Annotated in this window: 55 protein-coding genes and 4 tRNA genes (2 of these 59 only partly in view); 39 read left to right on the plus strand and 20 right to left on the minus strand. The window is 37.8% G+C overall.

What is annotated here, in order from left to right; translation table 11 throughout:
• The 3 genes from MUB18_RS02095 to MUB18_RS02105 form a co-directional block, all read left to right on the plus strand.
• Positions 1–1,725, plus strand: the 3' portion of a protein-coding gene (locus MUB18_RS02095) for an NADP-dependent malic enzyme (RefSeq protein WP_248754845.1). It extends 555 nt beyond the left edge of the window; the window shows 1,725 of its 2,280 coding nt (coding positions 556–2,280); its start codon lies beyond the left edge, outside the window; its stop codon occupies positions 1,723–1,725.
• Positions 1,726–1,743: 18 nt separating this feature from the next.
• Entirely contained in the window at positions 1,744–2,325 is a 582-nt protein-coding gene (ruvA, locus tag MUB18_RS02100; RefSeq protein ID WP_094771740.1) for a Holliday junction branch migration protein RuvA, read from the plus strand.
• A gap of 78 nt (positions 2,326–2,403) precedes the next feature.
• Positions 2,404–2,874 carry a GAF domain-containing protein gene (locus MUB18_RS02105; protein ID WP_248754846.1) on the plus strand — a complete coding sequence of 157 codons (471 nt, stop codon included), beginning with the start codon at positions 2,404–2,406 and terminating at the stop codon, positions 2,872–2,874.
• 12 nt (positions 2,875–2,886) lie between these two features.
• On the opposite strand, the gene MUB18_RS02110 is transcribed toward MUB18_RS02105, so the two are convergent.
• From MUB18_RS02110 to MUB18_RS02160, 11 genes are all read right to left on the minus strand, one after another.
• Complete coding sequence (locus MUB18_RS02110; protein WP_248754847.1) at positions 2,887–3,801, minus strand: WD40 repeat domain-containing protein; 915 nt, start codon at positions 3,799–3,801, stop codon at positions 2,887–2,889.
• 203 nt (positions 3,802–4,004) lie between these two features.
• A complete protein-coding gene (gene hisIE, locus MUB18_RS02115) occupies positions 4,005–4,589 on the minus strand; it encodes a bifunctional phosphoribosyl-AMP cyclohydrolase/phosphoribosyl-ATP diphosphatase HisIE (protein ID WP_094771737.1) in 585 nt (194 codons plus the stop codon).
• Positions 4,590–4,710: 121 nt separating this feature from the next.
• Positions 4,711–5,463, minus strand: a complete 753-nt coding sequence (gene hisF / locus MUB18_RS02120) for an imidazole glycerol phosphate synthase subunit HisF (protein ID WP_248754848.1) — start codon at positions 5,461–5,463, stop codon at positions 4,711–4,713.
• 2 nt (positions 5,464–5,465) lie between these two features.
• A complete protein-coding gene (locus tag MUB18_RS02125) occupies positions 5,466–6,218 on the minus strand; it encodes a HisA/HisF-related TIM barrel protein (protein ID WP_045752638.1) in 753 nt (250 codons plus the stop codon).
• 19 nt (positions 6,219–6,237) lie between these two features.
• Positions 6,238–6,831: an imidazole glycerol phosphate synthase subunit HisH gene (gene hisH / locus MUB18_RS02130; protein ID WP_045752637.1), complete on the minus strand. Its 594-nt coding sequence runs from the start codon at positions 6,829–6,831 to the stop codon at positions 6,238–6,240.
• A 76-nt stretch (positions 6,832–6,907) separates the two neighbouring features.
• Entirely contained in the window at positions 6,908–8,047 is a 1,140-nt protein-coding gene (gene hisB, locus MUB18_RS02135; RefSeq protein ID WP_045752636.1) for a bifunctional histidinol-phosphatase/imidazoleglycerol-phosphate dehydratase HisB, read from the minus strand.
• Positions 8,048–8,051: 4 nt separating this feature from the next.
• Positions 8,052–9,110: a histidinol-phosphate transaminase gene (gene hisC / locus MUB18_RS02140; protein ID WP_248754849.1), complete on the minus strand. Its 1,059-nt coding sequence runs from the start codon at positions 9,108–9,110 to the stop codon at positions 8,052–8,054.
• Positions 9,111–9,294: 184 nt separating this feature from the next.
• Positions 9,295–10,206: a ribonuclease Z gene (locus MUB18_RS02145; protein ID WP_248754850.1), complete on the minus strand. Its 912-nt coding sequence runs from the start codon at positions 10,204–10,206 to the stop codon at positions 9,295–9,297.
• 1 nt (position 10,207) lies between these two features.
• Positions 10,208–10,588 (minus strand): STAS domain-containing protein, encoded by a 381-nt coding sequence (locus MUB18_RS02150; RefSeq protein ID WP_045755770.1) that lies wholly within the window; start codon positions 10,586–10,588, stop codon positions 10,208–10,210.
• Between the two features lie 17 nt (positions 10,589–10,605).
• Positions 10,606–11,556, minus strand: coding sequence for a phosphoribosylaminoimidazolesuccinocarboxamide synthase (locus MUB18_RS02155; RefSeq protein ID WP_045755771.1), 951 nt, complete (start codon positions 11,554–11,556; stop codon positions 10,606–10,608).
• Between the two features lie 46 nt (positions 11,557–11,602).
• On the minus strand, positions 11,603–12,568 hold the full coding sequence (locus tag MUB18_RS02160) for a PhoH family protein (RefSeq protein WP_045755884.1): 966 nt from the start codon (positions 12,566–12,568) through the stop codon (positions 11,603–11,605).
• Positions 12,569–12,923: 355 nt separating this feature from the next.
• Between MUB18_RS02160 and MUB18_RS02165 the strand changes: the two genes are divergently transcribed.
• The 18 genes from MUB18_RS02165 to MUB18_RS02250 all read left to right on the plus strand — a co-directional run bounded on the left by MUB18_RS02165 (position 12,924) and on the right by MUB18_RS02250 (position 30,669).
• Positions 12,924–13,712: an S-adenosyl-l-methionine hydroxide adenosyltransferase family protein gene (locus tag MUB18_RS02165; protein ID WP_045755772.1), complete on the plus strand. Its 789-nt coding sequence runs from the start codon at positions 12,924–12,926 to the stop codon at positions 13,710–13,712.
• A gap of 70 nt (positions 13,713–13,782) precedes the next feature.
• Positions 13,783–14,307, plus strand: coding sequence for a hypothetical protein (locus MUB18_RS02170; protein WP_045755773.1), 525 nt, complete (start codon positions 13,783–13,785; stop codon positions 14,305–14,307).
• Between the two features lie 57 nt (positions 14,308–14,364).
• Positions 14,365–16,197, plus strand: a complete 1,833-nt coding sequence (locus MUB18_RS02175) for an ABC transporter ATP-binding protein (protein WP_248754851.1) — start codon at positions 14,365–14,367, stop codon at positions 16,195–16,197.
• 105 nt (positions 16,198–16,302) lie between these two features.
• Positions 16,303–16,710 (plus strand): hypothetical protein, encoded by a 408-nt coding sequence (locus MUB18_RS02180; RefSeq protein ID WP_045755885.1) that lies wholly within the window; start codon positions 16,303–16,305, stop codon positions 16,708–16,710.
• A 72-nt stretch (positions 16,711–16,782) separates the two neighbouring features.
• Positions 16,783–17,442 carry a heme exporter protein CcmB gene (locus MUB18_RS02185; RefSeq protein ID WP_045755775.1) on the plus strand — a complete coding sequence of 220 codons (660 nt, stop codon included), beginning with the start codon at positions 16,783–16,785 and terminating at the stop codon, positions 17,440–17,442.
• Positions 17,443–17,475: 33 nt separating this feature from the next.
• Complete coding sequence (gene ccsA, locus MUB18_RS02190; protein WP_045755776.1) at positions 17,476–18,141, plus strand: cytochrome c biogenesis protein CcsA; 666 nt, start codon at positions 17,476–17,478, stop codon at positions 18,139–18,141.
• A 25-nt stretch (positions 18,142–18,166) separates the two neighbouring features.
• Positions 18,167–18,382 carry a CcmD family protein gene (locus MUB18_RS02195; protein WP_045755886.1) on the plus strand — a complete coding sequence of 72 codons (216 nt, stop codon included), beginning with the start codon at positions 18,167–18,169 and terminating at the stop codon, positions 18,380–18,382.
• 124 nt (positions 18,383–18,506) lie between these two features.
• Complete coding sequence (locus MUB18_RS02200; RefSeq protein ID WP_248754852.1) at positions 18,507–19,490, plus strand: DUF6427 family protein; 984 nt, start codon at positions 18,507–18,509, stop codon at positions 19,488–19,490.
• A gap of 221 nt (positions 19,491–19,711) precedes the next feature.
• The gene (locus MUB18_RS02205) at positions 19,712–21,037 is read left to right on the plus strand and encodes a hypothetical protein (protein WP_248754853.1); all 1,326 of its coding nucleotides are present in this window, start codon (positions 19,712–19,714) and stop codon (positions 21,035–21,037) included.
• Positions 21,038–21,050: 13 nt separating this feature from the next.
• Positions 21,051–21,659 (plus strand): LPS export ABC transporter periplasmic protein LptC, encoded by a 609-nt coding sequence (gene lptC, locus MUB18_RS02210; protein WP_045755887.1) that lies wholly within the window; start codon positions 21,051–21,053, stop codon positions 21,657–21,659.
• Positions 21,660–21,820: 161 nt separating this feature from the next.
• Positions 21,821–23,890, plus strand: coding sequence for a SurA N-terminal domain-containing protein (locus MUB18_RS02215; protein WP_248754854.1), 2,070 nt, complete (start codon positions 21,821–21,823; stop codon positions 23,888–23,890).
• Between the two features lie 98 nt (positions 23,891–23,988).
• Positions 23,989–24,501 carry a DUF2480 family protein gene (locus MUB18_RS02220; RefSeq protein WP_045755780.1) on the plus strand — a complete coding sequence of 171 codons (513 nt, stop codon included), beginning with the start codon at positions 23,989–23,991 and terminating at the stop codon, positions 24,499–24,501.
• 41 nt (positions 24,502–24,542) lie between these two features.
• Positions 24,543–25,328, plus strand: a complete 786-nt coding sequence (locus MUB18_RS02225) for a DUF3108 domain-containing protein (protein WP_045755781.1) — start codon at positions 24,543–24,545, stop codon at positions 25,326–25,328.
• 8 nt (positions 25,329–25,336) lie between these two features.
• A complete protein-coding gene (locus tag MUB18_RS02230; protein ID WP_045755782.1) occupies positions 25,337–25,900 on the plus strand; it encodes a DUF3109 family protein in 564 nt (187 codons plus the stop codon).
• Positions 25,901–25,958: 58 nt separating this feature from the next.
• The gene (locus MUB18_RS02235) at positions 25,959–26,930 is read left to right on the plus strand and encodes a polyprenyl synthetase family protein (protein WP_094771731.1); all 972 of its coding nucleotides are present in this window, start codon (positions 25,959–25,961) and stop codon (positions 26,928–26,930) included.
• A gap of 3 nt (positions 26,931–26,933) precedes the next feature.
• The gene (locus tag MUB18_RS02240) at positions 26,934–27,992 is read left to right on the plus strand and encodes a TerC/Alx family metal homeostasis membrane protein (protein ID WP_045755760.1); all 1,059 of its coding nucleotides are present in this window, start codon (positions 26,934–26,936) and stop codon (positions 27,990–27,992) included.
• A gap of 130 nt (positions 27,993–28,122) precedes the next feature.
• A complete protein-coding gene (locus MUB18_RS02245) occupies positions 28,123–29,310 on the plus strand; it encodes an aminopeptidase C (RefSeq protein WP_045755761.1) in 1,188 nt (395 codons plus the stop codon).
• A 129-nt stretch (positions 29,311–29,439) separates the two neighbouring features.
• Complete coding sequence (locus MUB18_RS02250) at positions 29,440–30,669, plus strand: thioredoxin family protein (RefSeq protein WP_045755762.1); 1,230 nt, start codon at positions 29,440–29,442, stop codon at positions 30,667–30,669.
• Between the two features lie 81 nt (positions 30,670–30,750).
• On the opposite strand, the gene MUB18_RS02255 is transcribed toward MUB18_RS02250, so the two are convergent.
• Positions 30,751–31,800, minus strand: a complete 1,050-nt coding sequence (locus MUB18_RS02255) for an NAD(P)-dependent alcohol dehydrogenase (RefSeq protein WP_248754855.1) — start codon at positions 31,798–31,800, stop codon at positions 30,751–30,753.
• A gap of 80 nt (positions 31,801–31,880) precedes the next feature.
• Positions 31,881–33,998: a prolyl oligopeptidase family serine peptidase gene (locus tag MUB18_RS02260; protein ID WP_248754856.1), complete on the minus strand. Its 2,118-nt coding sequence runs from the start codon at positions 33,996–33,998 to the stop codon at positions 31,881–31,883.
• A 151-nt stretch (positions 33,999–34,149) separates the two neighbouring features.
• On the opposite strand from MUB18_RS02260, the gene MUB18_RS02265 reads away from it, so the two are divergent.
• The 9 genes from MUB18_RS02265 to MUB18_RS02305 all read left to right on the plus strand — a co-directional run bounded on the left by MUB18_RS02265 (position 34,150) and on the right by MUB18_RS02305 (position 39,868).
• Complete coding sequence (locus MUB18_RS02265; protein ID WP_248754857.1) at positions 34,150–36,324, plus strand: M1 family metallopeptidase; 2,175 nt, start codon at positions 34,150–34,152, stop codon at positions 36,322–36,324.
• Between the two features lie 203 nt (positions 36,325–36,527).
• Positions 36,528–37,277: a UDP-2,3-diacylglucosamine diphosphatase gene (locus MUB18_RS02270; RefSeq protein WP_248754858.1), complete on the plus strand. Its 750-nt coding sequence runs from the start codon at positions 36,528–36,530 to the stop codon at positions 37,275–37,277.
• Positions 37,265–37,843: a Crp/Fnr family transcriptional regulator gene (locus MUB18_RS02275; RefSeq protein ID WP_045755766.1), complete on the plus strand. Its 579-nt coding sequence runs from the start codon at positions 37,265–37,267 to the stop codon at positions 37,841–37,843. The genes MUB18_RS02270 and MUB18_RS02275 overlap by 13 nt, the downstream gene beginning before the upstream one ends.
• A 63-nt stretch (positions 37,844–37,906) precedes the next feature.
• Positions 37,907–38,236: a DMT family transporter gene (locus MUB18_RS02280; RefSeq protein ID WP_045755767.1), complete on the plus strand. Its 330-nt coding sequence runs from the start codon at positions 37,907–37,909 to the stop codon at positions 38,234–38,236.
• 92 nt (positions 38,237–38,328) lie between these two features.
• Positions 38,329–39,402, plus strand: coding sequence for a peptide chain release factor 1 (prfA, locus tag MUB18_RS02285; RefSeq protein ID WP_045755768.1), 1,074 nt, complete (start codon positions 38,329–38,331; stop codon positions 39,400–39,402).
• A 73-nt stretch (positions 39,403–39,475) separates the two neighbouring features.
• Positions 39,476–39,549: transfer RNA gene (locus MUB18_RS02290), tRNA-Asp, on the plus strand.
• A 50-nt stretch (positions 39,550–39,599) separates the two neighbouring features.
• Positions 39,600–39,676: transfer RNA gene (locus tag MUB18_RS02295), tRNA-Asp, on the plus strand.
• 26 nt (positions 39,677–39,702) lie between these two features.
• A tRNA-Asp gene (locus MUB18_RS02300) sits at positions 39,703–39,779 on the plus strand.
• A 15-nt stretch (positions 39,780–39,794) separates the two neighbouring features.
• Positions 39,795–39,868 (plus strand) — tRNA-Asp (locus MUB18_RS02305).
• Between the two features lie 352 nt (positions 39,869–40,220).
• Here the strand turns inward: MUB18_RS02305 and MUB18_RS02310 are convergent.
• Positions 40,221–44,228 (minus strand): glycoside hydrolase family 2 TIM barrel-domain containing protein, encoded by a 4,008-nt coding sequence (locus tag MUB18_RS02310; protein ID WP_248754859.1) that lies wholly within the window; start codon positions 44,226–44,228, stop codon positions 40,221–40,223.
• Positions 44,229–44,600: 372 nt separating this feature from the next.
• Here MUB18_RS02310 and MUB18_RS02315 point away from each other — a divergent pair, with 372 nt between their 5' ends.
• Positions 44,601–45,170: an RNA polymerase sigma factor gene (locus MUB18_RS02315; RefSeq protein WP_045756072.1), complete on the plus strand. Its 570-nt coding sequence runs from the start codon at positions 44,601–44,603 to the stop codon at positions 45,168–45,170.
• Between the two features lie 25 nt (positions 45,171–45,195).
• On the plus strand, positions 45,196–46,308 hold the full coding sequence (locus MUB18_RS02320) for a trypsin-like peptidase domain-containing protein (RefSeq protein ID WP_248754860.1): 1,113 nt from the start codon (positions 45,196–45,198) through the stop codon (positions 46,306–46,308).
• 77 nt (positions 46,309–46,385) lie between these two features.
• On the opposite strand, the gene MUB18_RS02325 is transcribed toward MUB18_RS02320, so the two are convergent.
• Positions 46,386–47,021: a peroxiredoxin gene (locus MUB18_RS02325; protein WP_248754861.1), complete on the minus strand. Its 636-nt coding sequence runs from the start codon at positions 47,019–47,021 to the stop codon at positions 46,386–46,388.
• Positions 47,022–47,196: 175 nt separating this feature from the next.
• On the opposite strand from MUB18_RS02325, the gene MUB18_RS02330 reads away from it, so the two are divergent.
• Positions 47,197–48,336: an acyl-CoA dehydrogenase gene (locus tag MUB18_RS02330; protein WP_094771724.1), complete on the plus strand. Its 1,140-nt coding sequence runs from the start codon at positions 47,197–47,199 to the stop codon at positions 48,334–48,336.
• A gap of 78 nt (positions 48,337–48,414) precedes the next feature.
• Here the strand turns inward: MUB18_RS02330 and MUB18_RS02335 are convergent, their stop codons facing one another.
• The 3 genes from MUB18_RS02335 to proB are packed head-to-tail and all read right to left on the minus strand — an operon-like array spanning position 48,415 to position 51,101.
• A complete protein-coding gene (locus MUB18_RS02335) occupies positions 48,415–48,816 on the minus strand; it encodes a hypothetical protein (RefSeq protein WP_094771723.1) in 402 nt (133 codons plus the stop codon).
• A 1-nt stretch (position 48,817) separates the two neighbouring features.
• The gene (locus MUB18_RS02340) at positions 48,818–50,065 is read right to left on the minus strand and encodes a glutamate-5-semialdehyde dehydrogenase (RefSeq protein ID WP_248754862.1); all 1,248 of its coding nucleotides are present in this window, start codon (positions 50,063–50,065) and stop codon (positions 48,818–48,820) included.
• A gap of 1 nt (position 50,066) precedes the next feature.
• On the minus strand, positions 50,067–51,101 hold the full coding sequence (gene proB / locus MUB18_RS02345; protein WP_248754863.1) for a glutamate 5-kinase: 1,035 nt from the start codon (positions 51,099–51,101) through the stop codon (positions 50,067–50,069).
• A gap of 156 nt (positions 51,102–51,257) precedes the next feature.
• Between proB and MUB18_RS02350 the strand changes: the two genes are divergently transcribed.
• On the plus strand, positions 51,258–51,680 hold the full coding sequence (locus MUB18_RS02350; RefSeq protein WP_248754864.1) for a hypothetical protein: 423 nt from the start codon (positions 51,258–51,260) through the stop codon (positions 51,678–51,680).
• A 66-nt stretch (positions 51,681–51,746) separates the two neighbouring features.
• Here MUB18_RS02350 and uvrB read toward each other — a convergent pair whose 3' ends face one another.
• Positions 51,747–53,777 (minus strand): excinuclease ABC subunit UvrB, encoded by a 2,031-nt coding sequence (uvrB, locus tag MUB18_RS02355; RefSeq protein WP_248754865.1) that lies wholly within the window; start codon positions 53,775–53,777, stop codon positions 51,747–51,749.
• Between the two features lie 154 nt (positions 53,778–53,931).
• Here uvrB and upp point away from each other — a divergent pair, with 154 nt between their 5' ends.
• The 5 genes from upp to MUB18_RS02380 all read left to right on the plus strand — a co-directional run bounded on the left by upp (position 53,932) and on the right by MUB18_RS02380 (position 56,977).
• Entirely contained in the window at positions 53,932–54,576 is a 645-nt protein-coding gene (upp, locus tag MUB18_RS02360) for a uracil phosphoribosyltransferase (RefSeq protein WP_045754075.1), read from the plus strand.
• Between the two features lie 116 nt (positions 54,577–54,692).
• The gene (locus MUB18_RS02365) at positions 54,693–55,166 is read left to right on the plus strand and encodes a ribonuclease H-like YkuK family protein (RefSeq protein ID WP_045754074.1); all 474 of its coding nucleotides are present in this window, start codon (positions 54,693–54,695) and stop codon (positions 55,164–55,166) included.
• 94 nt (positions 55,167–55,260) lie between these two features.
• On the plus strand, positions 55,261–55,917 hold the full coding sequence (gene pnuC, locus MUB18_RS02370) for a nicotinamide riboside transporter PnuC (protein ID WP_248754866.1): 657 nt from the start codon (positions 55,261–55,263) through the stop codon (positions 55,915–55,917).
• 34 nt (positions 55,918–55,951) lie between these two features.
• Complete coding sequence (locus MUB18_RS02375; protein WP_248754867.1) at positions 55,952–56,482, plus strand: AAA family ATPase; 531 nt, start codon at positions 55,952–55,954, stop codon at positions 56,480–56,482.
• Positions 56,483–56,728: 246 nt separating this feature from the next.
• Positions 56,729–56,977, plus strand: a complete 249-nt coding sequence (locus tag MUB18_RS02380; RefSeq protein WP_146171112.1) for a hypothetical protein — start codon at positions 56,729–56,731, stop codon at positions 56,975–56,977.
• A gap of 84 nt (positions 56,978–57,061) precedes the next feature.
• Here the strand turns inward: MUB18_RS02380 and ahcY are convergent, their stop codons facing one another.
• Positions 57,062–57,671, minus strand: partial view of an adenosylhomocysteinase gene (gene ahcY / locus MUB18_RS02385; protein ID WP_045754071.1) — the 3' end only. It continues 707 nt past the right edge of the window; only the last 610 of its 1,317 coding nucleotides appear in the window; its start codon lies off the right edge, out of view; its stop codon occupies positions 57,062–57,064.

The following is a 57,671-nucleotide window of genomic DNA, read 5'->3' on the forward strand; positions in this document are numbered from 1 at the left end:
ATTGAGGATGTAAAAATCGTTGTAAATGGTGCTGGTGCTGCTGCTATTTCCTGTACTGGAATGTACGTATCTGCTGGTGCTAGAAAAGAAAATATTGTCATGTTAGACAGTAAAGGTGTGATCCGTCGTGATCGTGAAACATTGGATGCGATGAAAGCAACTTATGCCACTGATCGTGATATCCATACCCTTGCTGATGCTGTAAATGGTGCTGATGTATTTATCGGACTTTCAGCTGCAGACGTATTGACAGCAGAAATGTTATTGACCATGGCTGATCAGCCGATTGTATTAGCTATGGCTAATCCTAACCCAGAGATCGCTTACGATTTAGCAGTTGCCACGCGTAACGATGTGATTATGGGTACAGGACGTTCAGATTACCCAAACCAGGTAAACAACGTATTAGGCTTCCCTTATATCTTCCGTGGTGCTTTAGACGTACGTGCTACTGCTATCAATGAAGAAATGAAAGTGGCTGCGACAAAAGCGATCGCTGATCTAGCTAAACAACCCGTTCCTGAAGAAGTTAATCTAGCTTATAACACCAACAACCTAAAATTCTCTGCGGATTATATTATTCCAAAACCTAATGATCCACGTTTGATCACTGAGGTTTCTGTGGCTGTAGCGAAAGCGGCAATTGCATCGGGTGTTGCAAAACATATCATCGAAGACTGGGATAAATACAGAGAAACACTTCGCAAGAGATTAGGTCAGGATGATGCGATCATGCGCAATCTGACCATGGCAGCAAAACGGAATCCGAAACGTGTTGTATTTGCTGAAGCAGATAATTACAAAACGCTTCGTGCGGCACAAATCGTAAAAGAAGAAGGTATTGCAGTTCCTATTTTATTGGGTAAAAAAGGAAAAATCAATGCGTTAATTAACGAATTCGGTTTTGAATTGGCTGATGTACAAATCATTGATCCATTGGAAGAAATGGAGTCAGAACGTGTCAATGAATATGTTGAACATTTATTTGTAAAAAGACAACGTCGTGGTCTTTCTAAATTAGATGCTAAAAAACTTCTAATTGATCGCAATTACTTTGGAGCAAGTATGGTTCAATTTGGAGATGCTGATACATTGATCTCTGGATTAACAAAGAACTATGCCAATACCATCAAACCTGCGATCCATGTTATCGGTGCTAAAGAAGGTAGCCGTATCGCTGGTATGTATATGATGTTGACCAAAAAAGGTCCGATCTTCTTAGGTGATACTACGGTCAATAAAGAGCCTTCTGCAAAAGAGTTGGCAGATATTACCGTATTATTGGACAAAGCTGTTAGAAAAATGAATGTAAGCCCTCGTATTGCTTTACTTTCTTATTCTAACTTTGGTTCTAACGAAGGAAATACACCAACTAAAGTACGTGAAGCCATTAAAATCGTTCACAAAGATCATCCAGAAATTGTTGCTGACGGCGATTTACAAGCAAACTTTGCTCTGAATAGTGATTTGTTAGAAGCAAATTTCCCGTTCAGTACATTGAAAGGACAGCCAGCAAATACATTGGTATTCCCGAATTTAGAATCAGGTAATATTGCCTACAAATTGTTACAAGAAGTGGGCAATGCAGAAGCTGTGGGACCAATCTTACTGGGTATGAACAAACCTGTTCACGTATTACAATTAGATAGTTCAGTTCGCGAAATCGTGAATATGGTTACTATTGCTGTAGTCGATGTACAGTCACATGAAAAACAAGGTAATTAATTCTTTTTCCGTATCGCTATGTATGCATATTTTAACGGGAAATTAGCACATAAAGCCCCCACTCACGTCGTTCTCGATGTGGGTGGAATTGGCTATTATATCCACATTTCCTTAAATACATTTTCCTTAATAAAAGACCAGGAGCAGTGTAAGCTATTCATCTCTTTTCAGGTAAGGGAAGATGCACATACGCTCTACGGATTTGCAACTGAAGGAGAAAAGAAGTTATTTGAAAATCTGATTTCGGTATCTGGCATCGGTCCAAATACAGGACGTATGATTCTTTCATCCAATACTCCAGAAGAAATTCAATCTGCCATTGTCAATGGTCAGGTTACGCTCATTCAGAAAATAAAAGGTATTGGTCCTAAAACAGCACAACGCTTGATTTTAGAATTGCAAGATAAATTGAAAAAACAAGGTGTAGAATCCCTTTCAACGATTCCGATGGCACAGTCTCTACCAGACGAAGCACTATCTGCTTTGGTCATGTTAGGTTTCACCAAAGCTACTTCTGAGAAAGTATTGAATGCTGTGATTCAAACAGATCCAAATCTGACAGTAGAGGGTATGATCAAATTGGCCTTAAAGAAATTGTAATCTGCTAAGGAAAGAATTTTTATATTTTACAAGCGCTATTATTCTGTTAACTTTGAGCAGCATAATAGCGCTTTTTTTATGGCAGAAGATTTAACAATAAACAAAGGAACGAAGAAAGATCAATATATAGGCTTAGTTCCTCAAATCAGAGGTTTGGTTACAGGTGAGACCAATCAAATAGCTAATCTTGCAAATATTGCTGCGGCACTGAAAGAACAGTTCAATTTCTTTTGGGTGGGTTTTTACTTAATCGAGGGTGAACAGCTGGTGCTCGGTCCATTTCAAGGACCTGTAGCCTGTACACGTATTCAATATGGTCGTGGAGTGTGCGGCACTTCCTGGAAAGAAAACAAAACCATAATCGTACCTAATGTGGAGGAATTCCTTGGACATATTGCTTGTAGTTCCCTATCAAAATCAGAAATCGTCATTCCGATATATCAAGATAATAGCATCATTGGCATATTGGATGTCGATAGCGATGAGTTAAACGCTTTCGATGAAATTGATGCTCAATATTTAACTGAAATCGTTTCTTTACTGTCATAGACAGGTTTGACATCATTTGAATGCCCAAACCTTGATCAATTTATCATCTCCTGCTGTCAAGAAATATTGACCTCCATCAATCCAAAGTCCCGTATTGATGGATAGCGTATGGGAGTCATAAAATTTATCACGGTTGATCACTTTAAGCAAAGAAAATGTTTCCTCATCCCAAATTTTGAATGATTTGTCACGGCTTACTGTTGCAAAAACAGGATAATTGGGGTGCGGATAGATGCCATATACGGTAAACATATGGGGCACAAAACTGTATTGCTCTTTTAAACTCGCAACATCAGATATTTTAACAGCAGCATCTCTTGCCCCACTAATGAGCTTAAGGTTATTACGCGAAAAGATAAGACTTGTAATGGGCATGCTGTGCTTTTGATTGGCAAGCAAGAAATGATAGTCTTCTGCAGAAAATAAAAAGATATCACCGTTCTTATCTCCAAATGCAATTTTCTTTTGATCATGCGATAAGGCAATGGTCCGAATGGTATTTGATGAAATGGCAAATTCATATATTTTTTTATAATCCTTCAGGCACCATACACTCGCGACACCATCCTCTCCTACGGCTACCAATTCATTTTTAGCAGGAATACTCTGAAGCGCAAAAATAGCTTTATTGGAGACCATCAGATTGGTTATTAATGTCTGATTTTCCACATCAACAATCATCACCTTCCCCTCACGAAGTGCGATGGCAAGATAAGATGTATTGGGTATTAAATGCAATGCATAAATCGAAGAACTAACTGCACATAAAATGCGTTTGAATGTTCTGTTTTGAGAATCCCATTCAACCACACCTTTATCATTGCCCCCAGAAAAAAATGTATGCGCAAAATATCCTTTTTCTAAAGCGAAGATGGGATTTTGATGTCCTGTTAATGTTGCTGCTAGCTCTATTTCGAATTTATCCATAATAAAAAATTGCCGTATACAAACTTAGATAAATTTACTTTTATATCATGATTATGCTATAAAAGTAAATTTATCTGCTATTTTCTGAAAGCACACCTCAGTGCATCTTTATTATCTTCAGCTTCCACCAATTCTTGGAGTAAAATCGCGTAGAATATAATTCATGTGACCCTAATTTTATGCTGTATTTTAAAATTAGCGTATTATTGATGTCTGCTTTCTAAATTTTTAGCAATGGTCTCCAAAGAAATACCTTTCTCACGTAATAGAACCAACAGATGGAATAATAAATCTGAGGTTTCATTGATAAAATCATGCTCAGTCTCTGTCAATGCTGCGATAACAGTTTCAACAGCCTCTTCACCTACTTTTTGCGCGATCTTGTTAATTCCTTTTGAACGTAAACGATTGACATAAGACTCGTCAGAAGGAAATTCATAACGATGCTTAATAATACGTTCGAGCTCCAATACGAAATTTTGATTAAATTCTGTATTAAAACAGCTGCGACTACCGGTATGACAAGTCGGGCCTGCTGGTCTTGCTTTAATTAATACCGTATCTTGATCACAATCAATATGCAATCCTACCACTTCTAGAAAGTTTCCACTTTCTTCACCCTTAGTCCACAATCGATTTTTACTTCTCGAAAAAAAAGTAACGCGCTTTTCGGCTTGTGTTTTTTGCCATGCTTCTTCATTCATATAGCCGAGCATCAACACTTCCAATGTTTGGGCGTCTTGTACAATCACTGGGACAAGTCCGTCACTTTTTGAAAAATCTAACATTTCTATTTTTATATTGTATGGAAGTCTTGAGTAGGTTAACTTCATAGCACTCACGCTCTAAACCTACTAACGATCTAACTTCCCTAACTATCTAACCTTCTCCCCCTCTAACCTGCTCACCTTATCTTACCACAATCCCATTGCTCCTTAGCGTATCTTTTAATGCTGGGATCAGTATTTCCCCATAATGAAATACCGAAGCTGCTAAAGCGGCATCAACATTGGCTTGTTGAAATACATCCACAAAATGCTGTTGATTTCCCGCTCCACCAGATGCAATTAAAGGAATCGTAATCGAATCATTGATTTTTTTCAATAATCCATTATCGAATCCGTTTTTTGTACCATCATGGTCCATAGATGTCAGTAAAATTTCACCTGCACCCCGCTCTTGCGCTTCGCGAACCCAATCTTCAGTCTTTAGTTCTGTTTGGATACGCCCCCCACTTAAATGAACAAAATTTTGTCCTTCTAGGTACCGCGTATCAATTGCGACAACAACAAATTGTGCTCCAAAAGCTGCAGCGAGATCATTAATTAACTGGGGATTACGCACTGCTGCCGAATTGATCGAAATCTTATCCGCACCCGAATTTAACAGTATCTCAGCATCCTTCATTTCGTTAATTCCACCCCCGATTGTAAATGGAATATTAACTTGACGAGCCACTGCTTTCACCAAATCGATCGTTGTTTTACGGCCTTCATGTGTGGCCGCAATATCTAGAAAGACCAATTCGTCTGCTCCTTGTTGGGAATATTGCCAAGCCAATTCAACAGGGTCACCTGCATCACGTAAGTCAACAAAATTGACTCCCTTTACTGTTCGACCATCTTTAACATCAAGACACGGAATTATACGCTTTGCTAACATCCTTAGAAGTTAATTAACGATTTCAGATTCCAATCTTTGATTTCTTCAATGGTAATCCTATTCTCATAGATTGCTTTACCAACCACAACAGATTCCATCGTTCCCAATGCGTTTAAATTGCTAATATCTTCCATAGAACTAATACCTCCAGATCCTATTAATTTGATAATTGGGGAGTGATCTAATAATTTCTTATACAACTCAACTCCTGCACCACCTAATTTACCATCTTTACTGATATCAGTACATAAGAATCTATAAAAGCCTAATGCAAGACATTTATCGATATACTCAATTAATTTGATCGGAGATGACTCTAACCAACCGGAATACTTAATCACCTCGTCCAATACATCAATAGCGATCACGATATGATCAGCATATTTTACTTTGCCTTCGTTCAAGGTACTCAACTCTTCCAAAAATGATGGATTAGTAATTGCTTGCGTACCTACAATAACACGGTAGATACCAGCATCCACTAATTCCTTAACTTTATCAATACTGCGAACACCGCCACCGTACTGAATTTTCATTTCTGTTTTTTGAATGATGTCAAATAAATATTCTTGGTTACTAAAATCACCTTTTGCACCGTTAAGATCAATGATATGTACCAATTCTGTACCATTTGCATGATATTTCTCAATCTGCTCTTCTAAACTGATCTCATAAGTAGTGACGTCATTATAGTTTCCTTCTCTCAAACGAACAACTTTCTTATCTAATACGTCAATAGCGGGTATAATATACATTGTAAACTTTTTTTATTTGCTAACTTAATTTTGAAAAATTCAATAATAACTGCTCCCCTACTTTTCCGGATTTTTCGGGGTGAAATTGTACACCGTAGAAATTGTCCTTCGCTATAGCGGCCGAAAATGGTAGTCCATATGCACACATCGCAGCAGTGTATGCTGTATCATATTCAATGAAATAGGAATGTACAAAGTAAAAATAAGCATTATCTTCTATATTGCTGAATAATGGATTGTCATTTCTAATGGATACGCTATTCCATCCCATATGGGGAACTTTCTCTTTGATTTTTTGATCAAAGTGCAAAGTCTTTAAAGGAATGATGGAGAGTAGGTCTGCATTTCCTTCTTCAGAAAAATCGGTCAGCAACTGCATTCCCACACAAATACCCAATACTGGTTTTTTAATCGTATGAATACATTCTGCCAATCCAGAAGCACGAAGTTTTTGCATTGCTGCCCCCGCATGTCCTACTCCAGGAATGATGATGCGGTCGTACTGATCTAACTCCTCTTCCTGATTGACCATACCATAGGTAAGGCCCACGCGCTCTAAAGCTGCTGTCAATGAAAAAATATTACCAGCTCCGTAATTTATAATTCCTATCATTTTTATTGTTTTTAGATCTGAGATACCAGACCGCCAATAAGAGACAATAGCTATACTATTCCCCTCTCCTCTATTTCTACAAAACTCCTTTAGTACTCGGCAGCTCCATATAATCAGCATCACGTCGTACTGCTTTCTTTATTGATTTGGCAAATGCCTTAAAGATCGCTTCTATTTTATGATGCTCATTGTCGCCTTCAGCTTTAATATTCAAATTGGACTTTGAAGCATCGGAGAATGATTTGAAAAAATGGAAAAACATTTCTGTTGGCATATCTCCAATTTTCTCACGCTTAAATTCAGCTTCCCATACAATCCAGTTACGTCCACCAAAATCCAGTGCGACTTGTGCAAGACAATCATCCATTGGTAAAGTGTAAGAATAGCGCTCGATACCGCGTTTATCACCCAATACCTTCAAAAATATTTCTCCTAACGCTATACCTGTATCTTCTATGGTATGATGCTCATCAATATGTAGATCTCCTTTTGCTTTGACAGTCAAATCGATCGCACCGTGACGTGCTATTTGATCTAACATGTGATCAAAAAAAGGTAATCCTGTTTCTATATCTGCTTTACCCGAACCATCTAAATTCAATTTGATATAAATATCGGTTTCATTCGTCTTACGATGATGTTCACCGGTACGTGTACCCAACTTCAAATATTCATAGATAGACTTCCAATCGGTTGTTTCCAAACCTATTGTTTCACTGTCGATCAGTACATTCTCCAAAACACCAAGATCATCATTATTGCGTAACCAAATGGCTTTGGCACCTAAATTTTGAGCCAATTTCACATCATTTACACGATCACCAATAACAAAAGACTGCGCTAAATTGTACTTTGAAGGATCAAAATAATCCAAGAGCATGCCAATACCAGGTTTACGCGTTGCCGCATTTTCATGAGGAAACGTGCGATCGATATGTTCTTTCGAAAAAACAACTCCTTCTGCTGCAAATGTGTCTATAATAAATTGATGGACAGGCCAAAAATTTTCCTCTGTATGCACTTCAGTACCTAGACCATCTTGATTGGATACTAATACTAATTCGAAATCTAATTCTTTCGCGATGCGTGGAAGGTATTGCAATGCACCAGGGTAAAACTTAAGTTTAGCAAAAGAATCAATTTGTTGATCCTCTGGTTCCAAAATTAAAGTACCATCACGGTCGATAAACAATACACGTTTGAGCTGATTAGGCATTATTTTAAATATTGAATGTGGTTAATTTTTCTAATAATATTTGGTTTTCTTCTGGTGTGCCAATGGTAATGCGCAGACACCCTGCACACAGTTCTACCTTCGAACGGTCACGAACAATAATACCGTGCTCCACCAAATGCGTGTAAACACCTCTTGGATCGTTCATTTTTACTAAAATAAAATTTGCATCTGAAGGGGTGATATGTTGCACCATTTCAAGTTGCTGCAAAGCTTGCACCAATTTCTCGCGCTCTTCAACGGTTTGCTTGATCCAGCCATTGACTTGATCGACATGTTCCAACGCTTCTAGTACGATGTCTTGTGTCGCTTGATTAATGTTATAAGGAGGCTTTATTTTATTGAATACCGCTATAATTTCGGAACTGGCAAAAGCCATTCCCAAACGTAAAGCAGCTAGTCCCCAAGCTTTCGAAAGAGTTTGCAAAACGACCAAATTTTGATATTCAGCAAGTTCTTGAGTGAATGATTTTATTGGAGAGAAATTGATATATGCCTCATCCACTACAACCAAACCATCAAAATTATTCAAGACCGTTTCGATATCATGACGGTTGATACTGTTTCCTGTAGGATTATTTGGTGAACAAATAAAAATCAATTTGGTATGTTCATCAATTGCATCTGCTATCGCTGGAAGATCTAATTGATAATCAGGTGTCAAATTGACCTTGCGAAAAGCAACATCGTTGATGTTAGCTGAGACCTCATACATACCATATGTAGGTGGCACTAAAATCACATTATCGATCCCCGGATTACAGAATGCACGAAACAGGATATCGATGGCTTCATCACTTCCATTACCTAAAAACATATTCGCTGCAGGAACACCTTTGATCTGTGACAACTTATGCTTTACTTGATGTTGAAGAGGATCTGGATAACGGTTGTAGTTATGCGCTAAAGGAGAACCAAAAGCGTTTTCATTGGCATCAATTAATATTGATGCTTCCCCCTTGAATTCATCTCTAGCAGAAGAATAAGGTACGAGATTTTTAATATTTTCCCGTAATAGTTTCGTTAAGTTGAATGGAGTGTCCATTAATTTATTAAATTTTAAATCGTAAACTTAGATAAATTTGCTTAGATACACAATCATATTTGCGGATGTAAGCAAAATTATTCGGTAGCATAGCTCTTTAATGTATCTTCTAATAGGTGCTGTGACGACCAGTTTTCCCTAGGTTTTTGAGTTTTTTTAATAAAAAGAAAATCAACCGATATCATTATACGCTAAACCATTTTCCTTCTTGAGATAACATGGTATCCGGGAATATGGATTGCGCTTCTACTAATAAGGGTTGTAAATCTTTATATCGTGCAGAATAATGCCCGAGTAACAATTTGCTGGCATGTACTTCTTTTGCAATTTCTCCTGCCTCTAAAGCCGTGGTGTGAAATGTTTCCTTTGCGCGATCAACCATTTCATGGAGAAAGGTAGATTCGTGATAAATCAATGTCGCATCCTGAATATAAGGCAGGTAGTTCGCTGTACGAACGGTGTCAGAACAATATACATAACTTCTGGATAATGGTGCTGGTAAAGTAAAAGCATCAGCTTTGAATACCTGTCCATCTTCACGGACATAGTCTACTCCATTCTTTAACAATTGATAATAGGCTACCGGTATTTTTGCTTTTTCGATCTCCTCTACGAGAAGGTGCCGCGAACGCGGTCCTTCATCAAAACGAAATCCCGTACATGCAATACGATGTGTCAACGGAAAAGTGCTTACTTTAATGGATCGATTTTCAAAAATTACCTGCGGTTCTTCAGCCGAAGTTTCATGAAAGATCAGATCGTAGCGAAGTATAGTCTCCGAGTATTTGAATTGGACTGCAAGAATCTCATCTAGACCCTTTGGCCCATATAAATGAAGATCACTCTTGCGTCCTATCAGGTGCATGGAGGACAATAGCCCGACTAAACCGAGATAGTGATCCCCATGCAAGTGACTGATAAAAATATGATTAATCTTATTGCTTTTAATTCCATAGCGCGTCAATTGCATCTGAGTACCTTCTCCACAATCAACTAAAAACAATTGTTCATTGAAGTTTATGACTTGACTTGTTGGATGCCTATCGTACATAGGCGTAGCGGAGCTATTACCTAAAATCAAAACTTCAAATCGCATATTACTTTTCTTTCTCGCCTCTATAATCCAGTTCTAACTCATGTGCAAAAACACGATCTTCGGCATCCTTAACCGAATTAACAATGATAAATCGGGTTTGCAAATGTGTCATTTCCAATACATCGAGAACTTCAGAGTCTAAATTTGCAAGAATAAAAAGTCCACCACTTGAATCACAAAGGCGATTCGCCAATAGCGCTAGACGAATACTGCTTTCATCTATTTTTCGCACATTGGATAGATCTAAAATGATATTACGCTGACCAACCGTATTTCTCAGCAGAAATTCACCTTTCAGTTTTACGGCTTTTTCTGCATCAAGGTTATCACAAAGCGGTTCTATCACAATATAACGGTCATGCTTATCAATCGTATATTTCATAATTTAGATTCTTTCAATTAATACTTTAATTGTTTTAAAGCCTGTGCAACATGACGTTCAACACGGTTTAAAACGTCTTCCTCATTTGGATAGACAAACTTTTCGCCTACAATATGCTCATAAAGTTCGATATATCGTTCAGAAATTGATTTTATTATTTCATCTGTCATCTCCGGCACTTGTTGTCCATCTTTACCTTGAAATCCATTTTCAATTAACCATTTACGAACAAATTCTTTGGACAACTGTTTTTGCGGTTCACCACTTTCTTGACGTTCGGCATAACCTTCTGCATAAAAATAACGTGAAGAGTCTGGTGTATGAATTTCGTCAATCAAGATGATTTCGCCATCTTTTTTTCCAAATTCATATTTCGTATCGACCAAGATCAATCCTCTTTCCGCTGCGATTTCTGTACCACGTTGAAATAACGCTTTTGTATATTTTTCCAACTGGATATAGTCCGCTTCGCTAACGATTCCTTGAGCTAAAATAGCGTCTCTTGAAATATCCTCATCGTGACCTACAGCAGCTTTGGTAGTCGGAGTGATAATAGGTTCAGGTAATTTATCATTTTCTTTCAGCCCTTCTGGCAATGATTCACCACATACGGAACGCTTACCCGCACTGTACTCACGCCACGCATGACCCGATAAATAGCCGCGAATCACCATCTCTACTTTAAACGGCTCACACATGCGACCAATAGTCACACTTGGATCTGGAACAGAAACTACCCAGTTTGGAATAATATCTTCAGTTGCTTTCAAAAATTTAGCTGCGATCTGGTTCAATACCTGACCCTTGTAAGGAATAGGCCTTGGCAACACGACATCAAATGCCGATATACGGTCGGAAGCAACCATCGCCAAATATTCATGTGCAATGGTGTACACATCACGTACTTTACCTCTATAAAAAGCGGTTTGATTTTCGAAATTAAAATTTGTTTCTTGTATTGCGTTCATATTATGAGTGGATAGTCTTTCACTATCTCCATTTTATTATTGACTATTAAATATCTCCGTAAGCTTCTAAAATACGTTTTACCAATTTATGACGTACGACATCTGCTCCACTTAAATGAACAATATCGATTCCTTCAATATTATCCAGCAACCTGACAGCTGTTGCTAGTCCAGATTGGTTTTTTCTCGGTAAATCAATTTGCGTTACATCGCCAGTGACAATAAATTTTGCAGTTGGCCCCATTCGGGTCAAAAACATTTTCAATTGCATATCTGTCGCATTTTGAGCCTCATCCAGGATCACAAAACAGTTGTCCAAAGTACGCCCACGCATAAATGCCAATGGGGCAACTTCAATTGTTCTATTTTCCAAATATCCTTTCAATTTTTCAGGAGGAATCATATCGTCGAGTGCGTCATACAATGGACGAAGATAGGGATCCACTTTTTCCTTCAAATCTCCAGGTAGAAATCCTAAATTTTCACCAGCTTCTACCGCCGGTCGTGTTAGGATGATACGTTTGATTTCTTTGTTGCGCAACGCACGGACAGCTAAGGCAACAGCTGTATAAGTCTTGCCTGTACCTGCAGGACCAATTGCAAATAGGATATCACTTTTAGAAATGCTATCCACCATCTTTCTTTGATTTGGTGTACGGGCACGGACGATAATCCCATTTGGACCATATACGATAGGTTCCGCACCGATCGAGGCCGCTTTTTCTGCTAACAACTTTTCCTCTTGTTCTGCAGATCCAGAGGCTGCCTGCATCAGATTTTCCAAATCCATCAAAGAAAGTTTGTTGTACTTTTCCAAATGGCTGATAACATCGTCAAAGGAATTTTTAAAAGATTCGAGTTGTTTTTCATCACCCAGCACTTTCATTTCATTGCCTCTAGCGACAATTCTCAATTTGGGATATTGCTTTTTTATATAGTCAAAGTGCTCATTTTGAGCACCCCAAAGTATCGCTAGATTGACATCATCCAATGTAATTTGCAATTCGTTCAAATCATTCAATTTAAGGTGAATTATTTCCGTAATGGTAACATACTAACAACCATCAACCAATATTCAAAAATACAGTATTAATATGAATTCTGACAGCAGAATATACAATAAAAATAAAAAAAAGAGTTCATTATTTATTTTTATATTGGTGGCTATCAAGATTAAAAAGTCAGTTCGTAATCGGAGCGTATGGAATATGATGATTGTATTTATTTTTATCAGAAGACATTACGTACTTTTGTGTACCTTTTCTTTTTTTTGAGTTAATTTTACATTAATTTTGAGGTTTTGGTTGATAGATTAAATCCATAACAAAAAGAAATACAGGGTATATCATAAAGGGAAATAAACAAGAATGGGAGTTATTACATTAACAACAGATTTAGGACATAAAGATTTCTATCAGGCAGCATTAAAAGGCAGTTTGATATCGGAACTCCCCGATGTCCGAATTGTTGATATTACGCATGAAATACCTGCCTTCAATATTCCGAGAGCGGCATTTGTATTGGCTAACGCCTATCATTATTTCCCAAAAAAAACGGTTCACATTATCGGGATAAACACATTATTTCACGAAGGCTCGCGCTACGTAGCAATGCGCTATAACGATCATTTCTTTGTCGGAGCTGATAATGGGATATTCAGCTTGCTTTTAAATGGAGAACAACCTCAGGAGCTTGTCGAAATAAACCTGATTCAGGATCTTCGATACCTGCATTTCCCGCTGGCGGATATATTGACCAAATCGGCCTGCCATATCGCAAAAGGAGGTAAATTGACTGACATTGGCAATAGCATTGACCAAACAGTAGAAAAAGTGACCTTACAACCGATATTCGACAACGACACGATTCGTGGCAATGTCGTTTATGTAGATGCATTTGGAAATGCAATCACAAATATCTCTAAAGAACTTTTCAATCGGGTTCAAAAAGGAAGAAGTTTCACCTTATATTTTAAAAGAAGTGAAACCATCACCAATCTTTCTTGGAATTATAATGAAGTAACCGAAGGAGAAAAACTATGCTTGTTTGGAATTAGCAATTTTTTGGAAATCGCCATGAATAAAGCCAATGCAAGTCAACTATTGGGCTTGTTTGACGATGAGTCACATATCATCCGGATCGAATTTCACAATTAGTTGCTCCATGGATTATTAAACTTTTTCACGATTCATCTGTCTTACACGAAGGTTTTAAAAATATCTTAATATGCAGTCATTAAAGCGACTTTCTGTTCTTTTTCTCTTTTTAATAAGCTTATCTGCCTCTGCTCAAAACGCAGACTCCACTTCCTTTGAAGCACAACGAATGCGTGTCAATAAGCTCATTGAAGACCGAAAGGTAAAATTTGGAGAATATGATATGAGTTTGGAGAAGAAAACAGGAATATTTGGACTGTTTAAATCAAAAGATGATATGCAGAAGACCATCGATATTTTAAAAAATATCGTCATCACCGACAATAATATCTTTCTTGAAACACGCAGACTTATCAGCATCAAAGATGATGAAAAACAAAAATTTCAAAACTTAGCTTCGGAATATGATAAGCAGGTTTCAGCCTATATGGCGACCATCAATAAACTGCAAAAAGAGAACGAAAAGCTCAAAAAAGAACGTGACAACATAGATTCCAGCGATAAAAGCACAAATATTTTTCTATATATCGCCCTAGGTATCATAGCTGTACTGGGTTATTTGCTGTATCAAAACCAAAAAATTACTAAAGGATGATAAGTGATTGACCTAGAGTGCTTATTTTTGCAGGTCTCAATATTAAATTGATGGTCTATGGCAAGAGGATTTAACAGCGGAAATAAACAAGAAGAAGAACTACCAAAACCGAAACTTAATAAGGAATTATTTAAAAAAGCGGCACAAATTCTTTCATATCTAAAACCTTTTAGAACGAAGTTTTTGTTAGGTATGCTTTTTTTAGCTCTTTCTAGTTTAGCTATGCTGACGTTCCCAGCACTTTTGGGTGCTATGATCGACGCCGCGGAAGGAAGACAAACCTATAAATGGCTCCCTGCAAACGTATTCGAAATCGGCTCTATCGCTTTCGCTATCCTCACCTTTACTTCAATCGTATCCTTTTTTAGAATTCGCATTTTTGTTGAAATAGCAGAAAAATCTCTTGCTTGTATACGTAGAGATTCTTACCAAAAATTAATGTCTCTTCCGATGGAGTTTTTTGCAAATAGGCGCGTTGGAGAACTAAACAGTAGACTGTCTGCAGATTTAGCACAGATACAGGATACCATGACCACTACATTAGCTGAAATCTTGAGACAATGCATCAGTTTATCATTTGGCGTAGCTTTATTGGTTTTTGTGTCGCCAAAATTGGCTTTAATGAATCTTTGTATACTGCCGATACTCGTTGTTACAGCCATCGTTTTTGGTAAATTTATCCGTAATCTCTCCCGTCAAGCTCAAGATAAATTAGCAGAATCAAATACCATCGTTCAAGAGACCTTACAGGGTATTAGTAATGTTAAAGCTTTTGTAAATGAATATTATGAGACCAAGCGTTATTCAAATAAGCTCGACGCAGTTGTCAAATTAGCAGTGCGAGGGGCGACTTACCGTGGCGCATTTGCTTCTTTTATTATCTTCTGCATATTTGGAGCTGTCATTGCCGTCATTTGGTATGGTTCGACGCTCGTGTTTCTGGGAGAAATGTCTGTTGGAGATCTGACCACTTATATCTTATATTCGATGTTTGTTGCCGGTTCGATGGGAAGTTTTCCAGAGCTATACGCCAATATTCAAAAAGCTTTGGGCTCCAGTGAACGCGTTTTGGAAATCTTAAGTGAGGAACAAGAGCCCATCACGATTGATGAAACTTCTAAGGAAATCAGAAAACACTTTCATGGTGACCTGACATTCAATAATGTATCCTTTTCTTATCCAAGTAGACCAGATATTAAAATCTTAAAAAATATCACTTTTCATGCTAAAGCGGGACAAAAGATTGCTATCGTCGGTCCAAGTGGTATCGGAAAGTCGACCATAGCTTCTTTGGTGTTGCAGTTTTATAAGCCCGATGGCGGCGAAATACTTTATGATGGCATGAGCAGTGAAGAATATTTACTGACCGACATCCGCAATCAAGTCGCTATTGTACCTCAAGACGTTCTTCTTTTTGGAGGCACCATTCGTGAAAATATTGCTTATGGCCGATTGGATGCCGAAGCAGATCATATTATTACTGCTTCAAAACGAGCTAATGCCCACGAGTTCATCATGAACTTTCCCGAGGGCTATGATACACTCGTTGGTGAAAGAGGCGTCAAATTATCTGGTGGTCAACGCCAACGTATCGCTATTGCCCGTGCTTTATTAAAAGATCCAGCCATATTAATCTTAGATGAAGCAACTTCATCACTGGATTCTGAATCTGAGAGACAAGTTCAGATGGCATTGGAAGAACTGATGAAAGGCAGAACTTCAATTATAATCGCACATCGACTGTCTACAATTGTAGACTCTGATCAGATTATGGTGATCGAGAATGGTACCGTCTCTGAATCGGGTAATCATATCGAACTGATGAGCAAAGGCAGTGGGCTCTACCATCATCTATACTCCTTGCAGTCAAAACAAAAGGTTCAAATGTAAAAATTTGTTAATTAAGTATCACTCTCAAAACTTTTCTCTTACTCAGCTGTTTATTTGGTATCATAGTTGAATGAACTACATTAGAGAATATAAAATATGAGCGATATGAAAAATAAAAATGGATTAGTAGCATTTGCGTTAGTAGGTTTAGCAGCAGGTGCTGCAGCATGGTATTTATTAGGTACTGATGACGGTAAAAAACAATTAAGTCGTGCTAATGACGGTATTAAAGATCTAACTCGTTCTTTAAAAGACGTATCAAAGAGAGAAGCAAAGAGAGCACGTAAATTAGCAAATCAGGCTTCTGAAGAATTACATGCTTTAAAAAACAAAGCTACAGAAGGTTTGGGATCATTAAAAGATAAAGCTTCTGATGAATTTGATGCTTTAAAATATAAAGCTAAAGAAGCAGGCAAAGAAGCGTTGAACAATACCAATGGAGCGGCGCATAAATTAGCTGATCACGTTGATGATGCTGTTGATGCAGCAAAAAGCAAAGTTGATAAAGCATAATACTTTTTAAATTTACTTCCCCGTTGCACTATTCACTCAGCATATTACAATTCATTTGTATCTTTGTGCTGTATGAATTTACTACAACAGGTAAAAACTTTAGTCTATAAAGATGCTATTTTAGAATGGCGGTCTAAATATGCCATCAATAGCATTTTACTATATGTAATATCTACAGTATTTGTTTGCTACCAAGCATTCAAATCTGTAGATGCTACCATATGGAATGCACTCTTTTGGATCATCATGTTATTTGCATCTGTCAATGCAATAAATAAAAGCTTTATCCAAGAAAGCCAACAACGCCAGCTCTATTATTATTCCATCGTAAACCCCAGAGCAATCATTCTTTCTAAGATTTTCTACAACATGTGCTTAATGGCGTTTTTAGCTATAATAGCATTTGTAACGTATTCCATTATTTTCCGAAATCCTTTAGGAGATCCTTCCTTGTATTTTTTTACGGTTATCCTCGGCAGCATTAGTTTTGCTTCGGTATTCACGATGGTATCTGGCATAACGTCAAAAGCGGGCAACAATAGTACACTGATGGCCATCTTAAGTTTTCCCGTGATCATCCCTTTATTAATTGTATTGATTAAGCTGTCACAAAATGCCATGCAAGGACTAGATCGGGCACAAAGTATAAATGAAATCGTCGTTTTAATTGCAATTAATATCATCACAATAACTGTTTCTTTATTGTTATTTCCTTACCTTTGGCGGGATTAATTGCTCAATTACAGTTTTTAAATATTCATTATAATGAGAAAAAGTTGGTGGAAAATTTTGGCAGTAGTCTTAATTTCATTAGTCATAATCGCAGGTCTACTTGCTCCTGTACCTGTCTTACCTATTCTTCATGAAAGCATCCGAAATGTATTTTTCCACGTCCCGATGTGGACCGCTATGCTTGTCCTATATTTCATCTCCGTCATCTACAGCATCAAATACCTGAATACGGGTAAGCAAGAGTATGATTTCATGGCTGTAGAAGCCGTCAATACGGGTATTACCTTTTGTTTTATGGGTTTGGCTACCGGCATGCTCTGGGCTAATATAACATGGGGAGATCCATGGCCCAATGATCCGAAACTCAACGGATCTGCTATTGCCACCTTGATGTATTTGGCCTATTTGGTATTAAGAAATGCCCTTGAAGAGGAACAAAAAAGAGCAAAAATATCTGCTGTTTATAATATTTTCTCTTTCCCGATTATGATCGTTTTGCTCTATATCTTACCCAAATTAACAGATTCTTTACATCCGGGAAGTGGTGGTAATTCAACTTTTGGGACTTTGGATATGAACAACCAGTTGCGCCCGATATTTTACACAGCTGTTATTGGTTGGATTTTGATCGGCGCATGGATGCTTTCCTTACGCTACCGCATGCGCCTCATCGAGAGCAAACAAAATGAAATTAATTAGTTTTTTAAAATTTATTACACTGGATATGAAAAAGTTATCACTGTCAATCGCTTTAGTTTTAATGTCAACATTGAATATATTTGCGCAAAGCGATATTGATATGGCTACTGGGCTAAGAAGTTCAGGTAAAATATATGTGGTTGTTTTGGTTATGCTCGTTCTATTTTTAGGAGTGGCTAGTTATTTGTTTATCTTGGATAGAAAAATAACAAAATTGGAGAAGAAACAAGATCAGAAATAATTGCCATTTAAGATTTTTTAAGCAATGCTATCATAGGAAAAATATGATGGCATTGTTGGTTATTACAATACCAATTCGAAATTAAAATAGTAATATTGTAGGTAATAAATGAAAAAGGGTATACATGATTATCAGTCAATTTAGGAAATACACACCCATTAATATTGTTCTTCTTATCCTTATCGGGTTTTTCTTATGCTTTGGCGTATTCATTCACCTACCTGAAAAACTTACTCCTATTCTATTTGAACCCGCTTTGGGCAATTTATTAGGGAAAGATGGGATCAATACCCTATCTCCTCAAATGAATGTGCTGGTCACATTAGGTTTGACAATTATTCAGGCGACCATACTCAATCGTATCATCGGCCATTTCAACTTGTTGGGTAAACCTAGTTTTTTGGTGGCTCTTATGTACTTGACTCTGGCCAGTTTATTTTTACCTTTCCTGGTCATATCCCCTACGCTAATCTGTAATTTCATTTCCGTGTGGATGCTAAGCAAATTATTGAGCTTATACCGCCAACAAGATATTAAAGCACTCATGTTTGATCTGGGTATGATCTTAGCAATCGGAAGCTTAATTTATTTCCCATTCATTATTATGTTTCTCTTGCTGTGGATCAGTCTGATCATATTCAGACCGTTCAATTGGCGAGAGTGGGTCTCACCTTTATTAGGTTTTGCTACCATTTATTTTATTCTTGCGGTGATTTATCTGTGGTTAGGAAGAATACAGGACTTTTATAGCATCTGGCTCCCCTTGACCAAGACATTTCCGACAACCGTTCAAATGGAAATCCATGATTATTTTGTGTTGATTCCCATTCTATTCAACCTGATTCTTTTTCTATTCATTCTAAAAGATAATTTTTTCAAGAGTGTTGTCCATATTCGTAAATCATTTCAGCTCTTATTTTTTATGTTAATACTAGCCTTAGGTTCATTCTATTGGAACAAGCAAATAACAGAAACGCATTTTCTATTATGTGCTCCACCTTTAGCGATTTATATGGCTTACTATTTCACACATGCGAAGAAGAAGTGGGTTTTTGAGAGTGTATATGCGATCATTATTTTAACAATCTTGTATTTTCAGTTTTTCTAAAATTTTAGGAATCAGTAGTTTAACCTTTTTTAACAAAATCAACTCTACAAGGTCGCAAAAATTAAATAGTTTTGTATGCTGAGAAGATCATCATAAATTATAAATTGGATTCGATTTTTGACCCATTATTACGGTCTTTTCGCATATATTTAGAATCTTTGAACACAAAAAATTAATATCATTTAAATAAAATATAAGTTTCGCAACTTTAATCTATAATCATGCAGAAACGCTTTTTAAGCTCCATTACAAATAAAGTACCTCAAGTGTTATTGACTTTAGGCTTATTATACAGCTCGTCAGCAGCATTTGCGCAGAAGTCGACGTCTGCATCTCCCTATTCACAGTTTGGCTTTGGCCAAATGCGTGAAGATCTACTTCCACAGCAACGTGCTATGGGTGGTTTATCAACTGCGATTCGTTATTTTGGATCAGTTTACAATACCAATCCAAGCAATCCAGCTTCTTACTCTGCAGCTCAGTTCAGTACTTTCGATGCCGGATTATATGGCAACTTTACGCAATTGAGCAGTAGCAACAAGACTGATAATACCGCAGATTTTGCTTTCAGTCATATCACCATGACTTTTCCAATGAAAAAAGCGGGTGGTATTAGTATGGGTCTTTTACCTTATTCTGATCTGGGATACAACTCGAACAGCGTACAAAAATTAGACTCCATCAATTATAGAAAAGTATTCACAGGAGAAGGTGGTCTTACAAAAGCATATTTCGGATATGGTGTTAATGTGACGAAAAACTTGAGCGTGGGTGCCAATATTTCTTATTTATTCGGAACATTAAATGATTTTAGCCGAACAGAATTCCCGTACAATTATGGTGCGCTAAATGTACAGCTGCAAGATAAACGTGAGATTCAAGGTATGAGTTTTGACTACGGTGCACAGTATTATGCAACCATTAAAAAAGAGTACTCTTTGACGATCGGTTACTCCGGATCACTTAACAATGCCATCCATGACCGTACGACATCTTATACCACTCGTATAGCTCCTTCGGCAAATAGCGAAGATTCCAATATTGCATTAGATACTATCTATAGCACAGATCGTGTCAGAAGGGATTTAAACCTTCCTTTGAAACACAACGTCGGGATTACATTTGCAAAAACGAACCGTTGGTTAGTTGGTGCTGAATTTAAATATGCGGATTGGTCTAAGTTTCAAGTCAGAACCGGTGAAGCAAACCTAAAAACAAACTATGGTTTTGCTATTGGTGGGCAGATCACACCCGATCCAACTTCATTTAAATATACCAACTTGATGGATTATCGTATCGGTTTCCGTTATAATAAAACACAATATTATATCAATAAACAGGATATCAATGATATGGCGATCACCTTTGGTGTCGGCCTTCCTTTAGCAAGAAACCCATATTCAGGGGCTTTTTCTAAAATTAATATCTCGGCAGAATTGGGACAGATGGGTACTATCAACAACAGCTTGATCAGAGAAAGATACGTAAACTTAAATGTTGGTTTTACCTTGAATGACCGTTGGTTTAGAAAGAATTCAATTGATTAATCAAGATATCGTTATGGCAACGCATACAATTGCCTCAAAAAAGCATGATACATTGCCTCTACTGCTCCTTCTTGCAGTAGGGGCAATATTCTTTACGGCATGTGAACCCGATCTTAAGGAAGTGGACCGCATTGCCAATCTTAAAAAAGAAGAGGCCGTGGATATTTCTCGTCATGTCAATGTGATCTACAGCGATTCTTCTGTCGTAAAAGCAGAAATGAGTGCCCCCGAAATGCGTATCAAACACGATAGTACACAGGTCTATGAGTTCCCGCAGGGAATAAAAATCATATTCTACGATAAGGATGTACGCGAGACGCAACGGATCACCTCGGATTATGCCATTCAGCACGAAGCTGCAAAGACCACAACTTTTAAAAAGAATGTTGTGGTAACCATGGCTGATGGATCAATTATCAAAACGGATGAAATCGTATACGACGAAGCTCATGAATCCTTTTATAATCATATGCCTATAACAGCCTATTTCAAAGACAATAGAGGAAATCTACAAGGCTCTTCATTCACTTCAGATAAGGATTTTAAGAAAATAAATATTCAAAATTCGACCGGAGTGATGATCGTAAAAGACAATAGTATGTTTCCCTCATTTGGTCAGTAGAAACCGTTCAAAACAAATTTGAATGAAATAAGTTTCGCTTAATCAGAAATTATTACTCTTTTTTTTATAAAAATTGTATCTTGCACCGCATTTAGGCATACTATTTCCTAAATAATGGTATTAACAAGTATTTAAACAATAATAAACACAATAAACAGACTATGGGATTAATGAGCTTTTTGCGCAACCGAGCTGGTTTCATATTAACAGGAGCTATGGCTGTGGCAATTCTAGCATTTTTATTAGGAGATGTTGTCAAATCTGGAACTCCGTTTTGGGCTAAAAACCAAAATCGCGTAGGAGAAATAAACGGAGAGAAAATCGATGTACAAGAATTCAACCAACAAGTTGATCAAACAGCAGAAATGTTTAAACAACAAATGGGTGGAAACTTGACTCCTCAAATGAAATCATACGCTGTACAACAGGTATGGAATCAATTGTTGCAAAAAGAAATCCTAAAAGGTGAAATCGAAAAAATCGGTTTAGAGGTTGGTAAAAATGAATTAAATGATTTGGTAACAGGTCAAAATCCTTCGAATCAAATCGTTCAAGCTTTTACAGATCCACAAACAGGTCAATTTAATCGTAACCAGCTTGTCACATTCATCTCACAAGTGAACAGCTCAGGCAATGCTCAAGCTGCTCAACAATGGGAAATGTTATTAGCTGCTGTTAAAGAAGAACGTTTGAACAACAAATACACAAGTTTATTAAATAATAGTGTGTATGTTACTTCGTTAGAGGCTAACGATGAATACCAACAACGTAACAAATTAGCAAATTTCAAATACGTATTATTGGATTATGCATCGGTTAAAGATAGTGAAATCAAAATCACAGATGCCGATTACCAAGCGTATTACGATGAGCATAAAAACTCATTTAAAAATCAAGAAGAAACGCGCACTGTAGAATACGTTGTTGTAGATGCTCGTCCAACAGCTAAAGACATCAACTTTGCAAAAGAGACAATCAACAAGCTAAAAACAGAATTAGCGACTTCTACTAACGATTCCTTATTTGCTTCTATCAACTCCGACAATAAATACCCATATACTTTTGTTAAGAAAGGTCAATTAAGTCCTGCTTTAGACTCTGTGCTTTTCAATGTTCCTGCTGGAACAATAGTAGGTCCTTATGAGTCTAATGGTTTATTTGAAATTGCAAAAGTAACTCAAACAACCGTAGGTCCTGATTCAGTAAAAGCGAGCCACATCCTATTAAATGCAACTGCAGAAGGTGGTGTTCAGAAAGCATTAGCAAAAGCTGACTCGATCAAAGGTTTGTTGGCTAAAGGGGAGAGCTTCGCTTCACTAGCTGTTCAATTTAGTACTGACGAGGGTAGTAAAATTAATGGTGGAGAATTAGGAACTTTTGCACGTGGTCGTATGGTCCCTGTTTTTGATAATGCAGTTTTCAATGGAAAAACGGGTGATATCAAAGTAGTGGAATCACAATATGGTGTCCATATCATCAAAATCGAAAATCAAATTGGTTCTGCAAAATATGTTAAAGCTGCCATCGTAGATAAAGCAATCATTAGTGGTAAAGAGACATTAAGCAATGCACATAGCAAAGCGAATGCCTTCTTAACCGTTGCTACAGCACAGAACTTCGCTCAAGAAGCTCAAAAATTAGGTTTAAAAGCAGCAACAGCTTCTCGTGTATTAGCCATGGATAATACATTGGATGGCAATGAAGCTCCTAGAGAATTGATCAAATGGGCTTTCGACGCTAAAAAAGGAGAGATCTCGGATCGCGTTTTCGAAACAGAACAATCTTATATCTTAGCACATCTTGTGGATGTTCAACCTAAAGGTGTTTTACCGTTGACAGCTGTGAAAAAAGATATTGAGCCTGCTGTTAAGAATGCTGTTAAAGCAAAATTATTGACAGAGAAAATGAATGCTGCATTAAGTGGTGCCGCTTCGCTTGATCAAGTAGGTCAAAAATTAGGTAAAACTCCAGTAGCAGTTGAGAATATCGTTTTGGCAAATCCTGTAATCCCTGGTGTATCTTTGGAAAATAAAGTAGTGGGTACCGTATTTGGTTTACAGCCGAATAAACCTTCTAAAGCAATTGAAGGAGCACAAGGGGTGTATGCTGTTCAAGTAAATGGTTTTGTTAATCCTGCAGCTATTCCTGACTTAAATGCACAGAAAAAAACAAATATTAGCTTCAAAAATTCAACGTTCATGGGCTTCTATTTTCAAAGCGCTTCAAGATAAATCAGAAATCACTGACAATCGCGTGAAATTCTTTTAGAATATTTTTAATTAACTTTGTAGCCGGACGAGTATATCGTCCGGCTTTTTTATTATTTGATATGGATATTCAAACTGACATTGTAAATAAAGTTGCTCAAAGTGGTATCATCACTGTAGATCTGGCTAAATTCAAACCGACAGGTGAACTTGTGGAGTACGATATCAAGGATAATCTTTTTCATGGCTTGATCTTAAAAGAGAAGGACTTTAGAGACTTTATCAAAAACCATGACTGGTCAGCCTATACAGGCAAACATGTGGCGATTACATGTTCATCTGATGCGATCGTTCAAACTTGGGCCTATATGCTATTGGCAACCAAATTAGAGCCATTTGCAGCAACTGTTGTATTTGGAGATCTTGCAGAGCTAGAACGCATTCTCTATGCCAAAGCTATTGCTGAAATCGATATGGCAGCATATACAGACCAGCGGGTGGTCGTGAAAGGTTGCGGCGATATCAAAATTCCTGAATCTGCCTTTGTACAATTCTCGACGAGCTTGGCCAAAGTAGCTAAAAGTATCATGTATGGGGAACCATGTTCTACCGTTCCCGTGTTTAAACGTAAATAGCGGTATTCGTAATTTCAAAATATTTTTGTATTCTTACGTATATGAAAAAGCTAGTCTCGTTAACACTCTTAATACTCAGTTTCTGCGGTCAGATATTTGCTCAAGAACTCCCTCATTTAAAAGAATCTGCATTTAAAGGCGGTGAAAAATTGCAATATAAGTTGAAATACGGATTTTTATCTGCAGCCACAGGTTTATTAACGGTCACCGATACTAAAAATGGAAACGGTGCCTCTGCATTCAGATTGTATGCGACGGGAAAAACTGCAGGGGCTTTTGCTCTCTATACTGTAAAAAACGAATACAATTCATATATTGATGGTAAATCTTACCTTCCTTATTACTATACCGAAAATATCAGAGAAGGTGGCTACAGGCGTAATGATAAGGTAACATTTGATCAAAAAAGCAGATCAGTAAGCGGAAATAAGGGCAATTTTAAAAGTACAGTTTCACAAACTTTTGATTTATTATCAGCGTACTATTTTGCAAGAAACTTAGATCTTTCATCAGTCAAACCTGGAGAGTCGTTTAAATTAACCTATTTCCTAAATGACGAGATTGCGACGTTAGGGATTACTTATATTGGTGTAGAAACCATAAAAACAGATTTAGGATCTTTAGAATGTCTTAAATTCAGTCCGGAGATAAAGCCAGGCAGAATTTTCAAGAAAAACAGTAAGCTCTATCTTTGGGTAACCAATGATGGCAACCGTATTCCGGTGAAAGCTAATGTAGACATTTTGATCGGTTCTGTAACATTAGAACTTATACAAGCCGATGGCTTGAAACATAAACTTGGCCAAAGGGCGAGTTATTCAAAATAAATAATATCATGATAGAAGTAGGAAATGTATTAGTGCACGAAGATTTGATTAACAATGATTTCGTATGCAATCTTTCCAAATGCAAAGGCATTTGCTGTATAGAAGGGGATTCCGGCGCTCCATTGAAACAAAATGAGCTGGCTATACTAGAGGAGATCTATCCAAAAGTAAAACCTTACATGACAGCTAAAGGCATAGAAGCAATAGAAGAGCAAGGGACACATGTAGTCGATATGGATGGTGATCTAACGACGCCCTGTGTAGATGGCAATAAAGAGTGTGCGTATGTAACCTGGGAAAACGGAATCACAAAATGTGCGATCGAAAAAGCCTATGAGCTAGGAGATATCAATTGGAAAAAACCAATTTCATGTCACCTCTACCCTATCCGTACGACAAACTACCCAGAATTTGATGTGCTTCACTATGACCGATGGCATATTTGCAAAGATGCTTGTACATTTGGCAAAGAGCTACAGGTCCCTGTGTACAAGTTCCTTAAAGATCCCTTGATCCGAGAGTATGGTGACGAATGGTACCAAAAATTAGAGAATGCCGTAGATTCATTATAATCTATTGCTTATATTTATAGACATTTAAGGAGATAATAGTGGTTTTTAACCATCTTTCATGCTGAAATTAAAAGAAATACAACGTCCCATCCTCAAGGAATTGGCAACTTTTGAAACTGAATTTAAAGCTTCAATGAAAAGTTCCATTCCTCTGTTAGATCGTATCACAGGATATATTGTTAAAACCAAAGGAAAACAGATGCGTCCCATGTTTGTTTTCTTTTCGGCGGGTCTATGTAATGGTATAAAAGACTCAACCTATCGTGGTGCTTCGTTAGTCGAATTGCTACATACAGCTTCTTTGGTACACGATGATGTCGTGGACAATGCCAATGAGCGTAGGGGCTTCTTTTCGGTAAACGCACTTTGGAAAAATAAAGTCTCTGTTTTGGTTGGTGATTTTTTACTTTCCAAAGGATTGCTGCTTTCAGTGAAACACCAGGAATATGATTTACTGAAAATTGTTTCTGAAGCTGTGGAACAAATGAGTGAAGGCGAGTTATTACAGATTGAAAAAGCGCGCAAACTAGACATTGAAGAGTCGATTTATTTTGAAGTGATCCGTAAAAAGACCGCCTCATTGATTGCCTCTTGCTGTGCATGTGGCGCCTCTTCATCCGGTGCCAACGAGCTAACAGTGAAAAAACTGCATGCTTTTGGTGAAAAAATCGGCATCGCCTTTCAGATAAAAGATGATTTGTTTGATTTTGGAATAGATGATGTCGGCAAACCACTTGGTAATGATATCAAAGAAAAGAAAATGACCTTGCCTTTGATATATGCCTTAAGCCAATCCGATAAGTCGGAGAAAAGAAGAATCATCAATTTGGTTAAAAACCATAGTGAAGACAACAAAAAAGTAGCAGAAGTCATTGCATTCGTTAGACAAAGTGGCGGGTTGGAGTATGCAACTGAAAAAATGTTAGCTTACCAAAAAGATGCTTTTAAAATATTAGATGAATTTCCTGATAATGAATATAAAACAGGATTGCTAGAGCTTGTCAAATTTACAACTGAAAGAAAAAAATAGAAAATGAGTCACGAGATCATGTTTTTTGGAGGATTTTTAATCTTCATTATTTTAATGTTAGCTATCGATTTAGGTGTGTTTTCAAAAGGAGACAAAACTGTATCCCTAAAAAGTGCTGCTATCATGAGTATCATATGGGTACTTTTAGCGTTAGGCTTTTACTGGGTATTACGGCACTATGGCCACGAATTGCACAATATCCATGATCTAGATCACCTACAACAAGTCATCAAAGCCCATCTGCATGATGTTAAAATCATTCCTGGCGATCTAGAGGGGAGCATCGCATTATATAATAATAACCTTGCCTTAGAATTTATCACAGGCTATGTGGTCGAATATGCCCTATCTGTTGATAATATCTTCGTGATGGTACTCTTATTTTCTTCTTTCGGTATTCCAGAGCGTTACTACCATAAAGTATTGGTATGGGGAGTTATTGGAGCTGTGCTCATGCGCTTTATCTTCATTTTCCTTGGAGCTGCCTTGATTACAAAATTTGGATGGATTCTTTATATATTCGGTGGATTTTTATTGATAACGGGTGTTAAAATGTTCTTAAATAGAAATCAAGAAGATGAAGTAGATCCACAAAACCACCCTGTCGTAAAATTTGCCTCTAAATATTTTAAAGTAACACCAAAACTTGACGGAGGACACTTCTTCCATGTTGAAAACGGCGTCAAATACATGACTCCTTTATTCTTGGTTTTACTGGTGATCGAATTTACAGATTTAATCTTCGCGGTAGATTCAATTCCTGCCATCTTCTCCGTGACAAAAGATGCTTATGTCGTGTTTTTCTCTAATATCTTTGCGGTATTAGGTTTACGCTCCATGTTCTTCTTATTGGTCAATATCATCCACAAGTTCCATTACTTAAAGGTGGGATTAGCATTTTTATTAATATTTATCGGTTTAAAAATGTTGCTTCACCACTGGCTGGTACAAATCGGATTTTCAACGTCCCATTCGTTGATTATCATCGTCAGCATTCTAGTGATTAGCGTCGTTGCATCCTTAATGTTTCCGAAGAAACAGGATCTCAAAATAGAAAACTAAAAAACAACGGGGCTTTAAAAGCCCCGTTGTTCGTTCAACACAATTTTATTACAATCATTTTCAACGATTGGCACACTGATAACTGAATTTATTTTTAATTTAGCATTATAAAATCATTAACTTTTTAAAAATGAATTGGAATAAATCACTCGTATTAGCGGCATCCTTATTTGCAGCTTCTTTACAAGTAGTACAGGCTCAGGACAATTTAATTAATGCCCTAAAAACAAATCAAAATGATAACAGTAAAGCTGGATTTACTTTTACTGAGGTCATTAATTTAAAAAATACTTCTGTTAAAAATCAAGGTTCTTCTGGTACATGTTGGTCTTACTCTGGTAACTCATTTTTAGAGTCAGAAATGATCAGAATGGGAAAAGAACCCGTTGAGATTTCACAAATTTTCTCTGCTCGTAATACCTACTTAGGCAAAGCCAAAAATTACGTTCGCTTACACGGTGGATTGTCTTTAGGTGAAGGTGGTCAATTTCATGATGTTTTAAATGCATTCCGCCACTACGGTGCTTTGCCACAAACGGAGTACACAGGTTTACACTATGGATCTGATAAAAATAATTTTGGCGAGATGACCAACATGTTGGATGCGATGTTAGCTACTTTTGTAAAGAGCAAAACATTAACGCCAAACTGGGAAAAAGCATATACTGCTGCAATGGATTCATATTTAGGTGAGGTACCTAAAAGCTTCCAATACAAAGGTAAAAGCTACACCCCTCGTACATTCGCTGATCAAGTGATTGGAATTAAACCTGATGAATATGTGGGTATTGCATCTGTTACTGATCAACCTTACTACAGCAAATTTGTATTATTGATTCCAGATAACTGGTCTTTTGATAGTTTTTACAATGTTCAGATCAATGATTTGACTGATATCATTGACAATGCCTTGAATAATGGATATACAGTAGCTTGGGCAACGGATGTTTCTGAGAAAAGCTTCAGCTGGAAAAATGGAGTAGCATACGTACCTGCAAAACCATTCGAGCAAATGACACCACAGGAACAACAAGAAATGTTTGTTGGTCCTAAACCTGAAGCAAAAATTACAGCAGAAGAAAGACAAAAAGCTTTTGACAACTACCAAACAACAGATGATCATGGTATGCACATCGTTGGATTGGCTAAAGATCAAACAGGTAAAGAATACTACATCGTTAAAAACTCTTGGGGTGTTACAAATGACTATAAAGGTTATTTATATGTAACAAAAGAATTTGTTCGTTACAAAACAACATCACTTTTGGTTCATAAAGACGGTATTCAAAAAGATTTAAAGTCTAAAATGAAGATCTAATCCTACATAAACAAGGATTATAAAAATGGGTTACAGAAATAAATTTCTGTAACCCATTTTTTTTACAATTTTATTACATAACTTTAGTAGAATTACAAATTAATTAATGACACTATCTACGAATTGGTTATGAAAAAGATATTATTATTCCTCCTAATTTTACCTTTCATCGCGATCGGGCAAGAGAAAGGGATAACATTCGAGCGGGGACTGAATTGGAACCAAATTAAAGAAAAGGCAAAGAAAGAGAATAAGTATATTTTCGTTGATATATTTACCACTTGGTGTGGACCTTGCAAGTACATGTCATCGACTGTATTCCCTCAAAAAAAAGTTGGCGATTTTTTCAATACAAAATTCGTCAGCACTAAAATTCAAATGGATAAAACAGATACGGACAACGAAGAGGTCAAAAGCTGGTATGAAGAAGCTGAGCGCTTTGCTAAAGATTATAAAATAGCGGCGTATCCCACTTTTCTGATTTTCAATCCACAGGGAGAACTTGTCCACCGTATGGTCGGTGGCGGAGAAGCTGATGAATTTATTGAACGTACTAAAGACGCTCTACATCCAGAAACTCAATATTATGCCTTATTAAAAGATTTTGAAAATAATCCAACTGATCTATCTTTAGCACATCGCATGATTAAAGCTGCAAATACAGCTTACGATGAAAGCACTGCCATAAAAGCAGAGGATGTGATCATTTCGCAAACAAAATCCCAAGATCTAACTAAAGAGTGTGCATCTTATTTAATCGCTAATACACGTACAACACAATCTAAAGCTTTTGAATTACTCCGAAATAACCCTGAAAAAATAGATTCGCTATTGGGCAAATATGGTGAAGCAAACCGTGTTGTTGCCTCCGTTGCGATCAATGAAGTTTTAGGCACTAAAATCGATTTTAACAACGAGCCTAATTGGGAAGCCTTAAAAAGCGAGATCAATGAAAAATATAGCAACATCAATTTTGAACCTATTTTCAAACTGATGAAAGCGCAGTATTATGTACAGTCCCGCAATTGGACATCGCTAAGAGATATCATCGACAGCTACTTGACATCTGAAGATTTAAGCTCTAATCAATTAAACAGCTTTGCTTGGGAGGTATTTGAAAATAGTAACGATGCAGCATGTCTGGATGCAGCTCTAAAATGGAGTAAAAAAGCTGTTGAGCAAGATGCCAGAAGTGCCTATTTAGATACTTATGCCAATTTATTATATAAAAAAGGCGATAAAACGAATGCGATCAAGTGGCAAGAACAAGCATTATCACTTGCTAATGATGACGAACAAGAGAATTACTCGGATACGCTATCGAAAATGAAGAGTGATCTTCCTACTTGGGAATTATAATAGTAGAGAATGGTCAATAATCATAAAAAAGGGTTGAAAACGATGCGTTTTCAACCCTTTTTTATGACTAGCCGATAAGGGCTAACTATTTTTTAAAGATTTCATATCGATTACGAATCGATATTTCACATCAGACTTGATCATACGTTCGTATGCTGTATTGATATCTTGGATATTAATCACTTCTACATCCGAAACAATTCCGTGTTCACCGCAGAAGTCTAACATCTCTTGTGTCTCTTGAATACCACCGATCAATGATCCCGCTAAGTTTCTACGCTTGCCGATCAATAAACCACCATGTACAGCAGGAAGAGGTTCAACCGCTCCGACAATACACATCGTTTTATCCAATTTCAATAAATTCAAATAAGGATTGACATCATGTCCAACCGGAATGGTATTTAATAAGAAGTCAAAGCTATTGGTATGTGCTTTTAGCTGTTCTGTATCTTTAGAAATCAAAACCTCATCAGCGCCTAGTTTTTTTGCATCTTCTCCTTTTTCAGGTGATGTCGTGATCATCACAACATGAGCTCCTATCGCTTTAGCAAATTTAACGCCCATGTGTCCCAATCCTCCAAGACCAATAACCCCAACTTTATCTCCTTTTTTCACATTCCAATGGCGTAAAGGTGACCATGTTGTTATACCTGCACATAAGAGAGGTGCAGCTGCTTGTACATCAATATTTGTCGGAATACGCAAGACGAAATCTTCTTCCACCACAATGTTCTCCGAATATCCACCATAAGTAATACCACCATATTTGGATTTAGAGCTATTATAGGTACCGATCATACCACTTTCGCAGTACTGCTCCAATCCTTCATCACATGGATGACAATGCTTACAAGACTCGACCATACAGCCAACACCAACAAGATCGCCGACCTTATACTTGGTTACCTTTGGACCAACCTCCAATACACGACCTATGATCTCGTGTCCTGGAACCACTGGGTAATGTGGTTGTCCCCATTCTGCCCTTGCTGTGTGAATATCACTATGGCAAACACCACAATATTCAATATCAATAAAAACATCTTTATCCTGCAGATCGCGACGTTGGATTTGATGTGGTTTTAAATCTTCAGCCTCTGAAAAGGCTGCATATGCTTTTGTACTCATGCTCTTCTATTTTAAGTAAAAATAAAGCTTTTCATAAAAAATCCACTCTTGTTGGGAGTGGATTTACTTTGATATGATATTTATTTTAGTGTTTTGATACCCATATTCCACAGGGTAAATGCATATTTATCGGCAGTTTCATTAATCACCACCTCTGTGGAACGTCCTGCACCATGTCCAGCCTTGGTTTCAATCCGAATCAACACAGGACGGTCACATTTTTGTTTTGCCTGTAGTTCGGAGACAAATTTATAAGAATGAGCAGGTACTACACGGTCATCATGGTCTCCCGTAGTAACCATTGTAGCAGGATAACAAACCCCATCTCTCACATTGTGGACAGGCGAATAACCTTTTAGGTAATCAAACATCTCTTTACTATCCTGAGCAGTCCCGTAATCATATCCCCATCCTGCACCTGCAGTAAAAGTATGGTAACGAAGCATATCCAATACCCCTACTGCCGGTAAGGCTACTTTTGCAATCGTAGGATTGAGTGTTATCGTAGCACCGACAAGCAATCCGCCATTTGATCCGCCAGATAAAGCGGTATAATCTGGTGATGTATAACCATTACTTTGCAGATATTGAGCTGCTGCAATGAAATCATTGAATACATTTAACTTGTTGAACTGGCGGCCACCATCATGCCATTTTTGTCCATATTCACCACCACCACGTAAATTAGCAACAGCATAGACACCACCATTTTGAATCCAGTTGGCTGTAGACACACTAAACGCAGGACTCAAACTGATATTAAACCCGCCGTAACCATAGACGATAGTTGGATTTTTACCATCCAGTTTCAGACCTTTTTTATAAGTGATGATCATCGGTATCTTCGTGCCATCTTTTGACGTATAGAACACTTGTTTCGATTCAAATTCATCTGAATTAAACTTTACTTTTGGCTTAATGTAAACCTCAGATTGTCCATTGTCGACATTAAATTTGAAGCTTGTAGTTGGGGTGATATAGTTAGAAAAACCGTAATAAATCGTTTTCTCTTTTTTCTTGCCTGAAAATCCTCCGGCACTACCAACACCAGGTAATCGAATCTCACGAATCTTTTTACCTGTGTAGTCATATTGTTCAATAACAGAAATAGCATCTTTCAGGTAATTGGCAAATAAATATCCACCTCCGGTCGACACATTCAATACATGCTCAGTCTCCGGAATCACATCAACCCAATTTTTAGATTCAGGTTGACGAATATTCATTTTCACCAATTTATTGTTAGGTGCATTTAAATTTGTCTGTACATAAAAGGTGTCACCATCATTATCGATGATATTGGTACTGCTCGCAAAACCACTTAAAATATTCACAATTTTACTACCTGGCTTAGACAGGTCCTGTACATACAGCTCATTGCCTGTAGTCGTATTGGCAGCAGAAATAATCAAAAATTTCTCGTCGTCCGTGAGATAAGCGTCAATATAACGGCGAGGAACTGCAGTACCTCCAAAAATCATTTTGTCAGTAGACTGTGCCGTTCCCAGTTGATGGAAGTAAACCTTATGCTGATCTGTTTTTTCAGATAATTCTGAGCCTTTCGGTTTATCGTAACTAGAATAATAGAAACCGGTATTTCCTTTCCAAGCGATACCTGAAAATTTAATATCGATCAAAGTCTCCCCGATCTGTTTTTTATCTGCGGTATTCAAGATGATGACTTTTCTCCAATCCGAACCACCTTCCGAGATCGAATAGGCCATCAAGCTTCCATCTTTTGAAAAGCTCACATCTGATAAAGATGTTGACCCATCTTTAGAAAATGTATTCGGATTTAAGAACACTTCTTCTTGTCCACCTTTATTCGATTTTCTATATAAGACAGCATGCTGCTGTAAACCATCATTTTTATAGAAATAGGTATAATCCCCCTCTACAAATGGTGTTCCCACTTTTTCGTAATTCCAGATATCTGTCAATTGTTTTTTCAACTGATCACGATACGGAATCTGAGCTAAATAATCATAGGTCAATTTATTCTGTGCAACAACCCAAGATTTGGTGTCACTCGCTAAATCATCTTCTAACCAACGGTAGGGATCTGGAACTGATTCTCCAAAATACTGATCCACTACTTGACCCTTCTTTGTTTCTGGATATTTCAATTCTTGGGCATTTCCTACATGTGCGGACGACATAGCGATTACTGTTAAAATTAAACTCAGTTTTTTATTCATATTTTTTGAAATGAGGTTATAAACAAATTTAATAAATTAATCAGATGTTTAGCCTGATTAAAAAAGAATTAGATTGTTCAAGATTTTTACAATCTAAATTCGTTTATTGCAAAAAATACCCGATTTTACGGAAGCAAAAACGAAATACCGAATGATACATAAATTATTTTTTACGCTGAGCGTATGGGCTAGCATCCAAGTCACGACAACATATGCACAAAGTCATGCAGCGTTACCCATCCAGCAGTACCGAGTGACAGAAACAAAAATAAATGATCTGATTCACACCAAACTAGATGTAAAGTTTGACTATGCCAAGCGTTACCTCTATGGACAAGAATGGGTAACACTAAAACCGCACTTTTATCCCACAGACTCTCTCCGCTTGGATGCAAAAGGAATGGATATTAAAGAAGTTTCTTTACTACATGATCAGCAAAAAACAGCCTTAAAATATAACTATGATGGTGAGTCGATGCTGATCAATCTGGGAAAAACATTTCAATCCACAGATCAATACACGATCTACATATCATATGTAGCTAAACCGGATGAACTAAAAGCAAAAGGAAGTGCCGCCATTAGTGATGCCAAAGGTCTTTACTTTATCAATCCAGATGGAAAAGATCCAAATAAACCGATCCAGATATGGACACAAGGAGAAACAGAAGCTTCATCCGCATGGTTTCCTACAATAGATAAGCCGGCTCAAAAAACGACATCGGATATTTCGATTACTGTCCAAGATCAATATACCACATTATCCAATGGTGCATTAACAAACCAACAGAAGCATGCGGATGGAACACGAACAGATACGTGGAAAATGACACAAGCTCATGCTCCATACTTGTTTATGATGGCTGTTGGTGATTTTAAAATCACGCACGATCATTACAAATCGATTCCTGTAGACTATTATTTGGAGCCAACGTATGCTCCATATGCTAAAGAAATATTTGGAAAAACACCAGCGATGATGGCCTACTACAGCCAAGTTTTAGGTGTAGAATACCCATGGAATAAATATGCACAAGTAGTCGCTCGGGACTATGTATCTGGAGCGATGGAAAATACAACCGCAACATTGCATGGTGAACCTGTGCAAAAGACTTCCCGCGAACTATTGGATGATAATGAGGAAGGAACCATTGCACATGAACTCTTTCATCAATGGTTTGGTGATCTTGTGACAGCTGAGTCCTGGTCCAATTTAACGATGAATGAATCCTTTGCAACCTTTGGTGAAGTCATCTGGCATGGTCATGATGGCGGACAGGATAAAGAAGATAAATCTCGTTTTGAAAAACTGCAAAGCTATTTAAGATCTACTAAAAATGGTAAAAGTCAAACACTGGCGCGTTTTTATTATCATGATAAAGAAGATATGTTTGATAATGTATCCTATTCCAAGGGTTCTGTAATTTTATATGCATTAAAAAATCAAATGGGTGATGCTGCTTTTTACCAATCGTTACAAAAATATCTGACAGACAATGCACATAAAACCGGTGAAACCCATCAGCTCAGGCTAGCTATGGAGGAAATCACAGGAAAAGATTGGAGCCCCTATTTCAATCAGTGGTATTATCAAGGTGGGCACCCCATCCTTGATATTCAATATACCTATGAACAAGGAATGCAAAAAATAGTAATTAAACAGGTACAAGATAGTACGGTACAAACCTTCAGTTTACCTTTAAATATTGATTTTTATACCACAAATGGTAAAGAGACCAAGGCTATAGTGATTAATCAACGTAGTCAGGAATTTAGCTTTCCCTTTGCTCAGAAACCAAATTTTATAGATTTTGACCCTGCAAAGATCTTAGTAGGAGAAGTTCGGGACAATAAAACACAAACTGATTATAGCTATCAATATAAATATGCACCTAGCTACTCTAACCGCAATCAAGCTGTTAGTTATGCCCTGTACAATAAAAACAAGGAAACGACTCAACTTTTAGTGGCTGCATTAGATGATCAAGAGGAGGAGCTTCGAGCAATTGCTATTCAAGGATTGGATTTATCTGACCCTATCATCAAGAAAATGGTGGAATCAAAAATTATAGCCATGGCTCAGCAAGATGTTAAAACAAAAGTTCGTGCCTCAGCAATATTTGCTTTAGGAAATAGTGGTGATCAAAAAAATCTACCTATAATTGAGAAGGGGTTAAAAGAACAGTCTTATGCCGTCATCAGTGCTTCCTTGTATGCGATTAAAAGATTAGCACCCTCAAAATTAGACCGTTCCATTGCTGCTCTCGATTCTGAAGCAAAAACATATTTAGCTACCTTGATTAAAAAACTTAAAAACAACTCGTAAAAAGAAGAGTTTCAATTCGGTACTTCCACAACAAACGACGTCTGCATAGTCAGGATAGATGGATCGCACCTATAGCCTTATGAGGTATCGAGTAAAAAAACTAAAACGAATGCACGTGTTTTCACAGACCCTGTCACGTCAATTGTAAATAAACAGACAGATCTAAGTTTGAAATCCGAAGTGATTTAGGTAGTTTTGACCACATGTCAACAGCAAAAAATATCTATTTCGCTTCGGATTTTCATTTGGGTTCTTATCCTCAAAGTAAATCCAAAGAAAGAGAACGTCTGATCATATCCTGGCTCGACCATATTAAAGCAGATGCATCAGAACTTTATCTGGTGGGCGATATTTTTGATTTTTGGTTTGAATACAAGACCGTCGTTCCAAAAGGGTATATACGTTTTCTTGGCAAACTGGCCGAATTGGTTGATCTAGGAGTCAAATTGACCATTTTTAAAGGTAATCATGATATGTGGATGTTCGATTATTTTAAGGAAGAGCTACAAGCGACCATCATTGATGACGAACTCCTGATAACACGAGATCATAAATCATTCTATATTCATCATGGCGACGGTCTAGGAGCAGGTGACTATAAGTATAAAATCTTAAAAAAATTTTTCCGCAGCAGCATCTGTCAATGGCTTTTTGCCCGTTTACATCCCAATTTAGGTATTGGTATCGCTTCCCGTTGGTCAAAGCACAGCCGACTCGCTAATCACGAAGATGAACAATTTTTAGGTGAAGATAAGGAATGGTTGATTGGTTACGCGAAGGAACTGGAAGCTAAAGAACATCATGATTTTTATATCTTTGGTCACCGTCATTTATCTTATGACCGCAAACTTTCTGAAGGAAGCCGTATTGTAAATCTGGGCGAATGGATGAATGAGCATACATATGCGATCTGGAATGGTCACGAACTCCTACTTGAAAAATGGACGGATTAAAAAAAAGTTTACGCGATTGTTTATTGAATTATTATCCACTGGAGGAAGAGGATATCCTTGCTATTGAAGCAATTACCACCGAGGTAAATATCCCACGCAATACGATTATCATCGAACAAGACAAACTACAACATGATATCTACATCCTCTCATCTGGATTAGCCCGTGTGTACTATGAAGTACCCAATAGAGAGATAACATTAGATTTTAATGATGCTGGATGCATGCTCATGTCCATCAACACCTACGCAAGGAATGAACCCGGCTATGAGAATATCGCTATAGTGGAAGATGCAACTTTATTCAAAATAAATTCTACAGCGTTATTTAAGTTGTATGAAGAGAATATTCGAATCGCTAATCTGGGAAGAAAAATCGCCGAATATGAATTCATCAAAATCGAACAGAGAGCGATGTCCAAACTTTTCAATACTGCGCAAAGTAGATATATGGATCTCCTATCCAAATACCCGACTTATATCAACCGCATCAAATTAGGTTATATCGCTTCCTATTTAGGGATTTCTCAAGTTACATTAAGTCGTATTCGTGCCAGCATTCGCTAATTTTTTAACATAGGTAAAAAATAATTTCATGAATTGTAGCCATCTTTGCAAAAAAATAAGGTTATGAATTGGATATTATTAGTATTGGGCGGACTATTCGAAATTGGATTTACGACTTGCTTAGGAAAAGCGAAACAAAGTGAAGGCTCTGCCATGTATTTGTGGTACTTTGGATTTGTCGTTTCTTTATTTTTAAGTATGGGTTTATTGATCAAGGCAACTCAAACCTTGCCATTGGGTACCGCTTATGCGGTATGGACAGGAATTGGCGCCGTAGGTACGGTTTTGATCGGTATTTTTTTCTTTAAAGAACCTGCAGATTTCTGGCGCATATTCTTCATTTTCACTCTTATCGCATCTATTGTAGGTTTGAAGGCAGTTTCTTCACATTAAGCAATAGAACTATTATAAAAACGACAAAATTTCTTTACTTTTGTAAGCTTAAAAGCTCATGCGCATGTCGCGGAGTTTGAATAATGTGAATTATGTTAGAAAAATTACAGGCGATAAAAGAAAGATGGGAAGAAGTGGAGGCTGAATTAGGCAATCCAGAGACCATCAAAGATATGAAGCGTTTTGCCAAATTAAATAAAGAATACAAAGATTTAGGCAAAATTGTAGATCAATACCATATTTACCGAAATATGGTGAGCAATATCGAAACCAACAAAGATATCATCAGCAATGAGAAAGATCAAGAGCTTCGCGATATGGCGAAAGAAGAGCTTGATGAATTATTAGGTGCAAAAGAAGAGAAGGAAGACGAAATCCGCATGATGCTTGTTCCTAAGGATCCTGAGGATGATAAGAATGCGATTATCGAGATCCGTGGTGGTACAGGTGGTGATGAAGCCGCATTATTTGCTGGAGATTTGTACCGTATGTATACCCGTTTCTTTGAGACAAAAGGCTGGAGAGTTGAGGTAATGGATGTTACTGAAGGAACTTCAGGCGGTTACAAAGAGGTGATCTTGAAAGTTATTGGGGAAGATACTTACGGACAGTTGAAATATGAGTCTGGTGTACACCGTGTACAACGTGTTCCTGATACAGAAACGCAAGGGCGTGTACACACTTCAGCGGCATCTGTTGCTGTTCTTCCTGAGGCTGAAGAAGTGGATGTTGACATTAACCCAGGTGATGTCGAGATGCATACTTCTCGTTCTGGTGGTGCAGGTGGACAAAACGTAAATAAAGTAGAAACAAAAGTACAATTGACTCATAAGCCTTCGGGTATTGTTGTCGTTTGTCAGGTAGAACGTTCACAATTGGCAAACCGTGAGTTGGCTATGGAAATGCTTCGTACTAAACTTTACGAGATCGAATTGAACAAAAAGAACGGTGATATTGCTGCAAAAAGAAAAACTTTGGTCTCTACAGGTGATCGTTCTGCAAAAATCCGTACTTATAACTACCCTCAAGGAAGATTTACAGAGCATCGTATTGGTATGACAACATATAATTTGCCAGCTATTTTGGACGGTGATATTCAGCCAATTATCGACGCATTACAGTTTGCTGAGAATGCCGAAAAGATGAAAGACGGAGCCGTAGAGTAGTTTTTTTTAAAATAATATTAGCAAATAAAGAAATAAACGCTATATTTGCACACCTTCAAGAGAGAAGGTAAACGGTCTGGTAGTTCAGCTGGTTAGAATACATGCCTGTCACGCATGGGGTCGCGGGTTCGAGTCCCGTCCAGACCGCTAAAAATAGAGAGTAATCTCGAATAGTTCTTTAACAACATTTAAAATTTGGTCCGGTAGTTCAGCTGGTTAGAATACATGCCTGTCACGCATGGGGTCGCGGGTTCGAGTCCCGTCCGGACCGCCAATTTTAAATAAATCTTTACATTTTTCGGTCTGGTAGTTCAGCTGGTTAGAATACATGCCTGTCACGCATGGGGTCGCGGGTTCGAGTCCCGTCCAGACCGCCAAAAAATAGTAAAAACGGTCCGGTAGTTCAGCTGGTTAGAATACATGCCTGTCACGCATGGGGTCGCGGGTTCGAGTCCCGTCCGGACCGCTGGAAAAAAAAGCTTTCAATGCAAATTGAAGGCTTTTTTTGTTTATATCCAGGTTACACATCCGCACAAGCTGATGGCCCCCTACCCGATCTACAGCCAGCACCTCAACTTATGATAACAGCCTGACCTATTTTTTGATTTTCGAATCAATCGTAGTCAGACCTATCACATGTCGCCAGTTCCACTTATGTTTATTCAATAGCTGAATACCAACATGATCCCATATCCAGATAAATTCTTACTATTTCGATCAAAGCAATCACGATCCTTTCGTATCTATACTTGTCTATAAAAGAGAAGCCCTGGTATACGCGATATACCAAGGCTTCTCTACTGTTATAGCTCAAGCTATTATTCTGCGCTCACAGCGAATTCTGCTGCCGCAGCAAAGTCTTGTCCATTTTGAGAACTCAAGGCTGTAAAACGAATAAAACGTCCCTTAACTGGCTTTGCTAAAGTTATCGTCTTCGGTTTTCCATTATTCTCAAAATTTCCTTCCGCTACAGGATCACTCCAATTTTTACCATCGGTGCTCACCTGCAATTTATATCCTTTGATGGCACCATTACCACCACCTTGACGCGGCGTATAGGTAAACGCTTTGATGGTTTTAATGGTATTTGCGTCAAAATCTACCCAATGAGGATATTGGGCAACTGTAACGGAATACATCGAGTGCCATATGGTACTCGGATCTCCATCTAATAAATGAGACGCTTCGCCCTCTCCTGTTTCTTGACTAGAAGCAAAAATCACCTGCATCGGGATACTTTCAATCTTAGGAAATTCAAAAGAAGCTTTCAATTTTTCATATCCCTGAGCCCAAGCAGTTACGATACCGCCCTCACGCAAGTTGACAGGAGCTTTGTATAGCTGTGGTTTTCCTTTACCAATTGTGTAGTATAATGCTGCCGATGCCTGCTCACTTGCAATATGTAAATCACCATTACGACTTCTCGAAACTGAGATGGGCATATCGCCAGCTGGAGCGACTTGAGATTTTTGACTATAATCTTGATTGGAAATAGGGCGAATGATAAATCCAAATGATGTCGATTTGGCTTTGACACGATCTTGCTCTAATGGAGGTCCTTGTCCACAACTATTTCCACCTAAACCAGTAACTGCAGCATCGATATGCAAATGTGTGCCCGAGCTTTTGGGTAATTTATGGGGGTGACTCGCTAACGTTAATTCCATCTCACTCCAAGGTAATGCCGAAGTTGACATATGGTCTTTAGCAATAAAGACCACACCACTTCCTGCTGCATCTGTTAAAGCAGTCCAGCGCACCTCTTCATTATTGCTCATACTTTGTGGATTGGGCCATGGCACAAACTGATCTTTAACAGTGCTCTTGTGCAGTTCAATATTCTGTGCAGTTTTACGATCTGCATAGTTATTGATAGGACCTCTGCCGTAATAGGTGTAGTTGTTATACTGCTCCGGCAACTGCATACTATATCCTAATCGCGCCAATGCAAGTGTTTCATCATTAGAAGTAACATTTGCCGCTAATTCGAGGGAACCATCTTGATAGACCGTCCAAACCTGATTGGTTATGAACTTAAAGTCATGGGCACCAAATGGTCTATCTTTATGCTCTTCTACTGTATATGTACCTGAAGTACCACCCTTGATAGTCGACGCATGAGGAGCTTGCGATTCTACCATAAATGATAGGACGATCGCTCCATCTGCTCTTGTGTAGATCGAATTGGATAACGCTTTATGTTTTAGATCATGTAATCCTTTTTGAAACCACTGTTGATAAGCCCAATTGTCATTGTCCACAGGTGCACGATAGGCGTCTAATTTAGGTCCCTCCCCATCACGGATAACTTGTTTGCCGGCATAAGTCAGACTATATATACTTCCATTTTCAGTATCAAATTTGATAACGAAATCAGTGCCTTTAATAACTTTTAGGTTTTGCTCGTCAGCGATCTTCAATAGCGATTTTGTTTGAACTTGTGCAATAGATGATCTCTGTGCTGCTGTTTTTACCAACAACTGCTCTTCCATTTGTACATATCCTTTAGCAGCCCACAATTGATCTTTTGCTAATAAAAACTGTACTTTAACAAAGTATTCAGACTGTTTGTTGAATTTTTGAATATCAAAAGGTAAGGTAATCACCCTTTTCTCACGTGCAGCGATTGCACCAGCTATGGCTACTGCGACAGGTTTTTGTACTTCTACCCCATTTTCATATAAAGACCAGACGATATCATAATCAGCCAAAGAAGTAAAATAGTTCTTATTAAAGATTTCTATTTTACCCTGTGCTATATCAAGAGCTTGTACACCTACATTCTGATAGACTTTCTTCACTTCATAATATTGCGGCTTAGGTTTCATATCAGCGAAAACCAATCCGTTATTGACAAATGTGCCATCATTTGGCTTATCTCCAAAATCACCACCATAAGCCAGGAATTTTTCCCCAGATTGCTTATCATAATAATACATGGCTTGATCGATCCAATCCCACGTAGCTCCTCCCATAAAGAAATTAGTGGACTCTATAGCTTCCCAATAATCGATCAGATTACCTGATGCATTTCCCATTGAATGGGCATATTCAGAAATGTGGAATGGATATTTCATTTTGAATTGACCCTTTACAGCCTGACGCACCCATTCTATGGAAGGATATTGGTTAGAACCGATATCAACAATGCTATTATTTCGTTCATATTGAACAGGACGCGAAGTATCAAACTTTTTAATCGCATCATATGCCGCTACAAAATTCTTTCCGGGACCAGCCTCATTTCCTAATGACCATAATACAATGGACGGATGATTTACATTAGCGTGGATCATCTCCAGATTGCGCGCGACGTGAGCATTCTTCCATTCTGGGGGATGTGATAGAGAAGCATCACCATAATAGTATTCATGGCTTTCAATATTAGCTTCATCTTCCAAGTATATACCATACTTATCACAGAGATAATACCAATATGGATCATCTGGATAGTGCGAATTACGAACATGATTAATATTCGCTTGTTTCATCAAGATGATTTCTTTTTCCATCTGTTCATGGGTCACGACTTTTCCTTTCTCCGGATTAGACTCATGGCGGTTGACACCTTTAAGTTTTACAGTCTTACCGTTTACATAAAAATAGCGACCAGCTAAACCAAACTCATCATCCGACGCTTTTGTATCTTTGATTTCTACCTTACGGAATCCAACATATGTTGAAGATGTTTCTAGTGTTTTATTTTTACTATCCTTCAATTCGGCCACCAAAGTGTAACGGTATGGACGCTCGGCTGACCATTTGTTTGGATTTGCAATCTGCAAAGTAGCATGGACAAGAGATGAGCTATTGGGATTGACATCGACAACATTACTCGAAACCAGATTGGATTGAACAGCCTTATTGACGTCGCTATACAACTCATTTGCATACAAGCTATAGGTTATTTTCAATCCTTTCGCAATCTTTTTGCCTTTATTCAGAATTTCAGACTTGATCGTCAACGTTCCATCCTGATAATGGGCGTCCAGATCAGGAATAGCAACTAAATCACGGATTTGAACTTTCGGTTTTGATGTCAATGCCACCGTTCTAAATATTCCCGGTAGGCGAAACATATCCTGTGCTTCTATAAAAGAAGCATCTGAATTACGATATACTTCTACAGCAACTACATTTTCTCCTTTTTTATTCAAGTAATCCGTGATATTGAAAGAAGCTACATTGCGTGAGTTTTTTGAAAAGCCCACATATTTACCATTGATCCAGAGGTAGAAAAATGAATCCACACCATCAAAATTGATATAGATATCACGGCCATCCCAATTTGTAGGTACGGTAAATGAGCGTCTGTATGATCCAACTTCATTGCGATATATATAAGTTGTCCAATGCTGTGGAGGGGTGCGCATCACCCCGCCGCGCCAATCATCTACTTTGACCTGATGCTGAAATATGACAGGTTGATTCACATAAATAGGCACACCGTATTTGAGTGTACCATCCTTTTGAATACCGGCAATGTTCCAACTCATCGGAACTCCGACATTATCCCAAGAAGAAACGTCAGTGTTAGGATCAGAAAAATTTTTAGGTCTTTCTTCTGGAGTCTTTACCCAATTAAATTTCCAAGTACCGTTAAGGGATTGCCAATACGAGCTATTTTCGGGTAATACCTGACGTGCACTATGCGCATCTTGGAAGGAGAAAAAATAAGCATGTGGCTGCTCTTTATTGAGCGCTAGATCTTGTGGTGATTCCCATTCTTTTCCTGTGGGAACAGTTTCGGCCCCGTAACGAAAGCCCGCGACGGGATCTCCGATTTGCGCGTTCGATTGGAAGGTCGATGCCAATAAAACTGCCATGAGACAGCTTATCCGCATAGATAATGATTTGATCATATTGAATTATTAAATAGAGGTTGTATACAAAAATATAAGCAATATAATGAAATACAAGTCGCGACAATTAATCATTCGATTGCGTAATATTTCCATATATAAATGAAACTGTTTCAGTTACTTCAAAAAAAAGCTAGAATATACGGATCAAAGTAAAAGAGCTTGCTATCCAATGTAATCTTCACGCATACCAAAACGCTCTTTTTTTCGTTTAAAAAATTTACGCTTATCAAAAAAAAAGAGTAGGTTTGGCCTGAAGTAGAATAGTTTTTTCTACGAAACATCATAAATATTAAACTCGTTGGGTTACTATTAGTTATATTAAGGTATTAATAGGTGAGTAAGATCAGTAAATCAAATAAGCTCGAGAATGATGAGCAAATCATAGCCGGTATTCAATCGGGTAGTCGTATTGCACTTGATGCAATATATGACTTGTACTACCCGTCTATTGCCCATATGATTGCTCAAAATAACGGAAGCGAAGATGAGGCAAAAGATATCTTTCAAGAGGCCGTTATCGTGCTTTATGATAAGATTTCAAAAGGTAATTTTGAATTAAGCAGTAAGCTTAAAACTTATCTTTATTCGATTTGCAGAAGACTTTGGCTTAAGCAGTTAAATCGTGCAGGCTTTGGTTCAGTAGATATCCGGGGTTACGAAGATTCACTACCGGATAACGATGATATCGAGCAACATCAGGAGCTTGATAAAAAGTTTGATCAAATGGAACATGCGATGTCCCTTTTAGGAGAACCTTGCAAAACCATCCTTCATGATTTTTATATTCAAAACCACTCGATGCAGGATATCTGCGAGAAGTTTGGATATACCAATACAGATAATGCCAAAACTCAAAAGTATAAATGCCTGCAAAGATTGAAAAAACTATTTTTCACGCAATAACGAAATAGCATAACAAACAATGAGTATGATGAGTCAACAAGAATTTTTTGAATTAGCAGATCGCTATCTCAGAGATGAAATGGTAAAAGAAGAACGTTCTTCTTTTGAATCTTTCTGTGCAGAAAATCCTTCTTTCTCGGCGCAATTAACGCAGCACCGTGAATTTGTTAATAATTTGAAAGCAACTCAAGCTCGTGTAGATTTTAAACAGCAACTAGCACAAGTTGCTAAAGGATATCACAAATCCCACCATCAAGCTCAGGTGATCCCGATGAAACAAACAAAAATTGTTTCTTTATGGGCCAAATTGAAAGCAAGTTCACTCGTGGCAGCAGCTGTGGCTGTGGTAGCCGTATTTTCTACTTTATGGATTTCAGGTTACTATAAAAACATTGATAAAGCCAACACAGATTATAGTGCATTAAAACGCGATATGAACAATGTGAAGAAAGATGTCAATGAACATAATGCTGCACTTAAAAATATCAACAATAAATCTACAAAAGCAAATGAAGCCTCAGCTAGCCAATTTGGAGCCACAGGTTTTATGGTTTCCAATAACGGTTATGTGGTGACAAATTACCACGTAGTAAGCGGTGCCGATTCTATTTATTTGCAAAATAATAAGGGAGAATCGTATAAAGCACAAGTGATCCATTCAGATGCAGCCAATGATTTAGCGATCCTATTGATAGAAGATGCTAGCTTTAAAAAAGGCAAGGCACTCCCTTATACGTTTAAAACCGGAGCATCTGATTTAGGTGAAGATATTTACACTATCGGTTTCCCTCGTGATGAAGCCGTATATGGCCAAGGATATTTGAGTTCTGCAACAGGATATGCAGGAGATACCATCGCGTATCAAATCTCAATTCCGGTGAATCCAGGAAATAGTGGCGGTCCAGTGATGGATACAAAAGGTAATGTTATCGGAATTATCTCTGGTAAACAGAGAGGTATCGACGGAGCTGCTTTTGCGATCAAAACAAAATCAATCTTAAAAGCATTGGATGAAATTCCGGCAGACTCCCTACAGGGTCAGGTAAAATTGAATAAGAAAAACATGCTTTCTGGACTTTCACGAACAGAACAGATCAAGCGAATACAAGATTATATATACATGGTAAAGGTGTATTAATTTACAATCAGGAATATAAAACAAAAGGGATCAATATAAATATTGATCCCTTTTTTTATGACAATTTCTGATAAGCCCTATAAGTTTGGTTGCGGTGTCGTTCTCAGATACGGTTTGATTTCTTTAAAACCCTTTGGAAATTTTGCAGGAATGTCTTCCGTTTTTATTGCTGGAACCACAATCACATCCTCACCATGTTTCCAATCAGCTGGTGTCGCCACTGAATAATCTGCTGTTAACTGTAGGGAATCGATCACACGTAAGATCTCATCAAAATTACGTCCCGTAGATGCAGGATAAGTTAATGTCAATTTGATCTTTTTATCTGGGCCAATTATAAATACAGAACGTACCGTTACCGTAGCAGATGCATTGGGATGAATCATATCATACAATTCAGATACATGTCGATCTTCGTCGGCAATGATAGGAAAATTAACCGTTGTATCCTGTGTTTCGTTAATATCTTCAATCCAAGCAAAGTGATCCTTTAGAGGATCAACACTTAGAGCAATGGCTTTCACACCTCTTTTATCAAACTCTGATTTTAATTTTGCGGTACGCCCAAGTTCAGTGGTACATACAGGTGTATAGTCTGAAGGGTGAGAAAAAAACACAACCCAACTATCTTGAATATACTCATGGAAATCAATATCTCCTATGGTTGTTTGCGCTTTAAAATTTGGCGCTTCATCTCCTAATCTTAAACTCATATCTATTTTTTTTAAGTTATACACTATATACTCTACAAATATAGTAGATTTTTATTCATAACAAAGTCAAAGCTTATTTTTTTACAATTGTTAACAAAAATTTATAATATTTTATTATGCAAGCATAATAAAAAATAAGTATATTTACTTACAAACCATTACCAATGTACGCATTATGAATTTTGAATTAAGCGAAGAATATAAAATGATTCAGGAAGCTGCACGAGATTTTGCGCAGCACGATTTAAAACCTGGTGTAATCGAAAGGGATGAAAAAGCAGTATTTCCTTATGAGCAGGTCAAGAAAATGGGCGAATTAGGTTTCATGGGCATGATGGTATCCACCCAGTACGGGGGTGCCGGCTTAGATACGCTAGCTTACACCCTCGTGCTGGAAGAAATTGCCAAAATAGATGCTTCTGCTGCTGTAATTATGTCTGTTAATAATTCACTGGTGTGTTATGGACTGGAAGCTTACGGCACTGAGGAGCAAAAAGAAAAATACTTAAAACCACTGGCCAGCGGCCAAAAATTGGGCGCATTTGCCCTATCTGAGCCCGAAGCAGGATCCGATGCAACCTCCCAACATACAACAGCAATAGATCAAGGAGATCACTATCTATTAAATGGAACTAAAAATTGGATTACCAATGGCGGAAATGCCGATATCTATCTCATCATAGCACAGACCCATCCAGAAAAAGCACATCGCGGTATCAATGTCTTGATTGTAGAAAAAGGTATGCCTGGTTTTACCATTGGACCAAAAGAAAATAAATTAGGAATCCGTAGTTCGGACACACATTCGCTTTTATTTACAGATGTCAAAGTCCCCAAAGAAAATCGGATCGGAGAAGATGGATTCGGATTCAAATTTGCGATGAAAACTTTAGATGGTGGCAGGATTGGTATCGCAGCACAAGCACTGGGTATAGCGGCTGGTGCGTATGATCTCGCTCTCGCATATGCCCAAGAACGTAAAACTTTTGGTAAACCGATTTCTGATCATCAGGCGATCCAATTTAAACTCGCGGATATGGAGGTTGAAATAGAGGCAGCACGGCTACTCACTTATAAAGCAGCTTGGACCAAAGATCAGGAATTGCCTTACAGTAAAGAGGCTGCGATGGCCAAGCTTCATGCCTCAGAAGTAGCGATGAAAACAAGTATTGAAGCGGTACAAATCCATGGAGGTTACGGATACGTAAAGGAATACCATGTGGAACGCATGATGCGCGACGCAAAAATAACCCAAATCTACGAAGGAACTTCTGAAATACAGCGATTGGTCATCGCGAGAGAAATCTTAAAATAAATAAAACAAAAGGGAACAAAATTGTTCCCTTTTGTTTTACTGAGACTGGATAGAAAAGATCAGCCAATGTATGGCACTTTATTGAGAAAGTTTACTGTCTATTGTTGCCAAGTACCCATAATCCTCAAAAGCAAAACTCGATGTCTCTTTCATCACATAATTTAATAACAGCTTAGCTTTCGAAAGCAATTCATGCTGCTGTTCTTTAGCTGGACTTCTCAAGCCATCATGCATCAAGACCAATGCTAAAGGTCTGATCTGCTCCACATCCAATTCCTCTTTTGCATATTGCAACATTTCTATCCCACTTATTTTAAGAAAATTATCGCGGTTATTTTTAAAAAACTCACCATAGGCTTTATCAAATACGAGGGAAGATGGTTCATCAAACACATGCTGCTCATCGACAAGTAATCTCAAAAACTTACCCATTTCATTTGTCCAATTCAACAATGAATTACTTTCAAATCTTATTCCCATATTATCTTATTTGTCCATTACCTGTTACATACCACTTTTCAGTCACTAATTTCTCCAAAGCAAAAGGTCCTCTCGCGTGAAGCTTTTGTGTAGAAATACCAATTTCTGCTCCTAAACCAAATTCTCCACCATCTGTAAATCTGGTAGAAGCATTTGCATATACAGCAGCGGCATCGACAGCATTCATAAATCGTTCCAATTTTTCAGCATCATTAGAAACGATACATTCTGAATGTCTGGAAGAATAAGTCGCAATATGCTCCAAGGCAGCATCAAGCCCATCTAATACTTTTATGGAACATTTTAAATCCAAAAATTCACGTCCAAAATCAGCAGCATCCGCTTTTTGCAAATAAGGATAGCGCAGTTGTTTCAAAATGTCATAACTCTTTTCGTCTGCAAAAATCTCCACCTGTTCTTCGAGAAAAGGGACAATAATATGCTGAAGAAATAAATCCGCAATTGGCGCATCCAATAATACCGTATCCAGGGCATTACATACTGATGGTCTTGATATTTTTGCATTAGCAACAATAGCAACTGCTTTATCAATGGTAGCAGATTGCTCCACATACGTATGGCACACCCCTGCTCCTGTCTCGATAACGGGAACTTTAGCATGAGCGCGAACAAAATCAATCAACGATTGTGAACCGCGAGGTATAATGATATCGACATACTTCGTTGCCGTAAGCAATTCCTGCACAAACTTGCGATCTGTTGGAAGCAGTTGGACAATGTTTGGATTTAGCTGATTTTTAAGCAATACCTGCTGAATGATTTCAATCAATACAGTATTGGTATGAAAAGCATCGGTCCCTCCCCTTAACAAACAGACATTGCCCGATCGTAGACAAAGCGCCGCAACATCGATCGTGACATTGGGCCTTGATTCATAAATAACCGCAACAACTCCTAAAGGAACAGCCTTTTTTTCCAACAACAATCCATTTTCCAATACCTGCTTGCTTAATAGCTGACCGGATGGATCAGGAAGCTGAGCGACATCGAGCACACTTTTAGCTAATGCCTTTATCCGATCCTCATTTAAAATCAAACGGTCCCTTTTGGGATCATCGATATCTACTAATTGCACATCCTTTTCATTTTCTGTAAGAATAGCACCAACATTACTCAACAGAGCATCTGCTAGATCCTGTAAGATCATTTCCTTTTTACCCGAATCCAATTGATTGATATCCCGGGTAGCAGCCCGTGCTGCTTCTAATTGTCTTGTGATATTTTCCATACTATAACAATACGATATCATCGGCATGCGCCAATACAATATCTGTCCGCTTCTCTTTATCTATTAAATCTCCAGCATCCCATTTTGATTTGGCAACGGCAACAATATTTTCTGCCTCATCAAAAACCTGAAAAACCTCTCCTGCTTCAAATTGCTGTACCACGTCCCTGACACCGACCAGCAGCAGACTTTTCCGTTGTAACAGCGCTTCCACTGCACCCTGATCGATGATGACTTTTCCTTTAATTAAACTACCGCTGGCCAGCCACTTATTGCGCGAAGAGACTTTCTTTGGTTGAGCCAAACAGATAGTACCCGTTTCACCTTTTATGGCTTTCAGCAGTGCATTTTCCGTTTGCATACTAAAGATAACGGCCCGAATTCCCATCTGATTGGCCAAACGGGCAAAATTTAATTTAGAAGTCATACCCCCCAGACCTACTGAAGATTTATCTGTACGCGCTAATGAAAGCGCGGCCTTATCAATCACTTTCAATTCTGGGATAACGTTGCCCTCTGCGTCCAAAACTCCAAGTACTGAAGTACTAAATAAGATTTGTTCAGCACCAAATCCAACCGCAATTAAGGTGGCAAGCTCATCATTATCAGAAAACTTCAATTCTTTATTACTCACCACATCATTCTCATTAGCTACTGGAATAATGTTATTTTTCCATAACGTCTCATACGTGCTTTTCAATTGCACAAATTGGTTCCTATTGGCAAAATGCTGACGCTCACATAAACTTTGGGCCAATGCAATTTTAAAAGGTTTAAAATAAGTGCTATATAGTTGTAGTAATAGCGGATTTCCAATCGCTGCAGCCGCTTTACGCTCTGACAGTGTTCCCGCATAACGGGTTAAAAACTTTTTACCGGCTGCAACAGCACCTGATGAGACCAGAACGATGTTATAATAGGGCTGTAGTTGAGCTACTTGTCTTGCAATTTCTAATAGGGTTCGTTCATCTACTTCGCCATCCGAAGTAGTAATGGAAGCCGAGCCAAACTTGATGACAATTATTGGCTTTTTCATGTATCTATTTTGTTTAGTTGATTAGGTATTAACTTATTCTTATAAAAATAATGAAGCCTTTTGACAAAAGAAAGGTTTATAAAAAAAATCGACCAAATAAGTATATTTTATATGGTACAATTTATGTAGGAATACCTGAAATACAAACACCAACATATGAAACATTTACTTAATATGGTCATGGTTGCTTCGATTATGTTTATGTCTTGTCAATCCAAGAACAAACAAGCATCACAATCTCCAGAGACTCCCTTAGTTGGAGCAGACAAAGATGCTCACGGTTGTATAGCAAGTGCAGGCTACACGTGGTCAACCTTAAAAGATAGCTGCGTACGTCCTTTCGAACAAATACAACTCGACGTTATCGATAATAAAGAAAGTTATCAAACAGCAGCTTTCCTAATCGTTGACGAAAAGAAACAAGCGGCAGAAGTTTTTGTAAAAGAAAGCCCTGAAAGTATTGTGCTCAAACATGTCCGTGCATATGAGTATGAAAACAAAGATTATAAATTAATGCAGGATCAGCATTGCTGGACGCTGATAAAAGGCAATACCGTTTTATATAAAGAAAAAGAATAATAGAAAAAATAATAAGGAGTGCCCTATACAGCATATGATGCTACAGGCACTCCTTAAATGCTATGTTTATTTAAATCGTTCATCAAATGTTTTCTCTAACGAGAACATTTCATCCCTAAGTTTGGCAGCCTCTAAAAAGTCCATTTCTTTGGCTGCTTTCTCCATTTTCTTACGAACGGTATCAATCGCTTTTTTAAGCTCTTTCTCTCCCAGATATTGCAATACCGGATCAGCAGCAACGGTTACAGTAGGATCCGGTTCAACATAGATCTGTTGTTCTAAACCATTAAAATCTGCGACAGAGGTTTGCTCCATAATTTCCGCTTTCGTTTTACCAACAGTACGTGGAGTAATATGATGCTCTTCATTATATTTCATCTGTTTCTCACGTCTACGATTGGTTTCATCAATCGTCAAAGTCATACTATCAGTCATCCGATCAGCATACATGATCACCCGTCCCTTATCATTACGGGCAGCACGACCAATCGTTTGAATCAATGACCTTTGCGAACGTAAAAAACCTTCCTTATCTGCATCTAATATCGCTACAAGAGTTACTTCAGGCAAATCGAGTCCTTCCCTTAACAAGTTTACGCCCACCAGCACGTCAAACTCGCCGAGGCGTAATCCACGTAAAATTTCGACCCGTTCTAATGTCTTTACTTCAGAGTGGATATAACGAACTTTGATATTCAACTTCGTCATATACTTGGTCAACTCTTCAGCCATCCGTTTCGTTAACGTAGTAGCCAGTACACGACCACCTGCCTTAATGGCCTTGTCAGCCTCTTCCAGAAAATCATCCACCTGATTGATTGCCGGATGTACTTCAATGATCGGATCTAGCAAACCAGTAGGACGAATCACTTGCTCCACAAAAACACCCTCTGTTTGTTGCAATTCGTAGTCGCCCGGAGTTGCAGAAACATAGATGGTTTGATTGGTCAAGGATTCAAATTCCGGAAAATTCAGAGGTCTATTATCCAACGCCGCAGGTAATCTGAAACCATGTTCTACCAAAGCAATTTTGCGAGATCGGTCACCACCATACATCGCCCGTAATTGCGGAATCGTTACATGGCTTTCATCGATAACCAGTAAGTAATCTTCTGGGAAATAATCTAGCAAACAGAAGGGACGCATCCCCGGTTCACGACCATCAAAAAATCGGGAGTAATTTTCAATTCCAGAACAATAACCAAGCTCACGCATCATTTCCAGATCGTAATTGACACGTTCTTCCAGACGTTTTGCTTCTAGCATTTTACCTTCCTCTTCCAACTGTGTTCTACGTTGTACCATTTCTTCTTGAATAGCCCAAATCGTAGAAGTAAACTTTTCCTTTGGTGTAACAAATAATGTAGCAGGGAAAAGAGCAAGATCCTCCATTTTATTTAACGTCTTTCCCGATAAAGGATCAATCTCGCTCAATTCATCGATCTCATCCCCGAAAAAAGAAACACGGATGGCAAAATCTAGATATGCAGGGTAAATATCAACCGTATCTCCTTTCACCCGAAAAGTTCCTCTTTTAAATTCCGTAGTCGTACGCGCATATAAAATCTCCACTAAACGATGTAAAAAAGCATTTCGAGAAATAACCGTTCCTATTGCAAAGCGAAATATGGACCGTGAAAAATCTTCTGGATTACCCATACCATAGATACAGGAAACAGAAGAAACCACAATAACATCACGTCGTCCAGACATCAAAGCAGTAGTCGTTGCTAAACGCAGTTTCTCGATTTCCTCATTAATGGCCAGATCCTTTTCAATATACGTATTGGATGATGCTATAAAAGCCTCAGGTTGGTAATAATCGTAATACGAGACAAAGTAATTGACAGCATTATCAGGAAAAAATTGTTTAAATTCTCCGTAGAGCTGCGCTGCTAAGGTTTTATTATGGCTGAGTATTAAAGTCGGTTTTTGGGTTTGCTGGATGACATTGGCAACTGTAAAAGTTTTTCCCGATCCCGTCACCCCTAAAAGTGTTTGGTACTGTTCCCCTTCATTCAAACCTTGCACTAATTCTTTGATAGCAGTAGGCTGATCTCCAGTTGGTTTATATTCAGATGTAAGTTGAAACTTCATAAAATCCTATTCAAGTATGACAAATTTAATCAAAATAAATGAGGCATTTGTATAATAACGTAGGGGACAAAATACCTGAACTATTTTATCATTAATCAAACAGTAAATTGAGATTATTTGTGTAAATTGCTATAATCACTATAATCTACACCATATGCTAAACATCCTAAGTACGCAAAACAGCATCGCCAATCAATACATTGCAGAATTACGTGATGTTACTATTCAGAAAGATCGTATGCGTTTCCGTCGCAATCTCGAACGCCTAGGAGAAATATTCGCTTATGAGATCAGTAAAACATTGACTTACGCTCCCGCAGATGTGGAAACTCCTTTAGGTATCGCGAATACACAGATGCTTCTTGAACACCCCGTTTTAGCGACAATTCTTCGAGCTGGTCTGCCTTTACATCAGGGATTATTAAATGTTTTCGACCGATCAGACAGTGCCTTTATCGCGGCATATCGCCATACCAAGAAGAGCGGTGAATTTGAAATACATAAACAGTATGTCAATACTCCGGATCTTGACAACAAAGTGGTTATTGTCGCAGATCCGATGCTTGCTACTGGCAAAAGTGCCGTATTATGTTGCAAAGACCTATTGGCTGATTATGCGATCAAAGAATTGCATATTGTTGTTGCCATCGCTTCAGAAGAAGGAATAAGACATGTTCAAGCATTTTTACCCAAAGCAATCATTTGGGTAGGAGCAGTGGATAATGAATTGACAAGCAAAGCTTATATCGTACCAGGATTAGGAGATGCAGGAGATCTTGCTTACGGGAGTAAGCACTAATCTTTATAATTTAGTAGTAAAAACTTAATACGGAGCATTGCTCTTAACACATTATATATCAGTAAATTTAATCAACAAAATGAAATACGCACATACACAAACTAACTTATTTTTATATGACTTGGCAGAAATACAATGGCGAAAGCATCAAGACATCTATATGGGATGCTGTTGAAACCAATATCTTAAAAGAAATAGATCTGGGCAATAAACTCAAAGTCTATATCGGAACAGATTCACAAATAAAAAGAGGAACTATCGATTTTGCTACAGTCATTGTTTTCCTCCGAGAACACCGAGGTGGCTTTATGTTTGTTCATAAAGATAAAAGAACTCACCTGATGGGCATTAAAGAGCGCATGCTACTGGAAGTTCAAAAATCAATCGAAGTTGCTTACGAACTATGCCCACTTCTAGAACAGTACCAAGTCGATCTAGAAGTTCACGCCGACATCAACACCAATCCTAATTTCCAGTCAAATGTTGCATTAAAAGAGGCGATGGGTTACATTATGGGAATGGGTTTTGTCTTTAAGGCAAAGCCGGAATCTTTTGCCAGTACTACTTGTGCCAATAAGCAAGTGCAGTAAGTGGAATTGGGACTGGAACCTGCTATGAAACCCATACTGTAACGTTGCGAATAGTCCTATTAACATACTGATGCCCTAAAATTATTTTGGGCAAATGAACGCTTTTGCTAAATTCGTATCTTTACCTGCTAAAGACACGAAAGCTATGCCTGCAATTATACAGCAGATTTTTCAACAATTTGCCCAGACCACCATGCTCGAATGGATTGGCACCATCACCGGTTTTCTATGTGTCTATCTCGCAGCCAAACAACATATCCTGAATTGGCCCATCAGTGTGATCAGCGTGCTGACCTATGCCTATATTTTCTATCATAGTAAACTATATGGTGACGCAGTACTACAACTCTATTTTTTAAGTACAGCCATTTATGGTTGGTATTATTGGTCTAAAAAAATCAGAGAAGATGATAAACCGATTGTCTCGTTTACAAATCGTGAAATGCTCTTCACCCTTATTATTATCGTCATCCTAACCGTTTTGCTTGGCACTTTTCTACAGAAAATGACCGACTCGGACGTTCCTTACGCAGATGGCTTTTGTACAGCAGTCAGCTTTGTTGCCCAATTCCTAATGACTCGAAAAGTACTCCAAAATTGGCTTCTGTGGATTTTTGTTGATATCTGCTATATTCCGCTCTATTTTCATAAGGGTCTACTGCTCACCGCAATTCTATACTTCGTATTTGCCATCATCGCGTGGATGGGCTATAAGGATTGGAGAGTCACTTATCGTACTTTTATGCTATAATGTCCAAACAAGATGCCTAACTTTATACCCACGAATGAGTACATCAAATCCAGACTTAATAAAAATCGCCGTTGTAGGACCTGAATCAACAGGAAAATCTACTATAGCACAAGCAGTAGCACGACATTTTGATACTGTCTGTGTCCCAGAATACGCACGAGAATATTGCAAAAACTTACATAATGAATATACCTTGCAGGATGAGGTCAATATGTACTATGGTCAAATAGCACTGGAAAATACGCTGATCCCACTAGCAAAAAATAATTTGCTTATTTGTGATACGACCATCATGACCATTAAAATATGGTGTGATTATTTATTTGGCGATACGCCTCAAGACGTGAAGGAGGAGATTAACAATCGCCATTATGACCTCTATCTCCTGATGGATATTGATCTTCCATGGGAAGAAGATCCATTGCGCGACTTCCCTGAGCATCGCGAACACTTTATGGGCGTGTGGGAATCCGAACTAAAATCCTTGAAGGCGAACTATATCATCATATCCGGATTAGGTGATGAAAGACTTAAAAATGCACTAGAAGCTATTAACAGAAAATAAGATTTTCGAAATACATGAAAACTTAACATTAACTTCACATTAGAACGGTAAATTTGTACCGTTGTTATAGCGCGTTTATGACAACAAATGCTTACTAATGAGCACAATTCTTTGAAATTTACAAATCCCAATCTGTAAAGAGATACAATTAATTGTACCGCTTACTCTTCGTCTTTTGCAAAGTACAACCTATTGCCCTCATGAATGTTTAGCTTAAAAATTAGTACATTCATAAATAACAAAAAAATGATTACATTATTTAATTCATTGCATTTAGACCTGACTGTTACAGCCATTATTTCTTTTATTTATATATTAGCTTGTGTGGCTATATATCAGATGCACAGTACCAAAGACGGTATCCTTTTCTTTCTTTACATCACAGCATCAGCATTCATTATATTTCTGTTTATCAATTTTACCATGATATCCGCAGGTATTGTATTTCTATACATCATGCGATTAGTTTACCGAAATTTAAGAATGGATATTTAAATATATCCGGCTAATAATCATTATTATACAAAAACGCCTCAATTGCTTTCAATTGAGGCGTTTTTTATTTTTAAATATTTGATGTTAGTAACGGTAAGCTTCAGCTTTAAACGGACCATCAACAGTAACACCAATATAAGCAGCTTGCTCTTCGGTCAATACGTCTAATTCAACACCGATATGCGCTAAATGTAAACGTGCTACTTTTTCATCCAAATATTTTGGAAGGGTATATACTTTATTTTCATAAGCAGCAGTATTTGTCCATAATTCCAATTGCGCTAACGTTTGGTTAGTGAATGAATTAGACATCACAAATGAAGGGTGTCCAGTAGCACAGCCTAAATTCACCAATCTACCTTCTGCCAATAAAATAATATCCACACCATCGATCGTGTATTTATCCACTTGAGGTTTGATCTCAATTTTAGTATTACCGTAATTGCTATTTAACCAAGCTACATCAATCTCGTTATCAAAGTGACCAATATTACAAACAACTGTTTTATCTTTCATTGTTTTGAAATGCTCAGCACGAACGATATCTTTATTACCCGTAGTCGTCACAACGATATTTGCTTCTTTCACTGCATCAGCAAATTTTTTCACTTCAAAGCCTTCCATTGCTGCTTGTAGTGCACAGATTGGATCGATTTCTGTCACGATAACACGTACACCAGCCGAACGTAATGAT

Origin of the sequence: Sphingobacterium sp. PCS056 (assembly GCF_023273895.1) — a bacterium.
GTDB lineage: Bacteria > Bacteroidota > Bacteroidia > Sphingobacteriales > Sphingobacteriaceae > Sphingobacterium.

Bases quoted from the DNA above. Each gene is read 5' to 3' on its own strand.
- MUB18_RS02175 (WP_248754851.1), top strand. From the start codon at position 14,365: ATGGCAAGAGGATTTAACAGCGGAAATAAACAAGAAGAAGAACTACCA.
- hisIE (WP_094771737.1), bottom strand. From the start codon at position 4,589: ATGTTAGATTTTTCAAAAAGTGACGGACTTGTCCCAGTGATTGTACAA.
- MUB18_RS02270 (WP_248754858.1), top strand. From the start codon at position 36,528: ATGTCAACAGCAAAAAATATCTATTTCGCTTCGGATTTTCATTTGGGT.
- upp (WP_045754075.1), top strand. From the start codon at position 53,932: ATGCTAAACATCCTAAGTACGCAAAACAGCATCGCCAATCAATACATT.
- MUB18_RS02310 (WP_248754859.1), bottom strand. From the start codon at position 44,228: ATGGCAGTTTTATTGGCATCGACCTTCCAATCGAACGCGCAAATCGGA.
- MUB18_RS02155 (WP_045755771.1), bottom strand. From the start codon at position 11,556: ATGAACGCAATACAAGAAACAAATTTTAATTTCGAAAATCAAACCGCT.
- MUB18_RS02260 (WP_248754856.1), bottom strand. From the start codon at position 33,998: ATGAATAAAAAACTGAGTTTAATTTTAACAGTAATCGCTATGTCGTCC.
- MUB18_RS02185 (WP_045755775.1), top strand. From the start codon at position 16,783: ATGAATTTACTACAACAGGTAAAAACTTTAGTCTATAAAGATGCTATT.
- MUB18_RS02380 (WP_146171112.1), top strand. From the start codon at position 56,729: ATGATTACATTATTTAATTCATTGCATTTAGACCTGACTGTTACAGCC.
- ruvA (WP_094771740.1), top strand. From the start codon at position 1,744: ATGTATGCATATTTTAACGGGAAATTAGCACATAAAGCCCCCACTCAC.
- MUB18_RS02165 (WP_045755772.1), top strand. From the start codon at position 12,924: ATGGGAGTTATTACATTAACAACAGATTTAGGACATAAAGATTTCTAT.
- MUB18_RS02125 (WP_045752638.1), bottom strand. From the start codon at position 6,218: ATGTATATTATACCCGCTATTGACGTATTAGATAAGAAAGTTGTTCGT.
- MUB18_RS02180 (WP_045755885.1), top strand. From the start codon at position 16,303: ATGAAAAATAAAAATGGATTAGTAGCATTTGCGTTAGTAGGTTTAGCA.
- MUB18_RS02240 (WP_045755760.1), top strand. From the start codon at position 26,934: ATGAGTCACGAGATCATGTTTTTTGGAGGATTTTTAATCTTCATTATT.
- MUB18_RS02255 (WP_248754855.1), bottom strand. From the start codon at position 31,800: ATGAGTACAAAAGCATATGCAGCCTTTTCAGAGGCTGAAGATTTAAAA.
- hisF (WP_248754848.1), bottom strand. From the start codon at position 5,463: ATGTTAGCAAAGCGTATAATTCCGTGTCTTGATGTTAAAGATGGTCGA.
- uvrB (WP_248754865.1), bottom strand. From the start codon at position 53,777: ATGAAGTTTCAACTTACATCTGAATATAAACCAACTGGAGATCAGCCT.
- MUB18_RS02110 (WP_248754847.1), bottom strand. From the start codon at position 3,801: ATGGATAAATTCGAAATAGAGCTAGCAGCAACATTAACAGGACATCAA.
- MUB18_RS02150 (WP_045755770.1), bottom strand. From the start codon at position 10,588: ATGAAATATACGATTGATAAGCATGACCGTTATATTGTGATAGAACCG.
- hisC (WP_248754849.1), bottom strand. From the start codon at position 9,110: ATGGACACTCCATTCAACTTAACGAAACTATTACGGGAAAATATTAAA.
- proB (WP_248754863.1), bottom strand. From the start codon at position 51,101: ATGAAAAAGCCAATAATTGTCATCAAGTTTGGCTCGGCTTCCATTACT.
- MUB18_RS02365 (WP_045754074.1), top strand. From the start codon at position 54,693: ATGACTTGGCAGAAATACAATGGCGAAAGCATCAAGACATCTATATGG.
- MUB18_RS02225 (WP_045755781.1), top strand. From the start codon at position 24,543: ATGAAAAAGCTAGTCTCGTTAACACTCTTAATACTCAGTTTCTGCGGT.
- MUB18_RS02195 (WP_045755886.1), top strand. From the start codon at position 18,167: ATGAAAAAGTTATCACTGTCAATCGCTTTAGTTTTAATGTCAACATTG.
- MUB18_RS02265 (WP_248754857.1), top strand. From the start codon at position 34,150: ATGATACATAAATTATTTTTTACGCTGAGCGTATGGGCTAGCATCCAA.
- MUB18_RS02250 (WP_045755762.1), top strand. From the start codon at position 29,440: ATGAAAAAGATATTATTATTCCTCCTAATTTTACCTTTCATCGCGATC.
- MUB18_RS02340 (WP_248754862.1), bottom strand. From the start codon at position 50,065: ATGGAAAATATCACAAGACAATTAGAAGCAGCACGGGCTGCTACCCGG.
- MUB18_RS02350 (WP_248754864.1), top strand. From the start codon at position 51,258: ATGAAACATTTACTTAATATGGTCATGGTTGCTTCGATTATGTTTATG.
- hisH (WP_045752637.1), bottom strand. From the start codon at position 6,831: ATGATAGGAATTATAAATTACGGAGCTGGTAATATTTTTTCATTGACA.
- MUB18_RS02330 (WP_094771724.1), top strand. From the start codon at position 47,197: ATGAATTTTGAATTAAGCGAAGAATATAAAATGATTCAGGAAGCTGCA.
- MUB18_RS02145 (WP_248754850.1), bottom strand. From the start codon at position 10,206: ATGCGATTTGAAGTTTTGATTTTAGGTAATAGCTCCGCTACGCCTATG.
- MUB18_RS02320 (WP_248754860.1), top strand. From the start codon at position 45,196: ATGATGAGTCAACAAGAATTTTTTGAATTAGCAGATCGCTATCTCAGA.
- lptC (WP_045755887.1), top strand. From the start codon at position 21,051: ATGGCAACGCATACAATTGCCTCAAAAAAGCATGATACATTGCCTCTA.
- MUB18_RS02245 (WP_045755761.1), top strand. From the start codon at position 28,123: ATGAATTGGAATAAATCACTCGTATTAGCGGCATCCTTATTTGCAGCT.
- MUB18_RS02235 (WP_094771731.1), top strand. From the start codon at position 25,959: ATGCTGAAATTAAAAGAAATACAACGTCCCATCCTCAAGGAATTGGCA.
- MUB18_RS02200 (WP_248754852.1), top strand. From the start codon at position 18,507: ATGATTATCAGTCAATTTAGGAAATACACACCCATTAATATTGTTCTT.
- MUB18_RS02170 (WP_045755773.1), top strand. From the start codon at position 13,783: ATGCAGTCATTAAAGCGACTTTCTGTTCTTTTTCTCTTTTTAATAAGC.
- MUB18_RS02215 (WP_248754854.1), top strand. From the start codon at position 21,821: ATGGGATTAATGAGCTTTTTGCGCAACCGAGCTGGTTTCATATTAACA.
- pnuC (WP_248754866.1), top strand. From the start codon at position 55,261: ATGAACGCTTTTGCTAAATTCGTATCTTTACCTGCTAAAGACACGAAA.
- MUB18_RS02205 (WP_248754853.1), top strand. From the start codon at position 19,712: ATGCAGAAACGCTTTTTAAGCTCCATTACAAATAAAGTACCTCAAGTG.
- MUB18_RS02335 (WP_094771723.1), bottom strand. From the start codon at position 48,816: ATGGGAATAAGATTTGAAAGTAATTCATTGTTGAATTGGACAAATGAA.
- ccsA (WP_045755776.1), top strand. From the start codon at position 17,476: ATGAGAAAAAGTTGGTGGAAAATTTTGGCAGTAGTCTTAATTTCATTA.
- hisB (WP_045752636.1), bottom strand. From the start codon at position 8,047: ATGCCTAATCAGCTCAAACGTGTATTGTTTATCGACCGTGATGGTACT.
- MUB18_RS02325 (WP_248754861.1), bottom strand. From the start codon at position 47,021: ATGAGTTTAAGATTAGGAGATGAAGCGCCAAATTTTAAAGCGCAAACA.
- MUB18_RS02220 (WP_045755780.1), top strand. From the start codon at position 23,989: ATGGATATTCAAACTGACATTGTAAATAAAGTTGCTCAAAGTGGTATC.
- prfA (WP_045755768.1), top strand. From the start codon at position 38,329: ATGTTAGAAAAATTACAGGCGATAAAAGAAAGATGGGAAGAAGTGGAG.
- MUB18_RS02230 (WP_045755782.1), top strand. From the start codon at position 25,337: ATGATAGAAGTAGGAAATGTATTAGTGCACGAAGATTTGATTAACAAT.
- MUB18_RS02105 (WP_248754846.1), top strand. From the start codon at position 2,404: ATGGCAGAAGATTTAACAATAAACAAAGGAACGAAGAAAGATCAATAT.
- MUB18_RS02375 (WP_248754867.1), top strand. From the start codon at position 55,952: ATGAGTACATCAAATCCAGACTTAATAAAAATCGCCGTTGTAGGACCT.
- MUB18_RS02275 (WP_045755766.1), top strand. From the start codon at position 37,265: ATGGACGGATTAAAAAAAAGTTTACGCGATTGTTTATTGAATTATTAT.
- MUB18_RS02280 (WP_045755767.1), top strand. From the start codon at position 37,907: ATGAATTGGATATTATTAGTATTGGGCGGACTATTCGAAATTGGATTT.